This is a genomic window from Enterobacter cloacae complex sp. P15RS (assembly GCF_014895905.1).
GTDB classification, from domain to species: Bacteria; Pseudomonadota; Gammaproteobacteria; order Enterobacterales; family Enterobacteriaceae; genus Enterobacter; species Enterobacter quasihormaechei.
Window position 1 is genome coordinate 1 of the sequence record NZ_JADBQL010000006.1, and the last position, 56720, is coordinate 56720.

The 56720-nt window shown below is 56.9% G+C and carries 56 protein-coding genes (1 of these 56 running past the window's edge); 30 read left to right on the forward strand and 26 right to left on the reverse strand.

Going from position 1 to position 56720, the window contains the following annotated elements; translation table 11 throughout:
• The first annotated feature begins 251 nt into the window (after window positions 1-251).
• Complete coding sequence (locus IM267_RS03785; protein ID WP_193032809.1) at window positions 252-1205, forward strand: nickel/cobalt transporter; 954 nt, start codon at window positions 252-254, stop codon at window positions 1203-1205.
• Window positions 1206-1238: 33 nt separating this feature from the next.
• Here the strand turns inward: IM267_RS03785 and proP are convergent, their stop codons facing one another.
• On the reverse strand, window positions 1239-2741 hold the full coding sequence (gene proP, locus IM267_RS03790) for a glycine betaine/L-proline transporter ProP (RefSeq protein WP_063449819.1): 1503 nt from the start codon (window positions 2739-2741) through the stop codon (window positions 1239-1241).
• A gap of 645 nt (window positions 2742-3386) precedes the next feature.
• Here proP and kdgT point away from each other — a divergent pair.
• Entirely contained in the window at window positions 3387-4379 is a 993-nt protein-coding gene (kdgT, locus tag IM267_RS03795) for a 2-keto-3-deoxygluconate transporter (protein WP_193032863.1), read from the forward strand.
• Window positions 4380-4411: 32 nt separating this feature from the next.
• Here kdgT and IM267_RS03800 read toward each other — a convergent pair whose 3' ends face one another.
• Both IM267_RS03800 and crfC read right to left on the reverse strand, forming a co-directional pair.
• Window positions 4412-5290: a diguanylate cyclase regulator RdcB family protein gene (locus tag IM267_RS03800; protein ID WP_193032811.1), complete on the reverse strand. Its 879-nt coding sequence runs from the start codon at window positions 5288-5290 to the stop codon at window positions 4412-4414.
• Window positions 5287-7641: a clamp-binding protein CrfC gene (gene crfC / locus IM267_RS03805; RefSeq protein ID WP_193032813.1), complete on the reverse strand. Its 2355-nt coding sequence runs from the start codon at window positions 7639-7641 to the stop codon at window positions 5287-5289. The genes IM267_RS03800 and crfC overlap by 4 nt, the downstream gene beginning before the upstream one ends.
• A 589-nt stretch (window positions 7642-8230) precedes the next feature.
• Here crfC and IM267_RS03810 point away from each other — a divergent pair.
• The 16 genes from IM267_RS03810 (at window position 8231) to phnP (ending at window position 20059) form a co-directional block, all read left to right on the forward strand.
• Window positions 8231-8566, forward strand: a complete 336-nt coding sequence (locus tag IM267_RS03810) for a zinc ribbon domain-containing protein YjdM (protein WP_063449823.1) — start codon at window positions 8231-8233, stop codon at window positions 8564-8566.
• 80 nt (window positions 8567-8646) lie between these two features.
• The gene (gene yjdN, locus IM267_RS03815; protein ID WP_107534489.1) at window positions 8647-9078 is read left to right on the forward strand and encodes a VOC family metalloprotein YjdN; all 432 of its coding nucleotides are present in this window, start codon (window positions 8647-8649) and stop codon (window positions 9076-9078) included.
• 173 nt (window positions 9079-9251) lie between these two features.
• Window positions 9252-10040, forward strand: a complete 789-nt coding sequence (gene phnC, locus IM267_RS03820; RefSeq protein WP_193032814.1) for a phosphonate ABC transporter ATP-binding protein — start codon at window positions 9252-9254, stop codon at window positions 10038-10040.
• A 23-nt stretch (window positions 10041-10063) separates the two neighbouring features.
• Window positions 10064-11080, forward strand: coding sequence for a phosphonate ABC transporter substrate-binding protein (gene phnD, locus IM267_RS03825; RefSeq protein WP_193032816.1), 1017 nt, complete (start codon window positions 10064-10066; stop codon window positions 11078-11080).
• 102 nt (window positions 11081-11182) lie between these two features.
• Window positions 11183-11962, forward strand: coding sequence for a phosphonate ABC transporter, permease protein PhnE (phnE, locus tag IM267_RS03830; RefSeq protein ID WP_032646912.1), 780 nt, complete (start codon window positions 11183-11185; stop codon window positions 11960-11962).
• 20 nt (window positions 11963-11982) lie between these two features.
• The gene (phnF, locus tag IM267_RS03835; protein WP_063865481.1) at window positions 11983-12708 is read left to right on the forward strand and encodes a phosphonate metabolism transcriptional regulator PhnF; all 726 of its coding nucleotides are present in this window, start codon (window positions 11983-11985) and stop codon (window positions 12706-12708) included.
• A complete protein-coding gene (gene phnG / locus IM267_RS03840; RefSeq protein ID WP_063865482.1) occupies window positions 12709-13161 on the forward strand; it encodes a phosphonate C-P lyase system protein PhnG in 453 nt (150 codons plus the stop codon).
• Complete coding sequence (phnH, locus tag IM267_RS03845; protein WP_045630769.1) at window positions 13158-13742, forward strand: phosphonate C-P lyase system protein PhnH; 585 nt, start codon at window positions 13158-13160, stop codon at window positions 13740-13742. The genes phnG and phnH overlap by 4 nt, the downstream gene beginning before the upstream one ends.
• On the forward strand, window positions 13742-14806 hold the full coding sequence (locus IM267_RS03850) for a carbon-phosphorus lyase complex subunit PhnI (protein ID WP_193032818.1): 1065 nt from the start codon (window positions 13742-13744) through the stop codon (window positions 14804-14806). Before phnH ends, IM267_RS03850 begins: the two co-directional genes overlap by 1 nt.
• Window positions 14799-15644, forward strand: coding sequence for an alpha-D-ribose 1-methylphosphonate 5-phosphate C-P-lyase PhnJ (gene phnJ / locus IM267_RS03855; protein ID WP_063449829.1), 846 nt, complete (start codon window positions 14799-14801; stop codon window positions 15642-15644). Before IM267_RS03850 ends, phnJ begins: the two co-directional genes overlap by 8 nt.
• Entirely contained in the window at window positions 15641-16396 is a 756-nt protein-coding gene (gene phnK / locus IM267_RS03860; RefSeq protein WP_063449830.1) for a phosphonate C-P lyase system protein PhnK, read from the forward strand. The genes phnJ and phnK overlap by 4 nt, the downstream gene beginning before the upstream one ends.
• A 106-nt stretch (window positions 16397-16502) precedes the next feature.
• Complete coding sequence (gene phnL / locus IM267_RS03865) at window positions 16503-17183, forward strand: phosphonate C-P lyase system protein PhnL (protein ID WP_193032820.1); 681 nt, start codon at window positions 16503-16505, stop codon at window positions 17181-17183.
• Window positions 17180-18316: an alpha-D-ribose 1-methylphosphonate 5-triphosphate diphosphatase gene (gene phnM, locus IM267_RS03870; RefSeq protein ID WP_063865485.1), complete on the forward strand. Its 1137-nt coding sequence runs from the start codon at window positions 17180-17182 to the stop codon at window positions 18314-18316. Before phnL ends, phnM begins: the two co-directional genes overlap by 4 nt.
• Window positions 18313-18864 (forward strand): ribose 1,5-bisphosphokinase, encoded by a 552-nt coding sequence (gene phnN / locus IM267_RS03875; protein ID WP_107534481.1) that lies wholly within the window; start codon window positions 18313-18315, stop codon window positions 18862-18864. Before phnM ends, phnN begins: the two co-directional genes overlap by 4 nt.
• Complete coding sequence (gene phnO / locus IM267_RS03880) at window positions 18857-19291, forward strand: aminoalkylphosphonate N-acetyltransferase (protein WP_193032822.1); 435 nt, start codon at window positions 18857-18859, stop codon at window positions 19289-19291. Before phnN ends, phnO begins: the two co-directional genes overlap by 8 nt.
• Window positions 19292-19300: 9 nt before the next feature.
• On the forward strand, window positions 19301-20059 hold the full coding sequence (gene phnP, locus IM267_RS03885; protein ID WP_193032823.1) for a phosphonate metabolism protein PhnP: 759 nt from the start codon (window positions 19301-19303) through the stop codon (window positions 20057-20059).
• 81 nt (window positions 20060-20140) lie between these two features.
• On the opposite strand, the gene yjdP is transcribed toward phnP, so the two are convergent.
• A complete protein-coding gene (yjdP, locus tag IM267_RS03890; protein ID WP_058652447.1) occupies window positions 20141-20464 on the reverse strand; it encodes a DDRRRQL repeat protein YjdP in 324 nt (107 codons plus the stop codon).
• 305 nt (window positions 20465-20769) lie between these two features.
• On the opposite strand from yjdP, the gene fdhF reads away from it, so the two are divergent.
• The 3 genes from fdhF (at window position 20770) to IM267_RS03905 (ending at window position 24184) form a co-directional block, all read left to right on the forward strand.
• A complete protein-coding gene (gene fdhF, locus IM267_RS03895) occupies window positions 20770-22917 on the forward strand; it encodes a formate dehydrogenase subunit alpha (RefSeq protein WP_193032825.1) in 2148 nt (715 codons plus the stop codon).
• 320 nt (window positions 22918-23237) lie between these two features.
• Window positions 23238-23390: a Hok/Gef family protein gene (locus IM267_RS03900; protein WP_063865490.1), complete on the forward strand. Its 153-nt coding sequence runs from the start codon at window positions 23238-23240 to the stop codon at window positions 23388-23390.
• 119 nt (window positions 23391-23509) lie between these two features.
• On the forward strand, window positions 23510-24184 hold the full coding sequence (locus tag IM267_RS03905; RefSeq protein WP_107534477.1) for a tetratricopeptide repeat protein: 675 nt from the start codon (window positions 23510-23512) through the stop codon (window positions 24182-24184).
• 80 nt (window positions 24185-24264) lie between these two features.
• On the opposite strand, the gene gltP is transcribed toward IM267_RS03905, so the two are convergent.
• Complete coding sequence (gene gltP / locus IM267_RS03910; RefSeq protein ID WP_063449840.1) at window positions 24265-25578, reverse strand: glutamate/aspartate:proton symporter GltP; 1314 nt, start codon at window positions 25576-25578, stop codon at window positions 24265-24267.
• A 423-nt stretch (window positions 25579-26001) separates the two neighbouring features.
• Here gltP and acs point away from each other — a divergent pair, with 423 nt between their 5' ends.
• From acs to actP, 3 genes are all read left to right on the forward strand, one after another.
• Window positions 26002-27960, forward strand: coding sequence for an acetate--CoA ligase (acs, locus tag IM267_RS03915; RefSeq protein WP_063865493.1), 1959 nt, complete (start codon window positions 26002-26004; stop codon window positions 27958-27960).
• Between the two features lie 88 nt (window positions 27961-28048).
• Window positions 28049-28363 carry a DUF485 domain-containing protein gene (locus IM267_RS03920; protein ID WP_131637960.1) on the forward strand — a complete coding sequence of 105 codons (315 nt, stop codon included), beginning with the start codon at window positions 28049-28051 and terminating at the stop codon, window positions 28361-28363.
• Window positions 28360-30009, forward strand: a complete 1650-nt coding sequence (gene actP / locus IM267_RS03925; protein WP_193032827.1) for a cation/acetate symporter ActP — start codon at window positions 28360-28362, stop codon at window positions 30007-30009. Before IM267_RS03920 ends, actP begins: the two co-directional genes overlap by 4 nt.
• A gap of 32 nt (window positions 30010-30041) precedes the next feature.
• Here the strand turns inward: actP and IM267_RS03930 are convergent, their stop codons facing one another.
• Window positions 30042-30731, reverse strand: a complete 690-nt coding sequence (locus IM267_RS03930) for an LrgB family protein (RefSeq protein ID WP_102751355.1) — start codon at window positions 30729-30731, stop codon at window positions 30042-30044.
• Window positions 30724-31134, reverse strand: a complete 411-nt coding sequence (locus tag IM267_RS03935; protein WP_063865496.1) for a CidA/LrgA family protein — start codon at window positions 31132-31134, stop codon at window positions 30724-30726. Before IM267_RS03935 ends, IM267_RS03930 begins: the two co-directional genes overlap by 8 nt.
• Window positions 31135-31236: 102 nt before the next feature.
• Here IM267_RS03935 and IM267_RS03940 point away from each other — a divergent pair, with 102 nt between their 5' ends.
• Window positions 31237-32124 carry a LysR family transcriptional regulator gene (locus IM267_RS03940; RefSeq protein ID WP_063449846.1) on the forward strand — a complete coding sequence of 296 codons (888 nt, stop codon included), beginning with the start codon at window positions 31237-31239 and terminating at the stop codon, window positions 32122-32124.
• Window positions 32125-32205: 81 nt separating this feature from the next.
• Here the strand turns inward: IM267_RS03940 and IM267_RS03945 are convergent, their stop codons facing one another.
• The 4 genes from IM267_RS03945 to soxR all read right to left on the reverse strand — a co-directional run bounded on the left by IM267_RS03945 (window position 32206) and on the right by soxR (window position 37145).
• Entirely contained in the window at window positions 32206-33852 is a 1647-nt protein-coding gene (locus IM267_RS03945; protein ID WP_063449847.1) for a Na+/H+ antiporter, read from the reverse strand.
• A 153-nt stretch (window positions 33853-34005) separates the two neighbouring features.
• A complete protein-coding gene (gene ghxP / locus IM267_RS03950; protein ID WP_063449848.1) occupies window positions 34006-35355 on the reverse strand; it encodes a guanine/hypoxanthine transporter GhxP in 1350 nt (449 codons plus the stop codon).
• Window positions 35356-35652: 297 nt separating this feature from the next.
• Complete coding sequence (locus tag IM267_RS03955) at window positions 35653-36324, reverse strand: glutathione S-transferase family protein (protein ID WP_063449849.1); 672 nt, start codon at window positions 36322-36324, stop codon at window positions 35653-35655.
• 362 nt (window positions 36325-36686) lie between these two features.
• Window positions 36687-37145, reverse strand: coding sequence for a redox-sensitive transcriptional activator SoxR (gene soxR / locus IM267_RS03960; protein WP_003860275.1), 459 nt, complete (start codon window positions 37143-37145; stop codon window positions 36687-36689).
• Between the two features lie 98 nt (window positions 37146-37243).
• On the opposite strand from soxR, the gene soxS reads away from it, so the two are divergent.
• Window positions 37244-37570, forward strand: a complete 327-nt coding sequence (soxS, locus tag IM267_RS03965; protein WP_003860277.1) for a superoxide response transcriptional regulator SoxS — start codon at window positions 37244-37246, stop codon at window positions 37568-37570.
• A gap of 6 nt (window positions 37571-37576) precedes the next feature.
• On the opposite strand, the gene IM267_RS03970 is transcribed toward soxS, so the two are convergent.
• The gene (locus tag IM267_RS03970) at window positions 37577-39142 is read right to left on the reverse strand and encodes an EAL domain-containing protein (RefSeq protein ID WP_193032829.1); all 1566 of its coding nucleotides are present in this window, start codon (window positions 39140-39142) and stop codon (window positions 37577-37579) included.
• Between the two features lie 782 nt (window positions 39143-39924).
• Between IM267_RS03970 and IM267_RS03975 the strand changes: the two genes are divergently transcribed.
• Complete coding sequence (locus IM267_RS03975; protein WP_022646751.1) at window positions 39925-40206, forward strand: YjcB family protein; 282 nt, start codon at window positions 39925-39927, stop codon at window positions 40204-40206.
• A 59-nt stretch (window positions 40207-40265) separates the two neighbouring features.
• Here IM267_RS03975 and ssb1 read toward each other — a convergent pair whose 3' ends face one another.
• Window positions 40266-40796: a single-stranded DNA-binding protein SSB1 gene (gene ssb1, locus IM267_RS03980; RefSeq protein ID WP_006810470.1), complete on the reverse strand. Its 531-nt coding sequence runs from the start codon at window positions 40794-40796 to the stop codon at window positions 40266-40268.
• Between the two features lie 251 nt (window positions 40797-41047).
• Between ssb1 and uvrA the strand changes: the two genes are divergently transcribed.
• Entirely contained in the window at window positions 41048-43870 is a 2823-nt protein-coding gene (uvrA, locus tag IM267_RS03985; protein ID WP_003860287.1) for an excinuclease ABC subunit UvrA, read from the forward strand.
• Window positions 43871-43873: 3 nt separating this feature from the next.
• On the opposite strand, the gene IM267_RS03990 is transcribed toward uvrA, so the two are convergent.
• The 6 genes from IM267_RS03990 to dnaB all read right to left on the reverse strand — a co-directional run bounded on the left by IM267_RS03990 (window position 43874) and on the right by dnaB (window position 49518).
• On the reverse strand, window positions 43874-44227 hold the full coding sequence (locus tag IM267_RS03990; RefSeq protein ID WP_107534473.1) for an MmcQ/YjbR family DNA-binding protein: 354 nt from the start codon (window positions 44225-44227) through the stop codon (window positions 43874-43876).
• A gap of 2 nt (window positions 44228-44229) precedes the next feature.
• Window positions 44230-44646, reverse strand: coding sequence for a secondary thiamine-phosphate synthase enzyme YjbQ (locus IM267_RS03995; protein WP_063865498.1), 417 nt, complete (start codon window positions 44644-44646; stop codon window positions 44230-44232).
• Between the two features lie 112 nt (window positions 44647-44758).
• A complete protein-coding gene (gene aphA, locus IM267_RS04000) occupies window positions 44759-45472 on the reverse strand; it encodes an acid phosphatase AphA (protein ID WP_107534472.1) in 714 nt (237 codons plus the stop codon).
• A gap of 234 nt (window positions 45473-45706) precedes the next feature.
• Window positions 45707-46900 (reverse strand): aromatic amino acid transaminase, encoded by a 1194-nt coding sequence (gene tyrB, locus IM267_RS04005; protein WP_193032831.1) that lies wholly within the window; start codon window positions 46898-46900, stop codon window positions 45707-45709.
• A 109-nt stretch (window positions 46901-47009) separates the two neighbouring features.
• Entirely contained in the window at window positions 47010-48089 is a 1080-nt protein-coding gene (alr, locus tag IM267_RS04010) for an alanine racemase (protein ID WP_193032833.1), read from the reverse strand.
• Between the two features lie 16 nt (window positions 48090-48105).
• Window positions 48106-49518 carry a replicative DNA helicase gene (dnaB, locus tag IM267_RS04015; RefSeq protein WP_003860298.1) on the reverse strand — a complete coding sequence of 471 codons (1413 nt, stop codon included), beginning with the start codon at window positions 49516-49518 and terminating at the stop codon, window positions 48106-48108.
• Window positions 49519-49578: 60 nt separating this feature from the next.
• Between dnaB and IM267_RS04020 the strand changes: the two genes are divergently transcribed.
• Complete coding sequence (locus IM267_RS04020; RefSeq protein WP_063865502.1) at window positions 49579-50562, forward strand: quinone oxidoreductase; 984 nt, start codon at window positions 49579-49581, stop codon at window positions 50560-50562.
• 184 nt (window positions 50563-50746) lie between these two features.
• Here IM267_RS04020 and pspG read toward each other — a convergent pair whose 3' ends face one another.
• From pspG to IM267_RS04040, 4 genes are all read right to left on the reverse strand, one after another.
• The gene (pspG, locus tag IM267_RS04025; RefSeq protein ID WP_193032835.1) at window positions 50747-50989 is read right to left on the reverse strand and encodes an envelope stress response protein PspG; all 243 of its coding nucleotides are present in this window, start codon (window positions 50987-50989) and stop codon (window positions 50747-50749) included.
• A 136-nt stretch (window positions 50990-51125) separates the two neighbouring features.
• Entirely contained in the window at window positions 51126-52121 is a 996-nt protein-coding gene (gene dusA, locus IM267_RS04030) for a tRNA dihydrouridine(20/20a) synthase DusA (protein ID WP_063449859.1), read from the reverse strand.
• An 82-nt stretch (window positions 52122-52203) separates the two neighbouring features.
• Window positions 52204-53490 carry a conjugal transfer protein TraF gene (gene traF / locus IM267_RS04035; RefSeq protein ID WP_226842367.1) on the reverse strand — a complete coding sequence of 429 codons (1287 nt, stop codon included), beginning with the start codon at window positions 53488-53490 and terminating at the stop codon, window positions 52204-52206.
• A gap of 192 nt (window positions 53491-53682) precedes the next feature.
• On the reverse strand, window positions 53683-54171 hold the full coding sequence (locus IM267_RS04040) for a cupin domain-containing protein (protein ID WP_063449861.1): 489 nt from the start codon (window positions 54169-54171) through the stop codon (window positions 53683-53685).
• Window positions 54172-54287: 116 nt separating this feature from the next.
• Between IM267_RS04040 and zur the strand changes: the two genes are divergently transcribed.
• Window positions 54288-54800 carry a zinc uptake transcriptional repressor Zur gene (gene zur / locus IM267_RS04045; RefSeq protein WP_006810484.1) on the forward strand — a complete coding sequence of 171 codons (513 nt, stop codon included), beginning with the start codon at window positions 54288-54290 and terminating at the stop codon, window positions 54798-54800.
• A 46-nt stretch (window positions 54801-54846) separates the two neighbouring features.
• Here the strand turns inward: zur and IM267_RS04050 are convergent, their stop codons facing one another.
• The 3 genes from IM267_RS04050 to lexA form a co-directional block, all read right to left on the reverse strand.
• On the reverse strand, window positions 54847-55056 hold the full coding sequence (locus IM267_RS04050; protein WP_003860314.1) for a CsbD family protein: 210 nt from the start codon (window positions 55054-55056) through the stop codon (window positions 54847-54849).
• Between the two features lie 119 nt (window positions 55057-55175).
• A complete protein-coding gene (gene dinF / locus IM267_RS04055) occupies window positions 55176-56513 on the reverse strand; it encodes an MATE family efflux transporter DinF (RefSeq protein WP_193032836.1) in 1338 nt (445 codons plus the stop codon).
• A gap of 63 nt (window positions 56514-56576) precedes the next feature.
• A protein-coding gene (gene lexA, locus IM267_RS04060) for a transcriptional repressor LexA (RefSeq protein WP_006810486.1) crosses the window boundary here: on the reverse strand, window positions 56577-56720 show its 3' end. The gene runs 465 nt beyond the window's last position; only the last 144 of its 609 coding nucleotides appear in the window; its start codon lies off the right edge, out of view; its stop codon occupies window positions 56577-56579.

Sequence of the window (56720 nt, forward strand, 5' to 3'; positions counted from 1 at the left end):
CTCTTCAACCGACCGGGTTGCCTGTGAAGTGATTCACATCCGCCGTGTCGATGGAGGCGCATTATAGGGAGTTCCCGAGCGACCGCAACAGAAAAGTTGCAAAAAAATGACTGACTGCTGTATTCCCCAGCAAAACCCCGCCTTATACCCTTTTACGCACAGAGTTATCCACAATCCATTGACGATCCTTGTGTGATCCAGCCAATTGAACACTATACTAGCGGCAAATATTTCTCTCACGGGTCAACATCATGACGACACAGCGACTTTATCGAGACTGGCGTATCCCAACCGCCGGGCTCACCGTGCTGGTGTTGCTTACGGCAGGTTTTGTTCTTCATACTCACTGGAATGCTTTTATACAGTGGTGCCTCGCCACCCAGATCGCCCTGCACCGTTATCTGGTGATGTATCTGCTGCAACTTAATAACCATCAGTACAGCGGTGGGCTGTGGTTGTTAACCGGTGCATTTCTTTATGGCGTACTCCATGCAGTTGGACCGGGGCACGGCAAATTTATCGTCGCCACGTATCTCACTACTAATAAAGAGAGCCAGCTCGCGGCGCGCGTCGTACCGTTTATCGGTAGCCTGATGCAGGGCGTCAGCGCGATCCTCTTTGTCTTTATCCTGGCGGTTGGATTGAACCTCGCGTCAGGGGATATCAGCACCAGCCGTTGGTATGTTGAGAAAATCAGCGCCGTACTGATTGCCGCCTTCGGTGCGTTTATCATCTATCAGGCGCTAAGCAGTCTGCGTCCGCGCAAAATGGCGATTAACGCCATCAAGCCGCTTCACCAGCATGATGAACGCTGTGGCTGCGGCCATCACGGCGTAGGGATGGATCTGGCAAAAAGCGACTGGAAAACCCGTCTGGGCGTGGTGCTGGCCATTGGCGCACGCCCGTGCAGCGGGGCAATTATGATCCTGATGTTCTCGAATGCGCTCGGCATCGTTAGCTGGGGGATTGCTGCTGTGATGACAATGTCGCTGGGCACGGCACTGTCGATTATGGGGCTATCGCTGGCGGTACGTTACGCGCGTGAACGAACAGTCGCCTGGTTTGGCGGCGGCTCTTCGCTGAACTGGATGGTGCCGATGGTCAAAATTGCCGGAGGGATTGTGCTGATCCTGTTCGCGACTGTCCTGTTCCTGACGGTGATCCCCATTAGCGCCAACGGGGATTACATCGCCGCAGGATGCTAATAAAAGAAAACCCGCCAGCGGCGGGTTTTTTTATTACTCGTTAATTCTCGGATGCTGGTCAACCAGGCGAGAACGTTTTTTCTGAAGCTCTTCAATCTCTGCGTCAATATCTTCAATCTTCTGCTCTACGTTATCGTAGTGCTCGCGCAGGATCTCCTTCGCTTCCTGAATATCAGACGCCGCAGGCGTTGCCCCTTTCAGCGGACGGTTCGCCGTCTCCTTCATGGTAATACCGGTAATCAGGCCGATCACCGCGATGACCATCAGATAGTAAGCAGGCATCATCAGGTTCTGCGTGCTCTCCACCAGTGAAGCGGCAAGCGTCGGCGTCAGGCCGGCAATCAGAACGGAGATATTAAAGGCCGCCGCCAGCGCGCTGTAGCGAATATGCGTCGGGAACATTGCCGGCAGCGTAGAAGCCATTACCCCGATGAAGCAGTTGAGGATCACCGCCAACATCAGCAGGCCGGCGAAAATCAGCCCCAGCACGTTGCTGTTAATCAGGATAAAGGCCGGAATAGCCAGCGCGAACAGCGCGACGCTACCGAGAATGATGAATGGCTTACGGCCAAAGCGGTCACTCAGCAGGCCCATAATCGGCTGCACGAACAGCATACCCACCATGATGGCGATAATAATCAGCACGCCGTGATCTTCCGAGTAGTGCAGGTTATGCGACAGGTAGCTCGGCATATAGGTCAGCAGCATGTAGTAGGTCACGTTGGTGGAAATCACCAGACCGATACAGGTCAGCAGGCTGCGCCAGTGTTTGGTCGCAATCTCCTTGAACGACACTTTCGGACCGTCCTGCAACCCTTCGCGGTCGCCCTGCTCCAGCTTTTCAACGTGCTGCTGGAACGCAGGCGTCTCTTCCAGAGCGTGACGCAGGTAAAGACCGATGATGCCCAGCGGCAGCGCCAGGAAGAACGGAATACGCCAGCCCCAGTCGAGGAAGTTCTGTTCACCGACGACGGTCGAGATCAGAACCACAACCCCTGCGCCCATGACGAACCCGGCAATCGAGCCAAAGTCGAGCCAGCTGCCCATAAAGCCGCGTTTACGGTCCGGGGAATACTCGGCGACAAAAATCGATGCGCCGGTATATTCGCCGCCAACCGAGAAGCCCTGCGCCATCTTACAGATCAACAGCAGGATCGGCGCCCATATACCAATGGTCGCATAGGACGGAATAAGGCCGATACAGAATGTACTTATCGACATGATGACAATGGTAATAGCCAGGATCTTCTGGCGACCATATTTATCACCCAGCATGCCGAAGAACAGGCCACCGAGAGGACGAATAAGGAAGGGAACAGAGAACGTACCCAGCGCGGCAATCATCTGCAAGCTGGGATCGGCACCGGGGAAGAACACTTTACCAAGCGCGTAGGCAACGAAGCCGTAGACACCAAAATCGAACCACTCCATCGCATTACCGAGCGAGGCCGCTGTAATCGCTTTGCGCAGTTTTGCGTCATCAATAATGGTGACATCGCGCAGCGTGATGGGTTTTACTTTTTTCCTTCTAAGCATAGCTTTCCTCGTAGACTCAGCCCCGTCCAATTCACAGCGCATTTCAGGCTGTGAACGCGAGATCCGCTCCATGCGAATCTCCTTATTCAAGCGTAGCAGGTTTACTTACATTGACGTTTTATGTCGATACAACCGAACCTGTTGACGCCTGTCTGGGCAGTTAAAGATCTTTTTACCCTACCAGCGTTTATATATGTGATCAACTTCACATATATTTTTCCTGCGCGTAAGTTGGCTTCAGGTTTTGTCAATTCACTATAAATAAGGTCATTCTCATCCCCCTTATCAAACACATCTTAACGTCCGTTATTATTCCTCTTAAAACGAAAAACAATCACATTTCTTCACACCGAATTTACACAAAATTTAATTATTAACAGTGTGGATTCCTGTTTACTTTCAATATGTGACGAAGATAACTAAAACAGTGTTTTATTTTCATTGAATCGCAATTCCAAAGATCGCATGATAAATCCGAACACGATATCTCAACGGCTTTCACATGAAGGAACACAGAAAGCCTTAATGTCGCTTTACAGCATAAGTCACGAATCGATTGTTCCCCGCAAAGGGCAATTTATTGAATTTGTTGATCTATTTTTTGAGATTTCCGCCAGCCACGCGGGCGAGATGTGAGGGTTAATGATGAAGATTAAAGCAACAATAGAACGCATCCCGGGTGGGATGATGCTGGTCCCGCTGGTACTTGGTGCGATATTAAATACGCTGGCCCCGAACACCGGTGCTTATTTTGGTGGTTTTACAAAAGGTATGATTACCGGAACGGTTCCGATTCTGGCAGTCTGGTTCTTTTGTATCGGCGCGTCTATTAACTTGCGTGCAACAGGTACGGTATTACGTAAATCAGGGACGCTGGTCATTACCAAAATTGCGGTCGCCTGGGTCGTTGCCATGATCTGTGCGATGTTCATTCCGGAGAATGGCATTCAGACCGGCTTCTTCGCCGGATTATCCGTTCTGGCCATTGTCTCCGCAATGGATATGACCAACGGCGGACTCTATGCCAGCCTGATGAATCAATATGGTACCAAAGAAGAATCGGGTGCGTTCGTGCTGATGTCCCTGGAATCGGGTCCGCTGATGACCATGTTGATTCTGGGTTCTGCCGGCCTTGCCTCTTTTGAACCACACCACTTTGTTGGGGCGATCCTGCCGTTCCTGATTGGCTTTGCGCTGGGCAACCTCGATCACGATCTGCGCGATTTCTTCAGCAAAGCCACCCCGGTACTGATCCCGTTCTTCGGCTTCGCGTTGGGCAATACCATCAACCTGAACGTAATTCTGGAAACCGGACTGCTGGGGATTGTGCTGGGTGTTGCCGTCATCGTCATCACGGGTATTCCGCTGATTATCGCAGACCGCGTCATCGGGGGCGGCAACGGAACCGCGGGCGTGGCCGCTTCTTCAGCCGCAGGCGCTGCGGTAGCCAACCCGGTGATTATCGCCCAGATTAACCCGGCCTTTGAACCGGTTGCCGCGTCCGCCACGGCCCTGGTTGCCGCCAGCGTGATTGTGACGGCGATTCTGGTCCCGATCATCACGGCGCTGTACGCCAGACGCTTTGGCCATGTGCCTGAGACCCAGGCAGAACCTAAAGCGGTAGAAATGCACCACTAAGCCGTTCGCCCCCTCCTTAAAAGAGGGGGCAATCACGCACCAAACATCTCTTCCACCATGCCATCCACCAGCCGTTTTGCCGAACAGAGTCTCGGCATGCCCAGCGCCACCGTTTGCCAGCTCTGCGTCACTGACCAGCTTACCGGATGTTTATCCGCCTGACACCAGTCCCCCAGCCAGCCCAGCATACCTTTATATTCCAGCAGGCCAGGAGAGGCGGGCGTGGACAGCCACTGATGGTAAAAATGCCGGGTCGTGGGAGAGGCATCAATCCCCTGTGCCAGATAGTTTGCGGCCATGCTGCGCAGGTTATCTTTTAGCATGGCCGCCACATCGCCATTCGCCAGACGACAGGCATCGCCAAAAGCGCCCCAGCGCAACTCTTCCAGCGCGATAAAGCAGCGGCCAGCCAGCGACCAGCCGTCATACTGCCCGGCTCGCCAGCGGGTAAAAATTTGTTCGCTGTGCTCACCCGCCTGAACTATGAGGCCGCGCTGCGCGAGCGCTTTCTCTTTATAGGCGGCACGCTGGTTGAAATGGGCGGAAAGCGCCTCGTACTGTTGCAACAATCCGGGAGACTGAGAGATGCGTGGATTAACCTGCTGGCGCAGGGCTACCAGCCTGTCTGCCATACGGGTCAGCGCCAGGTGTCCGGGGTCGAGCATACCGACCAGTTTCTCCGCCAGCCCCAGCCGCAGTGCTGCATTTTCGTTGAGCATTCCCGCCATTGCCCACGGCCGCAGCCGGGTCTGCGTAACAATCTCCTGCGTCAAACGCTCACGAAATTGCAGCTGCTGTGGCCCCAGAAGAGAGTGACGTGCAGCATCCGCCCCCTGGACCAAATCGACCATAAATTTTGGATGAATACACTCCAGCGTCCGCCCGGGACCGTCCAGTAGCCGTGTTGTCATGGTTGCTCTGCCGCGAAAAGGGTTTGAATATCATCGCGTAACAGTCGGGTATCTTCCTGAATCCACGCCGCAGTGGTCATACTTTGCTTCAACAACTGGCTAAGCGCTCGGGTTGAGTGCTCATTCTGCTGCCGCACGGCAAGGCTATCACGCAAGCTTTCCTGTAACCCGGTCAGGCATAACGAAAACTCCGCAAAGAACGTTGCCATACCCGCCGTAACAGAGACATCGACCTGCGCAGCCAAAGCTTTACGGATTTGATCGCAAAACTGATCGGTATGCTGCGTAAATTTGCCACGGAGCTGAGCGATGTCGATAACATATCGGGTGCGCGTCACCACGTACTCTTCCCAGCCCCAGCCGGGATGATTGAGCCAGCGCGCGACGGTATCGCGCACGCTGCCCGCCCCTGTTGGCGGAGTGGCGGGAGGGATGTCCTGCACAATGGCATTATTAAACAGGCCGCGCGTATTGAAATTAAGCTGGTTTGCCTGAAACGCCGGAAAGCTAATCCGCGCCCGAAAGCCGGCATGACTGAGATGTTCTTTAATTCGCGTCTCGATGGGGCGCATCGCCTCATTCAGCGATCGGGCCAGCGTGGATTCCAGCTGATCGAAGCGTAACGCCAGCTCCCGGCCAATTTTGCTCTGCGCATCCAGCATAATCCGCTCGCATGACGATCGGATCTTACTCAGCACAATCTGCGCCTGCCCTTCATCGTCAAGCACCAGCTGTTGGATCGCATCCGCGTCGTCTGCACGCAAACGGGCTGGGTCGCCTCCCGCTAAATCAAGAACAGACGGGCGGCTAAAGATGTCGGCCAGCGCCTGGTGAAGCTCACCTTTCTGACGAAGCAGGAATGCGTCCGTTGCGTTGAGCGCTTCTTCTACTTCATGCTGGACTTCATCGCCCACCACGCTCTGCCGCTGATGCAGCATCGCCATATCCTCTTCCAGGCGTGTAATATTCCGCTCCAGTTCATCAAAGGCGACCGTCAGTCCCTGATGGCGAAAATCCAGGTATTCTCTGGCGTTTTGCGCATAATTGAGCAGCTTATGCGAGGCCGACCGCAGCGCGAACAGCGAGGCGTTGGCGTAAGCCGCGTAAATCAATTTACGGATCGGTTGTTCGAACAGCGAATCCTCCCACAGCAGATCCGCCGCATGGCGAATATGGTCAATATCGTCCAGATCGGCCGTTCGCCAGCGACGACCCAGCGCAGCCTCGGCAAAATCCTGCACCCAGGGCTGATCCTGATGATCGGGCAGCCGCCCGTGGAAGTTCATCTCATAGCGGGCGCGGTTCGCCAGATAGGCCCACATGGACGAGACCGGATAAATTTTCCCTGGAGAGATATTTCCTTTCATCAACGTGCCGGAAATCATCGCCCGCACCTGCTCTTCATCGTCGCTGTTACGATCTTTCTGGTCGAATTTATTGACCAGGGCATAAAGCGGCACGGATTTCCCCGCCGCCGAAATTGCCTGACGAACCTCTGCATCAGAAATGGATTTTAGCTGGGTATAGTCCATCACCGCCAGCACGGCGGAGGCGCGCGCCAGCTGTTCGCTGAGCATTTTTTGCAGGTGCGGCTGACCGGCCTCGTTCGGCCCCGGCGTGTCGAGCAGCGTCAGTTGCCCCAGGTGCGCATCCAGACCGGCGAGATGCATAAACTCCACCTCAATCACCGGTATATGTTCAATCGCGGCATACTCAGAAAAAGGAAACTCCACGCCCAGCGCCTGGGAAAGCCGCACCAGATCGTTCAGGCTTTTCAGACAATGAAAGATGGGCTCCGCGCCGAGGTGGTGTTTTTCAAACGCCTCCCCTTTTTCGATGCGCTCCAGCAGCGTATTCATGTCCTTGTCGATCTCCAGCCGCCGCGCCAGCTTGCCGCGGTCGTTATCGCACAACTTCTTCTGTAGCTGGGAGATCAGGGTATCAATAGGCGAAACGTGCAAAAAATGCAGCACCGGCTCCTTCTGGCCCGGCGTGTGGCGGATCAGCGTGGGAAGTGCCGTCATCGGACGATTGCGGTTCGGCAGTACTTCAGTGCCCACAATCGCATTAATGGTGGTCGATTTTCCCGCCTTCATGGTACCCACAATCGCCAGCACCATTTCGAGGCGGGTTATTTTGCGTAATTCGTTATTCAGCATCGCCTGCTGCGCGTCGACGCCCCGGGCGCTAAAATGTAATGGCAAAACGTTGTTATTAACGCCGCTCATGGCAGCGGCTGTGCTATCCAGCTTTGCGATCGGCATTGATTTTAATGAATCAAGATTGTTCAGCGCGAGCTGTAACAAACGTTCAGCTTCCTGGCTTAATTCAAATATGGTCTGTGTGTGCATGATAAAAGCCTTTCCTTAACGCAAATTTATTACTTTTATTAAGCCACATTGTTTTAATTATACTTTTCAGGCTTATATGATCACGTATGGAAAACATGTTCATTTAATACAACTAACTGAAGGTAATGAGAATTTAAATCCTGACTTGTAATACGTGTAAAACGTCCCTCTGGCCAGAAAGCCAAAAGTGAATAGACAAAACGCATTTTCAGGAAACATCAGGATATATCATCGTTATTTACCCACCAAAAAAGAGAGGTATTCCCTGACGCCAAAAGATGTATGGCCTCAGAGAGGGAGATAAATAACGGCTTGTTCCTTCACCTTATCCGAAATGGCCCAGCGTAGCAATTTGCTGTAATAAAATATTCGATATATTTAACATCCCTTCGCTCTCTGCCGTTCAGGGCATACGCTTCTTTTTATTCACTGACGGTACGCGTCATCTCTGGCGCGCTGGCGCACTATTTTCCTTAAACAATATCACCGACAAAAGTGGGGATTTGCGTTATACTCGCTGCCTTTTTCGGCACACTGCCGTCATTTAGCTGGCATTTTCCAGCGTGTTAACACTTTTGAGGATACCAACATGCAACTTCCCCACTGCCCGAAATGCAATTCTGAATATACCTATGAAGACAACGGCATGTTCGTTTGCCCGGAATGCGCTCATGAATGGAACGATGCGGAGCCAGAGCAGGACAGCGATACGCCGATCGTAAAAGACGCGAACGGCAACCTGCTGGCGGACGGCGACAGCGTTACCGTTGTGAAAGATCTGAAGGTAAAAGGCAGCTCCTCCATGCTGAAGATCGGCACTAAAGTCAAAAATATCCGTCTGGTTGAAGGCGATCATAATATTGACTGCAAAATTGACGGCTTCGGTCCGATGAAACTGAAATCTGAGTTCGTGAAAAAGAACTGATTTACCCGCCCGGTGACGCTTCGCTTACCGGGCGTTTGGGAACTACACTTAACGGGCTTTTCCTACGTGAGGTAAAGATTATGCCGTTAAGTCCCTACATCTCTTTCGCCGGCAACTGTGCGGAGGCCACCGCCTTCTATCAGCAGGCCGTCGGCGCAGAACTCCTCTACAAAATCACCTTCGGCGAAATGCCTAAAGACGAAAACAGCGAAGAAGGCTGTCCGTCAGGCATGCAGTTCCCGGATTCCGCCATCGCCCACTCTAACGTTCGCATCGCGGGCAGCGATATTATGATGAGCGACGGGATACCGCCTGGCAGCAACGCGCAATACGCGGGTTTCACGCTGGTGCTCGACACCCAGGATGTGTCGGAAGGCAAGCGCTGGTTCGACAACCTTGCCGACGGCGGGAATATCGAAATGGCCTGGCAGGAAACCTTCTGGGCGCACGGTTTCGGTACTGTGACCGATAAATACGGCGTGCCGTGGATGATTAACGTCGTTAAATCGTAGGCCAGATAAGCGCAGCGCATCCGGCAACAGCGCCCGGTGGCGCTGCGCTGACCGGGCCTACGGTGATTGTCATCAAATCCCCCTCAACTCTTCAACTTTCCGCAACCGAGACTTAACCCAAATGTCATATTGATGCGCCAGCATGAGGCCACATTTATCGTGAGGCCCAGCACATGCACACTGTCATCCGCGTCGAGAAACTGAGCAAAACCTTCAATCACAACAAGGCGCTGCATGCCGTTGATCTGACCGTCCAGCAGGGCGAAATGGTAGCGCTGCTGGGGCCGTCCGGTTCAGGAAAATCTACCCTTCTGCGTCACTTAAGCGGCCTTATCACCTGCGACAAAACGCCGGAATGCCGCGTCGAGCTGCTGGGTAACACCGTGCAGCATGCGGGCCGTCTGGCGAGCGATATTCGCAAAAGCCGCGCCCAGACGGGCTACATCTTTCAGCAGTTCAACCTGGTGAACCGCCTGACGGTGCTCGAGAACGTGCTGATTGGCGCGCTCGGCAGCACCCCGTTCTGGCGTACCTGCCTGCGCTGGTTCTCCCCTTCCCAGAAACAAGAAGCCTTACAGGCGCTGACTCGCGTCGGCATGGCGCATTTCGCCCACCAGCGCGTGTCCACGCTGTCCGGCGGGCAGCAGCAGCGCGTCGCCATTGCCCGCGCCCTGATGCAGAAAGCCAAAATCATTCTGGCCGATGAGCCCATCGCCTCGCTGGATCCGGAGTCGGCCCGCATCGTGATGGAAACCCTGCGCGACATCAACCAGAACGACGGCATCACCGTGGTGGTGACGCTGCATCAGGTGGATTACGCCCTGCGCTACTGCGAGCGCATCGTCGCCCTGCGTCAGGGCCACGTGTTCTTCGATGGCGCCAGCCACCAGTTTGATAACGAACGTTTTGATCATCTCTACCGCAGCGTAAACCGCGTCGAAGAACGCGCGCAGGCTGCTTAACGCCCCGATAACGAGGAATGGAAATGAACTACAAAGCCGTTGCCGCGCTGGCCTTCATCAGCATGTTCAGCATCAGCACCCTGTTAAGCCCGGCCTACGCCGAAGAGCAGGAAAAAGCGTTGAACTTTGGCATCATTTCAACGGAATCACAGCAAAACCTGAAGCCGCAGTGGGAACCGTTCCTGAAGGATATGGAAACCAAACTGGGGATCAAAGTGAACGCCTTCTTCGCCCCGGACTATGCGGGCATCATCCAGGGAATGCGCTTCAACAAAGTGGACATCGCGTGGTACGGCAACCTCTCTGCCATGGAAGCTGTGGACCGCGCCAACGGCCAGGTCTTTGCCCAGACCGTTGCGGCAGATGGCTCCCCAGGCTACTGGAGCGTGCTGATCGTGAACAAAGACAGCCCGATCAACACCCTCAACGACATGATCGCCAAACGCAAAGAGCTGACCTTGGGTAACGGCGATCCGAATTCCACGTCTGGCTTCCTTGTGCCGGGTTACTACGTCTTCGCGAAAAACAACATCTCCGCCAGCGACTTCAAGCGCACGGTGAACGCCGGCCACGAAACCAACGCCCTGGCCGTAGCGAACAAGCAGGTAGACGTTGCCACCAACAATACCGAAAACCTCGACAAGCTGAAGACCTCCGCGCCGGACAAGCTGAAAGCGCTGAAGGTGATCTGGAAATCACCGCTGATCCCGGGCGACCCGATCGTGTGGCGTAAAAACCTCTCCGAAAGCACCAAGGACAAGGTCTACGACTTCTTTATGAACTACGGCAAAACGCCGGAAGAGAAAGCGGTGCTGGCGCGCCTGGGCTGGGCACCGTTCCGCGCGTCCAGCGATTTGCAGCTGGTGCCGATTCGCCAGCTGGCGCTGTTCAAACAGATGCAGGGCGTGAAGGACAACAAAGGGCTCAAGGAAGAAGAGAAAACCAGCAAGGTCTCTGAGCTTCAGGCGCAGCTGGACGATCTCGACCGCCTGACCGCCGCGCTCGGCGCAATGACCAGCGTGAATAAAGCGGTGCAGTAACGCTTTTCGCCCGGTGGCGCTGCGCTTACCGGGCCTTCATTTTGGATCGTAGGTCGGATAAGCGTCGCGCCATCCGGCACACAAAGAACCACGGAGTCAAACATGCAAACCATCACCCTCCCGCCGCCGAAGCGCAGCTGGTTCTCGCTCATAAGCTGGGCCATTCTGCTGGCAGTGCTGGTTATCTCCTGGAAAGGCGCAGAGATGGATCCGCTGCTGCTCTTCAAAGATTCCGGCAATATGGCGACCTTCGCCGCCGACTTCTTCCCGCCGGACTTCAGCCAGTGGCAGGACTACCTCGGTGAAATGGCAATCACCCTGCAAATCGCCGTCTGGGGCACCGCCCTCGCCGTCATTCTCTCCATTCCCTTCGGCCTGATGAGCGCCGAGAATATCGTGCCATGGTGGGTATACCAGCCGATGCGCCGCCTGATGGACGCCTGTCGCGCCATCAACGAAATGGTCTTTGCGATGCTGTTCGTGGTGGCCGTCGGTCTGGGGCCGTTCGCGGGCGTGATGGCGCTGTTCATCCACACCACCGGCGTGCTCTCCAAGCTGCTCTCGGAAGCGGTTGAAGCCATCGAGCCCGGCCCGGTGGAAGGCATCCGCGCAACCGGCGCCAACAAAATCGAAGAGATCCTCTACGGCGTCCTGCCGCAGGTGATGCCGCTGCTCATCTCCTATTCGCTGTACCGCTTCGAGTCCAACGTTCGCTCCGCCACCGTGGTCGGCATGGTGGGCGCAGGCGGGATTGGCGTCACGCTGTGGGAAGCGATTCGCGGTTTCCAGTTCCAGCAAACCTGCGCCCTGATGGTGCTTATCATCGTCACCGTCAGCCTGCTGGATTTCCTCTCTCAACGCTTGCGTAAGCACTTCATCTGATAAGCGAGGCTTTGATTGGTATGCACTTATCCAGACATCCGACCAGTTACCCTACCCGCTGGCAAGAGATTGCGGCCAGGCTCGAAGTGGAGCTGCGCACGCATTACCGCTGCGGTGACTACCTGCCCGCCGAGCAGCAGCTTGCCGACCGCTACGAAGTGAACCGCCACACCCTGCGCCGCGCCATTGACCAGCTGGTCGAGCGCGGCTGGGTCCAGCGCCGTCAGGGCGTCGGCGTGCTGGTGCTGATGCGCCCGTTTGACTACCCGCTCAACGCCCAGGCGCGCTTTAGCCAGAACCTGCTCGATCAGGGCAGCCATCCCACCAGCGAAAAACTGCTTTCGGTCCTGCGCCCGGCCTCCCGCCACGTGGCGGACGCGCTCGGGATCCAGGAGGGTGACAACGTCGTACACCTGCGCACGTTGCGCCGGGTCAACGGCGTGGCGGTCTGCCAGATTGACCATTACTTCGCGGACCTCACCCTCTGGCCCGTGCTGCAACATTTCGCCAGCGGTTCCCTGCATGATTTTCTTCAGGACGCGACCGGCATTGCGCTCAAGCGCACCCAGACGCGCATCAGCGCCCGCCGGGCACAGGCGAAAGAGAGCAAGGTGCTGGAGATCCCCAATATGGCCCCGCTGCTCTGCGTGCGCACCCTCAACCACCGTGACGGCGAGGTCAACGCAACGGAATACTCCGTCAGCCTGACCCGCGCCGACATGATTGAATTCACCATGGAGCACTGAATGCACTTCGACACCTCCACTCGTCAGCGCTGGATGCGCGTGCTGGCCCACAGCCAGCCTGCTGCGCTGGCCGCCCGCATGAACGCTCTCGGCCTGACGCCGGACTACGACACGATCCGCGCGCCGGAGATCGGCCTGGTGCAGATCCAGGCACGCATGGGCGGCACCGGCGAGCGCTTCTTCGCTGGCGATGCCACTCTCACCCGCGCGGTGATCCGCCTTAACAGCGGCACGCTGGGTTACAGCTACGTACTTGGGCGCGACAAAACGCACGCCGAGCGCTGCGCGGTGATCGACGCGCTTTTACAGGAACACCCGCATTTCCAGACGTTAATGGAAACCCTTATTGCCCCGCTGGAAGCTGACCGCGCCGCACGTCTTGCCGCGCGTCAGGCCGAAGTGAACACCAGCCGGGTCGACTTCTTTACGCTCGTTCGCGGAGACAACGCATGACGCTTCAACCTGCCTTTACCCTGGCCGTCCAGGATGCCCAACAAAGTTTCCGTCGCCTGCTGAAGGCCATGAGCGAGCCCGGCGTGATCGTCTCGCTGCACCAGCTTTCGCAGGGCTGGCTGCCGCTCAACCTCGCCTCTACCAGCGTGCTGCTGACGCTGGCGGACAACGACACCCCGGTATGGCTGTCAGGCGCATTGCTGAACGATATCGCCAGCCAGAACCTGCGCTTTCACACCAGCGCGCCGCTGGTCGATCAGCCCCAGCAGGCGGTCTTTGCCGTGGCCGACGAACAGATCAGCCATGAACAGCTTAATGCCCTGAGCGAAGGCAGCGCCGTCGCACCGGAAACCAGCGCCACGCTGATCCTGCAAGTCTCCAGCCTGAGCGGTGGCCGCATGCTTCGCCTGACGGGCGCAGGCATCGCCGACGAGCGGATGGTCGCGCCCCAGCTGCCGGAGTGCATCATCCATGAGCTGACCGAGCGTCCGCACCCGTTCCCGCTCGGCATTGACCTGATCCTAACCTGCGGCGAACGCCTGCTGGCGATCCCGCGGACCACTCACGTGGAGGTGTGCTGATGTACGTTGCCGTCAAAGGGGGGGAAAAGGCGATCGCCGCCGCCCATGCCTTACAGGAGCACAGACGCCGGGGGGATGACGCGCTTCCCGAGCTGAGCGTCGCCCAGATTGAACAGCAGTTAAATTTGGCCGTCGACCGCGTAATGACCGAAGGCGGCATCGCGGACCGCGAGCTGGCGGCGCTGGCGCTGAAACAGGCCAGCGGCGATAACGTGGAAGCTATCTTCCTGCTGCGCGCCTACCGCACTACGCTGGCGAAGCTGGCGGTGAGCGAGCCGGTGAACACGGCGGAAATGCGTTTAGAGCGCCGCATTTCAGCGGTGTACAAAGACATTCCCGGCGGCCAGCTGCTTGGCCCGACCTACGACTACACCCATCGTCTGCTGGACTTCACGCTGCTGGCGAATGGTGAAGCCCCTCAGCTCAGCGCCTCTGACGCTGAACAAGACGCCTCTCCGCACGTTTTTAGCCTGCTGGCAAACCAGGGGCTGGCGAAGGCGGAGGAGGACACCGGCAGCACACCGGATGACATCACCCGCACGCCGCCGGTCTACCCGTGTTCACGCTCGTCCCGCCTGCAACAGCTGATGCGCGGCGACGAAGGGTATCTGCTGGCGCTGGCCTACTCCACACAGCGTGGGTACGGGCGCAACCACCCGTTCGCGGCAGAGATCCGCAGCGGCTATCTCGACATCGACATTGTGCCCGAAGAGCTGGGTTTTGCGGTGAACATCGGCGAACTGCTGATGACCGAATGTGAAATGGTCAACGGTTTTGTCGCGCCAGACAATGAAGATCCGCACTTTACCCGCGGCTATGGGCTGGTGTACGGCCTGAGCGAGCGCAAGGCGATGGCGATGGCGCTGGTTGACCGTGCGCTCCAGGCGCCGGACTACGGCGAGCCAGTCTCCGGCCCGGCGCAGGACGAAGAGTTCGTGCTGGCCCACGCGGATAACGTTGAGGCCGCAGGCTTTGTCTCGCACCTCAAGCTGCCGCACTACGTCGATTTCCAGGCCGAACTGGAACTGCTGAAACGCCTGCAACGGGAGCGCGCCAATGGCTAACTTAAGCGGCTACAACTTTGCCTATCTGGATGAGCAAACGAAACGCATGATCCGCCGCGCCATTCTTAAAGCAGTGGCGATCCCCGGCTATCAGGTGCCGTTTGGTGGCCGTGAAATGCCGATGCCGTACGGCTGGGGCACCGGCGGCATTCAGATCACCGCCAGCGTGATCGGCGAAGCGGACGTGCTGAAGGTCATCGATCAGGGGGCAGACGACACCACCAACGCCGTGTCGATCCGCCACTTCTTTAAGCGCGTAACGGGCGTCAACACCACAGAGAAAACCGAGGATGCGACGCTGATCCAGACCCGCCACCGCATCCCGGAAACTCCGCTGACCGAAGATCAGATTTTGATTTTCCAGGTGCCGATCCCGGAGCCGCTGCGCTTTATCGAGCCGCGGGAAACCGAAACCCGCACCATGCATGCCCTGGAAGAGTACGGGATCATGCAGGTCAAACTGTATGAAGACATCGCCCGCTTCGGCCATATCGCCACCACCTACGCCTACCCGGTGAAGGTGAACGGCCGCTATGTGATGGACCCGTCGCCGATCCCGAAATTCGATAACCCGAAGATGGACATGATGCCTGCCCTGCAACTCTTTGGTGCCGGACGTGAAAAACGCATCTATGCCGTACCGCCCTACACCCGCGTCGAAAGTCTGGATTTTGACGATCACCCGTTTACGGTGCAGGAGTGGGACGAGCCGTGCGCCATCTGCGGTTCAAAGCACAGTTATCTGGATGAAGTGGTGCTGGACGACACGGGCAAACGAATGTTTGTCTGCTCCGACACCGATTACTGCCGCCAACAGAGCGAGGCGAACGGCCAATGAAACCGCTGCTTTCGGTTAATAACCTGACTCACCTTTATGCGCCGGGCAAAGGCTTCAGCGACGTGTCGTTTGAGCTGTGGCCGGGCGAAGTGCTGGGCATTGTCGGCGAGTCCGGCTCCGGTAAAACCACCCTGCTGAAGTCTATCTCCGCGCGCCTGACGCCGCAGAACGGCGACATTCTGTATGAAGGCAAATCCCTGTACGCCATGAGCGAGGCCGAGCGCCGCCGCCTGCTGCGCACCGAGTGGGGCGTGGTGCATCAGCATCCGATGGACGGCCTGCGCCGTCAGGTGTCGGCGGGAGGCAATATCGGCGAACGGCTGATGGCCACCGGCGCGCGCCACTACGGCAACATCCGCGCCACCGCGCAGCGCTGGCTGGAGGAGGTGGAAATCCCCGCCTCGCGCATCGACGACCTGCCAACGACCTTCTCCGGCGGCATGCAGCAGCGCTTGCAGATTGCCCGCAATCTGGTCACCCATCCGAAGCTGGTGTTTATGGATGAACCGACCGGCGGGCTGGACGTCTCCGTGCAGGCGCGCCTGCTCGACCTGCTGCGCGGCCTGGTGGTGGAGCTGAACCTGGCGGTGGTGATTGTCACCCACGATCTGGGCGTTGCGCGCCTGCTGGCGGACCGTCTGCTGGTGATGAAGCAGGGCCAGGTGGTGGAAAGTGGGCTGACCGACCGCGTGCTCGACGATCCACATCATCCGTACACCCAGCTGCTGGTGTCGTCGGTGTTGCAGAACTGAGGGCGCTGTTGCCGGGTGGCGCTGCGCTTACCCGGCCTACTAACAGCGCACCTGTAGGCCGGGTAAGGCGAAGCCGCCACCCGGCAAAACGAATCGCGAGGCCAAAATGATCCACGTTGAAAATGTCAGTAAGACCTTTGTGCTCCACCAGCAAAACGGCGTCCGCCTGCCGGTACTGCAAAATGCCTCGTTAGAGGTCAGCGGCGGCGAATGCGTGGTGCTGCATGGCCATTCCGGCAGCGGGAAATCCACTCTGCTGCGTTCCCTGTACGCCAACTATTTGCCGGACGAAGGCCATATCCATATTTACCATAACAATGAATGGATCGATCTGGTCCAGGCCCCTGCGCGCAAAGTACTGGAAGTGCGCCGTACAACGATCGGCTGGGTCAGCCAGTTCCTGCGGGTGATCCCGCGGATCTCCGCCCTGGACGTGGTGATGCAGCCCCTGCTGGATCTTGGCGTCCCGCGCGAAACCTGCGCTGCTAAAGCCGCCAGCCTGCTGACGCGCCTCAACGTGCCGGAGCGTCTGTGGCACCTCGCCCCGTCGACCTTTTCCGGTGGCGAGCAGCAGCGCGTGAACATCGCACGCGGCTTTATCGTCGATTACCCGATTTTACTCCTCGATGAACCCACCGCCTCGCTCGACGCTAAAAACAGCGCAGCGGTGATGGATCTGATCGAACAGGCCAAAGCGCGCGGGGCGGCGATCGTCGGGATCTTCCACGACGACGCCGTCCGCAATCGCGTGGCGGACAGGCTGCATCCAATGGGGACAAACGTATGATTATCAATAACGTCAGGCTGGTGCTGGAAAATGAGGTCGTGAACGGCTCGGTTGAGGTCCGGGACGGCGTCATCCGCGCGTTTGCCGAAACCCAGAGCCGCTCCCCGGAGGCGATGGACGGCGAAGGCGGCTGGCTGCTGCCGGGGCTGATTGAGCTGCACACCGATAATCTGGACAAATTCTTCACTCCCCGCCCGAAGGTGGACTGGCCCGCCCATTCGGCGATGAGCAGCCACGACGCGCTGATGGTCGCCAGCGGTATCACCACGGTGCTGGACGCGGTGGCGATCGGCGACGTGCGCGACGGCGGCGATCGTCTGGAGAATCTGGAAAAGATGATCAACGCCGTGGAAGAGACGCAAAAGCGCGGCCTCAACCGCGCCGAGCACCGCCTGCACCTGCGCTGCGAGCTGCCGCACCACACCACGCTACCGCTGTTTGAAAAGCTGGTCGGGCGCGAGCCGGTGTCGCTGGTTTCGCTGATGGATCACTCCCCGGGGCAGCGCCAGTTCGCCAACATTGAAAAATATCGCGAATACTATCAGGGCAAATATTCTCTCAGCGATGCGGAGATGGCGCGCTATGAAGAAGAGCAACTGGCGCTGGCAGCCCGGTGGTCGCAGCCGAACCGCCTCTCCATTGCCGCGATGTGCCGCGACCGGAATATCGCGCTGGCCAGCCATGACGACGCCACGCACGATCACGTATGCGAATCTCACCAGCTTGGCAGCGTGATCGCCGAATTCCCCACCACGTTCGAGGCGGCTGAAGCCTCCCGCAAGCACGGTATGAACGTGCTGATGGGTGCGCCGAACATCGTGCGCGGCGGCTCGCACTCCGGCAACGTGGCGGCAAGCTCGCTGGCCTCGCTCGGCCTGCTGGATATCCTCTCATCTGACTATTACCCCGCCAGCCTGCTGGACGCGGCCTTCCGCGTCGCGGACGATGAAGATAACCGCTTTACGCTGCCGCAGGCGATCCGTCTGGTGACGAAAAACCCGGCCAGCGCGCTCAACCTTCACGATCGCGGTGAGATTGCCGAAGGAAAACGGGCAGACCTGGTGCTGGCGCACCGTAAGGGCGAGCACATTCATATCGACCACGTCTGGCGTCAGGGAAAAAGGGTGTTCTGATGGGAAGACTCATCTGGTTAATGGGCCCGTCCGGCTCCGGGAAGGACAGCCTGCTGTCGGCGTTACGGCAGCGGGAACATTCACAGCTGCTGGTGGCGCACCGCTACATTACCCGCGCGGCGAACGCCGGGAGTGAAAACCATATCGCCCTGAGCGAGCAGGAGTTTTTTACCCGCGCCGGGCAAAACTTGCTGGCGCTGAGCTGGCACGCGAACGGCTTTTATTACGGCGTCGGCATCGAGATCGACCTCTGGCTGCACGCGGGCTTCGACGTGCTGGTCAACGGTTCACGCGCGCATCTGCCGCAGGCCATAGCCCGGTACGAAGCGGCGCTGCTGCCGGTCTGTTTGCAGGTTTCTCCGGATATTCTGCGCAGCCGCCTGCAAAGCCGGGGGCGCGAAAATGCGCGTGAGATCGACCAGCGGCTGGAACGTGCGGCGCGCTACACCCCATCGGGCTGTCACGTCCTCAATAACGACGGAAGTTTGCTACAGTCAGTCGAGACCTTTTTATCGCTTATTCGCCAGAAGGAGAGACAGCATGCCTGACTGCCAGCTTCGCCCCGCCACCGCCGACGATGCACAAATTGTTTACGCCCTGATCTGTGAACTGAAGCAGGCAGAGTTCGATCACCAGGCGTTTCACGCTGGTTTTCTGGCCAACCTTCAGGATCACAATATGCGCTACCAGCTTGCCGAGCTGGACGGGCAGGTCATCGGCATGATCGGCCTGCACATGCAGTTTCACCTGCACCATGCCCGCTGGATCGGCGAGATCCAGGAACTGGTGGTGATGCCGCAGGCGCGCGGGCTAAAGGTGGGCAGCCAGCTGCTGGCCTGGGCAGAGGACATCGCGAGGCAGGCAGGTGCCGAGCTGACTGAGCTTTCCACCAGCGTAAAGCGCGCGGATGCGCACCGTTTTTATGTTCGTGAAGGGTATACGCAAAGCCATTTCCGCTTCACCAAACCGCTGTAGAGGTGCGTTATGAGTCTGACCATCACGTTAACGGGAACCGGAAGCGCGCAGCTGGTGCCGGTGTTTGGCTGCGACTGTGCCGCGTGCCGAAGGGCGCGCTTGCAGGAAAATTATCGCCGTCGCCCCTGTAGCGCGGCGGTTAAATTCAACGATGCGGTCACCTTGCTGGACGCGGGTATTCCGCACCTGATGGACAACTGGCCTGCGGGCAGCTTCCAGCAGTTTTTGCTTACCCATTATCATATGGATCACGTTCAGGGGCTTTTCCCTCTGCGCTGGGGCGTAGGCGCCACCATTCCCGTCTACGGTCCGCCAGACGAGGCAGGCTGTGACGATCTGTTCAAACATCCGGGCATCCTGGATTTCAGCCACACGGTCGAGCCGTTCGTGATGTTTGAGCTACAGGGCCTGCGGGTGACGCCGCTGCCGCTCAACCATTCTAAACTCACGTTTGGCTATCTGCTGGAGTCCGCCCACAGCCGCGTGGCGTGGCTGTCTGATACCGCCGGACTGCCGGATAAAACGGTGACGTTTCTGCTTAACAACCAGCCGCAGGCGATAATCATCGACTGTAGCCATGAACCGCGTCCGGAGACGCCGCGCAACCACTGTGATTTAAATACGGTGACGGCCCTGAACGAGGTAATTGGCTGTCCGCAGGTGATCCTGACGCATATCAGCCATCAGTTTGACGCGTGGATGATGGATAACCCGCTGCCGGACGGCATTGAAGCGGGATATGACGGGATGGTTTTGGTTCTCGACTGAGTTCTGCCGGGTGGCGGCTGTGCCTTACCCGGCCTACGCTCCAGGTTTTGTAGGCCTGCGTAAGCGAAGCGCCACCAGGCTTTAGCCTCGATCGTAATCATCCTCTAACCGACGCTCATCTTCTTCTAACCGACGCCTGTCGTCATCCAGCTGGCGCTGACGCTCGTCTAAACGCTGGCGTCGATCCTCTAACTGCCGGCGACGATCGTCGTACTGCCGGCTGTCGGTTTGACGGCTGCGATCGTAACGATCGTCGTCATCGTCATTACGGCTGCTGCCGGGGTTATAGGCGTCGTTGATCGCCTGCTGAATATTGCCAATGGCATCATCAATCACATCGGCGTGCGCCAGCTGGCTGGTTAAAGTCAGCAAGCCAAATAACAGGGCGGTAGAGTAACGTTTCATAAGGCCAGACTCGCAGGTGAACTGGCCTTAAGGTAATGACTGGCTATTGGCGGGAGTAGCGGAGGAATCTCAAATTGCCCTCACCTGCGCCGCGCCGCTCAGGCTTGCCGACATCTTTTTGACGTGACGGAAATTCAATCCACGTCACATCCCTGCCCTTTCGACACGTCAATTTTGACGATTGGCTGTTTTTCGTCAGGGTTTTGCTCCGCAAACGGTCGTAACGTCAGGAAATACCCCTATTAAAAAAATGGCATAGATGCTGCATAAAGGGCAGGTAAGAACTGTTTAACGGGAGCAAAGTGATGAAAAAGGTCGTCACGGTTTGCCCTTATTGTGCCTCAGGTTGCAAGATCCACCTGGTGGTCGATAACGGCAAAATCGTCCGGGCGGAAGCGGCGCAGGGTAAAACCAATCAGGGCACGCTGTGCCTGAAAGGGTATTACGGCTGGGATTTTATTAACGATACCCAAATCCTCACGCCGCGCCTGAAAACCCCCATGATCCGCCGCGAGCGCGGTGGCAAGCTGGAAGCCGTCTCCTGGAATGAAGCGCTGGATTATGTCGCCACGCGCCTCAGCGCCATCAAGGCCAAGTATGGCCCGGATGCGATTCAGACCACCGGCTCCTCGCGCGGGACGGGGAACGAAACCAACTACGTGATGCAAAAATTCGCGCGCGCCGTTATTGGTACCAATAACGTCGACTGCTGCGCTCGCGTCTGACACGGCCCATCGGTTGCAGGTCTGCACCAGTCGGTCGGTAATGGCGCAATGAGCAATGCCATCAATGAGATAGATAACACCGATCTGGTGTTTATCTTCGGTTATAACCCGGCGGATTCTCACCCTATCGTCGCGAACCACGTGATTCGCGCCAAACAGAACGGGGCGAAAATCATCGTCTGCGATCCGCGCAAAATCGAAACCGCGCGTATTGCCGATATGCACATCGCACTGAAAAACGGCTCGAACATCGCGCTCTTGAACGCGATGGGGCACGTTATTATTGAGGAAAATCTGTACGACCAGGCGTTTGTCGCCACGCGTACGGAAGGGTTTGAAGAGTACCGGAAAATTGTCGAAGGCTACACGCCGGAGTCGGTAGAGTCGATAACCGGCGTGAGCGCGCAGGCGATCCGCCAGGCCGCACGCATGTACGCCGGGGCCAAAACCGCCGCCATTCTGTGGGGCATGGGCGTCACCCAGTTCTATCAGGGCGTGGAAACCGTGCGTTCCCTGACCAGCCTCGCGATGCTGACCGGAAATCTGGGTAAAGCGCATGTCGGCGTGAACCCGGTGCGCGGTCAGAATAACGTGCAGGGTGCGTGCGACATGGGCGCGCTGCCGGACACGTATCCAGGCTATCAGTACGTGAAGTACCCGGAAAATCGCGAGAAGTTTGCGAAGGCCTGGGGCGTGGAGAGCCTGCCGGAACACACCGGATACCGCATCAGCGAGCTGCCGCACCGCGCGGCGCACGGCGAAGTGCGGGCGGCCTACATCATGGGTGAAGATCCGCTCCAGACCGACGCCGAGCTGTCAGCGGTGCGCAAAGGCTTTGAGGATCTGGAGCTGGTGATTGTCCAGGATATCTTTATGACCAAAACCGCGGCGGCAGCGGATGTGATTCTCCCGTCGACCTCCTGGGGCGAGCATGAAGGCGTCTACACGGCGGCGGACCGCGGCTTCCAGCGCTTCTTTAAGGCGGTCGAGCCGAAGTGGGATTTGAAAACCGACTGGCAGATCATCAGCGAAATCGCCACTCGCATGGGCTACCCGATGCACTACAACAACACCCAGGAGATCTGGGACGAGCTGCGTCATCTGTGCCCGGACTTCTACGGTGCCACCTATGAAAAAATGGGCGAGCTGGGTTATATCCAGTGGCCGTGCCGGGACGAGTCGGAGGCCGACCAGGGGACGTCTTATCTCTTTAAGGAGAAATTCGATACCCCGAACGGGCTGGCGCAGTTCTTCACCTGCGACTGGGTCGCGCCGATCGATAAACTCACTGACGAGTTTCCGATGGTGCTCTCCACCGTGCGCGAAGTGGGCCACTACTCCTGCCGTTCAATGACCGGCAACTGTGCCGCGCTGGCGGCGCTGGCGGACGAGCCGGGCTACGCGCAGATCAACACCGCCGACGCCGAACGGCTCGGTATTGAAGATGAAGCGCTGGTATGGGTGAACTCGCGTAAGGGCCGCATCATTACCCGCGCACAGGTCAGCGACCGTCCGAACAAAGGGGCTGTTTACATGACCTACCAGTGGTGGATTGGCGCCTGTAACGAACTGGTGACGGAGAACCTCAGTCCGATAACCAAAACGCCGGAGTATAAATACTGCGCCGTCAACGTGGAGCCGATTGCGGATCAGCACGCGGCGGAACAGTATGTGATCGACGAATATAACAAGCTGAAGGCCCGACTGCGTGAAAGCGCAATGGGTTAATGCTGTTAAATAATCGCTGACTAAATGGGGTGAGATATTCACCCCATTATTATTTCTTGCGCCAATATTAATTACATCTATATATATTTCTGAAGGCGTCTCGCAGAAAAATGTAATTTGCGCGGAAATAAATTACATCTTTGCATTTTAATTCAGAGGGATAAGATATGCGGCGGGTGCTTAAGACTTTCTGTCTTGAGCATTGTTGAGGGACCGAAAGTGGAAAGCCCCGGGAAATGTGCATTTACCCGAGGCTACCCCTCAACTACCAACAGGTTGAGAGTAGCCTCTTATTCTTTTGTAAGCAAGGAGTAAAAGGCATGACGCCATTAAAAACTGCGTTAGGCATCGTCTTTATTATTTGCCTGACGATAGTGATCTTTACCTTTATTACTCGCGATAAGTTATGTGAGTTTTCAATAAAGAGTGAACATCAGGAGGTGGCGGCAAAATTAGCCTGCACCGCGGGCTAACCTCTTCGGGCGGAACGCGTGTCCGCCCGGCTTGTGGGATGCTGAGGTCTTACGCACCCGTTTTTTTCTTCTGTCGCCGCGATTATACTGCGCGGCGTGTACCCAGATGATAAGAATCCATGAAAACCCTTTTTCTGATGTTGTTCTTTTTAACCGCATTTGCCCATGCCGATGAGATTGGCGGCCAGTATAAAAAGCAGGCTGAAGCGGGCAATGCGCGCGCGCAGTATTATCTCGCCGATACGTACTTCAGCTCCGGTGACAAAATGCAGGCAGCGCTATGGGCCGAGAAAGCCGCGAAAGGCGGTGATGTCGACGCCATGGGGTTACTCTCGCAGATCCTCTTTACGCAGGGGGATTATGCTCAGTCCAAAACGCTGGCGCAGCAGGCCACCATCGCAGGCAGCAAGCGCGGCACAATTATGCTGGCGCGCATTCTGGTGAACACGCAGGCGGGTAAAACCGACTATCCCCAGGCCATCAAGCTCCTGCAATCGGCGACTAAAGATATCGATAGCGACGCGGCGGTGGACGCGCAGCTGCTGCTGGGGCTGATTTATGCCAACGGTGTTGACGTCCCTCAGGATGACGCGCAGGCCGCGTCGTGGTTTAAACGCAGCTCGTCACTGTCACGTACCGGCTATGCGGAATATTGGGCAGGAATGCTGTTCCAGCAGGGGGAGAAAGGGTTTATCACGCCGAATAAGCAGAAAGCGCTCTACTGGCTAAACCTGAGCTGTACCGAAGGGTTTGATACGGGGTGTGAGGAGTTTGATGCGTTGAGCGGAGAATAATGTGCCGGGTGGCGGCTTCGCCTTACCCGGCCTACAAAACCCGTAGGCCCGGTAAGCGCAACGCCACCGGGCTTAGGATGTTACTGGTCAGCCGTCTTATCAAAACGACCCAGCACCTCGCGTTCATACGCCAGCGCTTTTTTACGGTCGAATTTGTGTTCCCACTTGGAGATAACCAGCACCGCCAGCGCGTTACCCACCACGTTCAGCGCGGTACGCGCCATGTCGAGGATACGGTCCACACCGGCGATGAACGCCAGGCCTTCCAGCGGAATACCCACGCTGCCCAGCGTCGCCAGCAGCACCACGAAGGAGACGCCCGGCACGCCTGCGATGCCCTTTGAGGTCACCATCAGCGTCAGAACCAGTACGATCTCCTGCCACAGCGACAGGTCAATGCCGTACAGCTGCGCGATAAAGATCGCCGCAATACTCTGGTACAGCGTCGAGCCATCCAGGTTAAAGGAGTAGCCGGTCGGCACCACGAAGCTCGTTATCGACGCTGGCGCACCGTACGCCTCCATCTTCTCGATAATGCGCGGCAGCACGCTCTCGGAGCTTGCGGTGGAGTACGCCAGAATCAGCTCATCCTTCAGGATGCGGATCAGGATCCAGATACTCAGCCCGCACAGGCGCGCCACAATCCCCAGCACCACCAGCGCGAAGAACAGAATGGCGAAGTGCACCAGGATCACCAGCTTCGCCAGCGGCCACAGGGAGGCAAAACCGAAGTTCGCCACGGTCACGGCGATCAGCGCAAAGACCCCAACCGGTGCATAGCGCATGACCATGTGGGTGACTTTGAACATGGTTTCGGAGATAGAGCGGAACACGGTCACCAGCGGCTCACGGTGCGTTGCCGGCAGGGAGGAGAGCCCCAGACCAAAGAGGACCGAGAAGAAGATGATTGGCAGCATCTCGCCTTTCGCCATCGACGCGATAATGTTGGTCGGCACCAGCGACAGGATCGTGCCCATCAGGCCGTGAGCGTGGCTCTGCACGTCAGCGGTCGTGCTTTGATATTTCGAAATATCCACCGTCGCCAGCTGCGACATATCGATCCCGGAACCTGGCTGGAATACGTTCGCCAGGGTGATGCCAAGAATGATGGCAACCGTGGTGATCACTTCGAAATAGATAATGGTTTTTGCACCGATGCGGCCTAACTGCTTCGCATCACCTACCCCGGCAATACCGACCACCAGCGTCGAGATCACAATGGGCACCACAATCATCTTGATCAGATGAATAAAGATATCGCCCGCAGGGGAGAGAAGGTTCGCAATCAGCCACTCGCGGCTGTCGCTATGATAATGGAGGTAACTGCCCAGCAAGATGCCCAGCACAAGGGCCAGCAGGATCTGCCAGGCCAGGCTGACTTTCAAATTTTTCATAGAAACTGACTTCCTCAATGAAATCTCCGCACCAGCAAAACTGCATGAATATGGAGACATACTGAAAGGGTATGAATTGTGTTGCGTTGGTTTATGGGATTTTTTAACGCGCCGTATGAGTATCATTTGCACGGCATGCTGCGCAAGCCTTAAAGAACAAGGCATTTCACTGCAAAAAGGGTCACTGGCGGTAATTTATAGCAATTCGCATAAATAACCGTTTGTTATACAAAATATTTTCACTGCAAAAAAGTGAATAATTCTTTAGATGAATTATTTCCCTTCAAAGTTTCATTCGCTCAATTTTCATACGCTTCAGACAATGCGTGATCTGTCGCCCAAATACTAAACAAAGCTTGTAAAGCCCCTACTATTAACGTTTTTGCGACATATTATTAACATCTTACAAGGAGAAAAAAAGCCATGAGCCAAATACACAAACACGACATTCCCGCAAACATTGCGGACCGTTGCCTGATAAGCCCGGAGCAGTACCAGGAGAAATATCAGCAGTCTATTTCCAGCCCTGACGCGTTCTGGGGCGAGCAGGGCCACATCCTCGACTGGATCAAACCTTATCAGAAGGTAAAGAACACCTCTTTCGCGCCGGGTAACGTCTCCATTAAATGGTATGAAGACGGCACGCTGAACCTGGCGGCGAACTGCCTGGACCGCCATCTTGCCGAACGCGGCAACGAAACAGCCATTATCTGGGAAGGCGACGACGCCTCTCAGAGCAAACACATCTCCTATAAAGAACTGCACCGCGACGTCTGCCGCTTCGCCAACGTGCTGCTGGCCCAGGGCATTAAAAAAGGCGACGTGGTGGCTATCTATATGCCCATGGTGCCGGAAGCCGCGGTGGCTATGCTGGCCTGCGCGCGCATCGGTGCGATCCACTCCGTGATCTTCGGCGGTTTCTCGCCGGAAGCGGTTGCCGGACGCATCGTTGACTCTAATTCGAAGCTGGTGATCACCGCTGACGAGGGCGTGCGCGCCGGTCGCGGTATTCCGCTGAAGAAAAACGTCGATGAAGCGCTGAAAAACCCGAACGTGAAGTCCATCAATAACGTCATTGTCTTCAAACGTACGGGCGGCAACATCGACTGGCACGAGGGGCGCGACCTGTGGTGGAGCGATCTGATTGAAAACGCGAGTGACCAGCATCAGCCGGAAGAGATGAACGCGGAAGATCCGCTGTTTATCCTTTATACCTCCGGCTCCACCGGTAAGCCGAAGGGCGTACTGCACACCACCGGCGGCTATCTGGTGTACGCCGCGACGACCTTTAAATACGTTTTCGACTACCATCCGGGCGACATCTACTGGTGCACCGCCGACGTGGGCTGGGTCACCGGTCACAGCTACCTGCTGTACGGCCCGCTGGCCTGCGGCGCAACGACGCTGATGTTTGAAGGCGTACCAAACTGGCCGACCCCGGCGCGCATGTGTCAGGTGGTTGATAAGCATCAGGTTAACATTCTCTACACCGCGCCAACCGCAATCCGTGCGCTGATGGCGGAAGGGGATAAAGCCATCGAGGGAACTGACCGCTCTTCCCTGCGCATCCTCGGCTCAGTAGGCGAGCCGATCAACCCGGAAGCCTGGGAGTGGTACTGGAAGAAAATCGGCAACGAGAAGTGCCCGGTGATGGACACCTGGTGGCAGACCGAAACCGGCGGCTTCATGATCACGCCAATGCCGGGCGCCACGCAGCTGAAAGCCGGTTCGGCCACCCGCCCATTCTTCGGCGTGCAGCCTGCGCTGGTGGACAACGAAGGCAATCCGCAGGAAGGCGCCACCGAAGGCAACCTGGTGATCGTCGATTCCTGGCCAGGCCAGGCACGCACCCTGTTCGGCGACCATGAGCGCTTCGAGCAGACCTACTTCTCGACCTTCAAAAACATGTACTTCAGCGGCGACGGTGCGCGCCGGGATGAAGACGGTTATTACTGGATCACCGGACGCGTGGACGACGTGCTGAACGTTTCCGGCCACCGTCTGGGTACGGCAGAGATTGAGTCCGCGCTGGTGTCGCATCCGAAGATTGCCGAAGCGGCGGTGGTCGGCATTCCGCACAACATCAAGGGCCAGGCGATTTACGCCTACGTCACGCTGAACCACGGCGAAGAGCCGTCGCCGGAGCTGTATACCGAGGTGCGCAACTGGGTACGTAAAGAGATTGGCCCGCTTGCCACGCCGGACGTACTGCACTGGACAGACTCGCTGCCGAAAACCCGTTCCGGCAAGATTATGCGCCGTATCCTGCGCAAAATCGCGGCAGGCGATACCAGCAACCTCGGCGATACCTCAACGCTTGCCGATCCTGGCGTGGTGGACAAACTGCTCGAAGAGAAGCAGGCCATCGCGATGCCATCATAATCTTTTCTCCCTCTCCCCTCACCCTAACCCTCTCCCCATAGGGGAGAGGGGATAAAACAAACCAACCTTACCTCTGGAGATTTCTGTGATGAATCATGATATTTGTCAGCAGATAGAGAATAGTGCGCACTACAGGGAGCTCGTCGAAAAACGGCAACGGTTTGCCTTCATCCTTTCCATCATCATGCTGATTATCTACGTCGGCTTTATTCTGCTGATCGCCTTTGCGCCGCAGTGGCTTGGGACGCCGCTGCACGCCGGAACCAGCGTTACGCGCGGTATCCCGATTGGCATTGGCGTTATCGTTATTTCGTTTGTGCTGACGGGTGTGTACGTCTGGCGTGCGAACGGTGAATTCGATCGTCTTAATAAAGCAGTACTGCAAGAGGTAAAAGCATCATGAAGCGAGTCCTGACGGCGCTTGCCGCCACACTTCCCTTTGCTGCCCATGCGGCGGATGCCCTTACCGGCGAGGTTCAGCGCCAGCCCACCAACTGGCAGGCTATCGTCATGTTCCTGATTTTCGTGGTGCTGACGCTGTACATTACGTACTGGGCATCGAAACGCGTGCGCTCCCGTAACGATTACTACACCGCGGGCGGCAACATAACCGGCTTCCAGAACGGGCTGGCGATTGCGGGTGACTTTATGTCTGCCGCCTCGTTCCTCGGGATCTCCGCGCTGGTTTACACCTCCGGCTACGACGGCCTGATTTACTCCCTCGGCTTCCTCGTCGGCTGGCCGATCATTCTGTTCCTGATTGCCGAGCGCCTGCGTAACCTTGGTCGCTACACCTTTGCCGACGTGGCCTCCTACCGTCTGAAGCAAGGCCCTATCCGCATGCTCTCCGCCTGCGGTTCGCTGGTGGTCGTGGCGCTGTACCTGATTGCCCAGATGGTGGGCGCAGGCAAGCTGATCGAGCTGCTGTTCGGCCTGAACTACCACGTCGCGGTAGTGCTGGTGGGCGTGCTGATGGTGATGTACGTTCTGTTCGGCGGCATGCTGGCCACCACCTGGGTGCAGATCATTAAAGCCGTGCTGCTGCTGTTCGGCGCAAGCTTTATGGCCTTTATGGTGATGAAACACGTCGGCTTCAGCTTCAATAACCTGTTTACCGAAGCGATGTCGGTACACCCGAAAGGAGAAGCGATCATGAGCCCGGGCGGGCTGGTGAAAGATCCGATATCCGCGCTCTCGCTCGGTCTCGGCCTGATGTTTGGTACTGCGGGGCTGCCGCACATTCTGATGCGTTTCTTCACCGTGTCAGACGCGCGTGAAGCGCGCAAGAGCGTGTTCTACGCCACCGGTTTCATGGGCTACTTCTACATTCTGACCTTCATTATCGGCTTCGGCGCGATCATGCTGGTAGGGGCGAACCCGGCGTTTAAAGACGCGGCGGGCGCGCTGATTGGCGGTAACAACATGGCGGCGGTGCATCTGGCCGACGCGGTGGGCGGTAACCTGTTCCTCGGCTTTATCTCCGCCGTGGCCTTCGCCACCATCCTTGCGGTGGTCGCCGGGCTGACGCTGGCGGGCGCGTCTGCGGTATCGCACGACCTCTACGCCAACGTCTTCCGTAAAGGCGCGAGCGAGCGCGACGAGCTGAAGGTTTCCAAAATCACCGTGCTGGTACTGGGCGTGGTCGCCATTCTGCTGGGCATTCTCTTCGAGAAGCAGAACATCGCCTTCATGGTAGGGCTGGCCTTCTCGATTGCGGCGAGCTGTAACTTCCCGATCATTCTGCTCTCCATGTACTGGTCAAAACTGACCACCCGTGGGGCGATGATTGGCGGCTGGCTGGGGCTGCTGACGGCAGTGGTTCTGATGATCCTCGGCCCGACGATTTGGGTGCAGATCCTTGGTCACGAAAGCGCTATCTTCCCGTATGAATACCCGGCGCTGTTCTCCATTGCCGTGGCGTTTATCGGGATCTGGTTCTTCTCGGCCACCGACAACTCGCCGGAGGGTAACCTGGAGCGTGAGAAATTCCGCGCCCAGTTTATCCGCTCGCAGACCGGCCTGGGCGTTGAGCAGGGCCGCGCGCACTAAGCCTTTCTCCCCGGTCATGCTGGCCGGGGAGCTTAAAACATCACCCACGCCACCAGCGGCGCGATTAACACCATCGTCACGCCCGACAGCATCATCACCAGGCTTGCCACCACGCCCTCCTGCTGACCGAGTTCATACGAACGCGCCGTTCCCGCACCGTGCGACGCCGCGCCAAAGCCCGCCCCTTTCGCCATCCCTTCCCGAATAGACAGCCGCAGAAACAGCATATCGCCCACCGCCATGCCGAATACGCCGGTGACGACCACAAACAGCGCCACCAGGTCCGGCTGTCCGCCGAGCGGTTTGGCGGCCGCCAGCGCAAACGGCGTGGTCACCGAGCGCACGGCCAGGCTGCGCTGAATTTCATCGGAGAGGGTAAACAGCCGCGCCAGCCAGACGGAGCTACAGACCGCCACCACCGTCGCGGTGACGACCCCCGCGCTGAGCGACATCCAGTGGCGTTTGATAATCGCCAGGTTGTCATACACCGGCACCGCAAAGGCGATAGTCGCCGGGCCGAGCAGCCACAGCAGCCAGTGGGATTCACCAATGTAGTTCTGCCAGGAGATATGGCCGAAGACCAGCATCAGCACCAGCAGGATGGGCGTGAAGACCAGCGGCATCAGCGGCAGCGTGCGAAAGCGGCGATACAGGCGCTTGTTGGCAAAGTAGATGGCGACCGTCACGATCAGGCACAGCACGCTTATCTGAAAGTTAGTCATGCTTTTGCCTGCTGATTTCGAACCGGTACACCTTATCCACCACCCAGGCGGTGGCCCCCAGCACCATCAGCGTGCTCAGGGCAATAACCGCGAAGATGCGCCAGCCGTCGACCATCAGCAGCTGCGCATAGTTCACCACCGCCACCACGGCCGGAACGAAAAACAGCAGCATCTCCGCCAGCAGCCAGCGCGCGCCGGCGCGCACCCAGCTGAGGGGCAACGCGCGGCAGAGGATTAGCGCCAGCATCAGCACCATCCCCACCAGGTTGGCGGGTAAAGGCAGGTGCAGCCAGTCGACAAGATATTCCGCAAAAACAAACAGTCCCGCGTAGAGCAGTACCTGAACCGGGACCTGGAGTCGTTGCACAACGGCAGGCGTAACACGGCTTAACGCCACGGCCATGGGTTTTTTCCTCAGAATTGAGACGAGGCGCCAGTATAGTGAGCGTACGTCATCGACTGAAATGAATTAAAATCATCGAAGGTATAGTTTCGAGGAATAATCATGGACATAAGAACGCTGCGCTATTTTGTCGAGGTGGTTCGCCAGCAAAGTTTTACCCGCGCAGCGGAGAAGTTGTTCGTTACCCAGCCGACCATCAGCAAGATGCTGAAAAACCTCGAAGACGAGCTGAACTGTACCCTGCTTATTCGTGACGGACGCAAGCTGCTGCTGACCGATACCGGGCGCGTGGTGTTCGAGCGCGGGCTGGCGATCCTGGCAGAGTTCCGCCAGCTGGAGGCCGAGCTTGGCGACATTAATCACCTGACAAAAGGGCTGCTGCGGCTCGGCATTCCGCCGATGGTCGGCATGATGATGGCCGGGCCGATAAGCCTCTTCCGCCAGCGCTACCCCGGCGTTGAGCTTAAAATTTCTGAGTTTGGCGGCCTGACCGTGCAGCAGGCGGTGATCAACGGCGAGCTGGACGTGGCCATGACGGCCCTTCCCGTGGAGGAAGAGAGCGGGCTGGCAACGCTGCCGCTGTTCAGCCATCCGCTGTGTGTGCTGGTGCCTCGCTCCGGCGACTGGCTGAAGGTTGAGTCGGTGAACCCCGAGCGGCTCGGCGAGCACCCGCTGCTGATTTACAACGAAGATTTCGCCTTAAGCCGCCAGCTGATGGCGCTGTTTAATCACCATAACGTGAAGCCCCGTATTGCGGTGCGCAGCGGCCAGTGGGATTTCCTCGCGGCAATGGTCCAGGCGGGCGTGGGGATTGCCATTCTGCCGCAGCCGATTTGCGAACGGCTGGATAAAAACACGCTGCGCTGGATCCCGCTGGAGAGCGACCTGCACTGGCAGTTAGGGATGATCTGGCGTGAAGGGGTGTATCTGTCGCACAGCGCACAGGCGTGGCTGCAATGTTGTGAGGGGTTTTGGGTGCGGTCTGAATAGTGCCGGGTGGCGGCTTCGCCTTACCCGGTCTACGGTTCAAATGTAGGCCCGGTAAGCGCAGCGCCACCGGGCAACAACGCGCTACTGATTCTCTATCAACAGCGCTTCCAGCAGATCCAGATCGTGCAGCAGCTTTTGCAGCGTCTCGTTGCTGATCTGACGCGTCGCGCGCAGGTGATACAGCTCGGCACGCTCGGAGCGCAGCGCCGCCAGGCGGAAACGACGCTCGAGGTTCTCTTCCTGCAACGAACTTTCCACGTCGTTACGCCCGTCAGCACGACGGCGCAAATTACCAATCACGCGTGAACTGACTTCCTTCAGCAGCTGGTTATCAATGTTCTCTTCGGCATCGGCTGCAAGACGCTCCTCCATCTTCTCAATGGCGACAATCGCGACTTCCGCCGTCGCCGCGCGGGCAATCCGCTCTTCTTTATGCTGCTGCGAAGAGTCACCCGCATCAATGTGTTGCAGCAGAATCGGCAGCATAATCACGCCGACAAACAGCGAGAAGAGGATCACGCCCGCCGCCAGGAACACCAGCTCATAGCGCGCCGGGAAGACATCGCCCGTAGGCAGGAGCAGCGGAATAGAGAGCACACCGGCAAGGGTAATCGCCCCGCGCACGCCGGCGAAAGAGGCAATCAGCAGCTCGCGCGTGGTCCAGGAGCCGAACTCCATCGGCTTTTTCGTCAGGAAGCGAACGCTGAACTTTTTCATCGTCCACAGCCAGCCGAAACGCACCAGCATCAGCGCAAGGTAGATGAGCACGATATCGGTAAACAGCATCCAGACTTCAACGTTCGGATCGGCTTCTGCCGCGATCAGCGAAGATTCCATAATGCCCGGCAACTGTAGACCCAACAGCAGGAAGACCATGCCGTTGAACACGAATTCCAGCATCGCCCAGGTACTGTTTGCACGCAGGCGCATCGCCAGCGGCGCGCGGCGCATCACGCCGGAGCGGGTGATGGTCATCCCCGCGGCTACCGCTGCCAGAATGCCCGACACGCCGATATGTTCGGCAATCAGATAAGAGGCAAACGGCAGCAGGAACAGCAGAACGATTTGCGTCGCCGGTTCATCGCCGCCCCAGCGGCTGAGGAAGCGCAGCGAACGACCGTACAGCCAGCTCACCACAAAGCCTGCGAGGATCCCGCCAATCGCCACCTTGAAGAATTCCAGGGTCGCGCCACCAATGGTAAAGACCATGGTGCCCATGGCTACCGCCACGGCAAACTTCAGGGCCACCAGGCCGGAAGCGTCGTTCATCAACGCTTCACCCTGCAAAATGCCCATGATTTTCTTTGGAATGCGCCCTTCGCCTACGATGCCGGACAGCGCCACGGCGTCGGTCGGCGACAGCACGGCGGCCAGCGCAAAGGCGGGAATTAACGGGATACCCGGTACAGCCCAGTAGATCAGGAAACCTATCCCGACCACGGTAACGACCACCAGCGCCAGCGCCAGGCCGAAGATCTCTCGACCGTGCTCAAGAAATTCGCGCGTCGGCGTTTTCCACCCATCGGCAAACAGCAGCGGCGGGATAAACAGCACGAGGAACAGTTCCGGATCGAACTCCACGTGCAGGCCGAACGTCGGCCACGCCAGCAGCGCGCCGATGGCTATTTGCATTAAAGGCAGGGGGACCTGGAAGGGCAGTACGCGTGTAACCACCCCGGATAATGAGACCACAAGGGTCATGATGAGTATTGTGAAGAAAATTTCCATGCGTTCCCTGTTTGCTGTGTTTCTTTTTAAGCCAAACCTGAGGCGTCGTGCCTCTTATTCTATCCTCTCCAGAGTAACGCAAAAGGCAACGGGATGAGTCCTGAAAATAAAAACGGGCGGCCTGAGCCACCCGTTTTCGCATCAATGGATAATTTAGATTGCCCAGCCGCCCGCGTAGAACGCGACCAGCGCAACGGCGATCACCACGGTGCCGATGTTCAGCTTGCGCCACTCACCGGAGACCAGGCGGCCAATCACCAGCGAGGCGAAGCCGATCATAATGCCGGTCACGATGTTACAGGTCAGCACGATGAATACTGCGGTGATCAGGCCGGACATGGCGTCGACAAAATCCGCGAAGTCGATTTTCGCCACGTTGCTCAGCATCAGCAGGCCGACGTACATCAGCGCTGGCGCGGTTGCATACGCAGGCACCAGGTAGGAGAGCGGAGAGAGGAACAGGATCAGCAGGAACAGCACGCCAACGGTGATGGCCGTCAGGCCGGTTTTACCGCCTGCCGCCGTACCCGCTGCGGATTCGATGTACACCGCCGCAGGCGCCGCGCCCACCAGACCAGAGAAGACGCTGCTCAGGGAGTCGGTGGTCAGCGCTTTGCCGCCGTCGATAATCTGGCCGTCTTTATCCAGCAGGTTAGCCTGCCCCGCCACCGCGCGGATGGTGCCGGTGGCGTCAAACACCGCCGTCATCACCAGCGCCAGCACGCTTGGCAGGATCACCGGGTTCAGCGCGCCCACGATATCCAGGCTGCCGATCAGGGAGTTGCCGTTGTCGTCGCTCAGCGACGGCATGGCGAAAATACCGGAAAAGTGAACGGTCGGGTCGAAGATCAGACCGACGATGGACACGCCGATAATGGTCAGCAGAATGCCGCCCGGCACCTTCAGTTTTTCCAGGCCGATAATCACCGCCAGCCCCACCAGCGACATGATCACCGGGAAGCTCGCAAAGTTACCCAGCGCAACCGGCAGGCCGTCCAGCGGATTCTTGATGACCAGACCCACGCCGTTGGCGGCAATCAGCAGCAGGAACAGGCCAATACCGATACCGGTGCCATGCGCCACGCCCTGCGGCAGGTTGCGCAAAATCCAGCTGCGGATGCCGGTGGCAGAAATCACGGTGAACAGCACGCCCATCAGGAACACCGCGCCGAGCGCTACGGGGACGCTGATCTGCTGGCCCAGCACCAGGCTGAAAGCGGTAAACGCGGTCAGGGAGATGGCGCAGCCGATCGCCAGCGGCAGGTTCGCCCACAGCCCCATCACGATGGAGCCAACGCCCGCGACCAGACAGGTGGCAACGAAGACCGCCGCGGGCGGGAAGCCAGCTTTGCCGAGCATGCCCGGCACCACGATGACGGAGTACACCATCGCCAGAAACGTGGTCAGACCGGCAACAACTTCCTGGCGCACGGTACTGCCGCGAGCAGAAATTTTAAACATGGCGTCAAGTGAACCGCCGGTACGCGCAGATGGCGTAGACATAGAAAACATCCCCTGAAAATTTTTATTGAAAGTCCGTAAGCGTGGTGGAGACTCCACTGCCAGCGAAACGTCAAATCCTTGTGCTGCGTTTGTGACGAAAGGGGCGTCACAAAAAAAGCAAACGTTTAGCTCCGCGCTTACAAAACGGGTGGTCAAATGTAGGCAAACGATTATCTAGCCTAATACCCGCCCTTTTCAACTGAACTTTCTCGTTTTTCGCTAAAATGACCTCATGGCGATGAAGAATTAAGCAGAGGATGCGCAAACGTTATCGTCCATGCGCAATTTCGTTACATTTCACGCCTCGCCGGGGATGGTAAGCGGGCCGCCTTTCTCCAGCGTGGTCTGCCAGCCCGGGCGCGCCTCCACGTTCTGTTTCCATGCCGCTATGTGGCTGAGATTGTCGATACCGCCCCGCGCCAGCAGGGCGAAGATCGGAAAACTCATCTGGATATCCGCCATGGACAGCGCGTCGCCGGCAAACCAGGGGTTTTCGGCAAGATGCGCGTCAATAAAGCGCGCGTGCGTTTCCAGCTGGCGGTTGAGATATGCTTTCTGCACTCCCTGCCCCAGCGCTTTGCCCAGCGTGCGCAGGCCAAACGGTACCGGAGGCTTGCCGAGGCTGTTAAACACCAGCTTCATTAACAGCAGCGGCATCAGTGATCCTTCGGCGTAATGCAGCCAGAAACGGTACTGCACCTTGCTGGCGGGATCTAACGGTTTGAATCGTGACTCCGGATCGTACGTTTCCTGAAGATATTCCAGAATCGCCCCTGATTCGGCCAGAACCAGTCCGTTATCTTCGAGTACCGGGGATTTTCCCAGCGGATGCACTTTTTTGAGCGAGTCTGGCGCGAGCATGGTTTTTTCGCGCTGGTAGCGCACGATGTCGTACGTCAGACCCAGCTCCTCCAGCGCCCAGAGGACGCGATGGGAACGAGACTGGTTAAGGTGATGGACCGTTAGCATGATGTTCTCCGGTGATTGCTACTTTTTAACTATAGAAAACTGAACAACTTCACGAAAAAAATTCGGCTAAAATCCGATCGTCTTCGGTGGCAAAAACGGCAGCCAGGCATAAAATTAAAGTGTCAGTACAAAGCGGAACCTCCTCCACAAGCTCGACACGAGGGGTACTGATGTCGGGGGAAACCCTCCCGTGAACCAGCGGGATAGAGAGAAAGACAAAGACCGGAAAAAACTAAAGCGCCCTTAGTGGCGCTTTAGTTCTTTATGCTTGTTGCCGGGTAGCGGTTTGCTTACCCGGCCGACATTCCCGGTCTTGTAGGCCGGGTAAGCAAACCGCCACCCGGCGAAGGGGCCGCAGAATCTCAATCCTCCTCCAGCAGACGCGCCCCCGTTCCCTGCTCGCCCAGCCTGTCGCCCGGGTTACGCAGCGGGCAGTCGCTACGTGATAAACATCCGCAGCCAATGCAGCCGTCCAGTTCATCGCGCAGGGCCACCAGCGTGTGAATACGACGATCAAGCTCTTCACGCCACTGGGACGAGAGCTGCTTCCACTCTTTCGCGCTCAGCGAGTGTCCTTCAGGCAATACGCCGAACGCGTCGCCGATGGTGGCCAGGGGGATACCGATACGTTGCGCAATTTTGATAATCGCCACGTAGCGGAGCACGTCGCGGGTGTAGCGCCGCTGGTTTCCGGCGTTACGGATACTTTTTATTAACCCTTTGCTTTCATAGAAGTGGAGCGCCGACACCGCCACGCCGCTTCGCTTCGCCACTTCACCGGGGGTTAACAGCGCTTTGATGCGCGGTAATCTCTTTTCCATAAAACCTCTTTACCTCAAGTTAACTTGAGGAATTATACTCCCCCGCAGAGAAAACGACGAATCAACCGAGAAAGTTGTATCTACAGAGGGGCAACCTTATGTCGCATCAGCAAATTATTCAGACGCTTATTGAATGGATTGATGAACATATCGACCAGCCGTTGAACATTGATGTGGTCGCTAAGAAGTCGGGCTATTCGAAATGGTATTTACAGAGAATGTTCCGCACCGTGATGCATCAAACGCTGGGCGACTACATTCGCCAGCGCAGGCTGCTGCTGGCGGCGCAGGCGTTACGCTCAACGCAGCGGCCCATTTTTGATATCGCGATGGATCTGGGCTATGTGTCGCAGCAGACCTTTTCCCGCGTCTTCCGCCGCGAGTTTGACCGGACGCCGAGCGACTACCGCCACCAGCTTAATTAATGCGCGTTAACGCGAGGATTGCTGCTGCCAGGCCATAAATGCCTGGGGCGGCATCGCTTTCGCGAAGTGCCATCCCTGACAATACTGCACGCCTCGCTTCAACAGCCAGCTGACCTGCTCGGCGGTCTCCACCCCTTCCGCAATGGTTTTCAACCGCAGGCTTTGCGCCATCTCAATGATGTGCTCAGCAATAAGGTGGCTGGTGCTGTTAGTGGCTAAGGTATCGATAAAAGATTTATCGATTTTCAGAATATCGACGTTCAGGGAATAGAGATTATGCAGGTTTGAGTAGCCGGTTCCGAAGTCATCGATTGCCACCTCATAGCCCGCCTGGCGAAACGCCTGGATAACCGGCGTGGTTTTTGGCACGTCGATAAACCCCCGCTCCGTCACCTCTATTTTGATCTGCTGCGCGCGAACCGAGTAAAAGCGGGCTTTATCTGAGATCAGGGCGATAAGACGCGAAGAGTGGAAATCCGAAGCCGACAGGTTAATCGAGACATACAGCTCGGGATGAGCGGCAAGAAAATACCCAAGATCGCTGAACACCTCCTCCACAACGTAATCGGTAATGCGCGCGATCATGCCCTCTTTTTCTGCCAGCGGAATAAATTCGGCCGGGCTCATGACCTGCCCGTTAAATCCAGGCCAGCGCAATAGCGCCTCCGCCCCCACGCACTGATTATTTTTAATATCAATAATGGGCTGATAATGTACGCACAGCTGGCGATTATTCAGCGCCCGATGAAGAAGACGGCCAGGCGAATTGAATTCGCGGTGTGTACGCGACCACACCAGCAGAATAATTATGCTGCAAATCATCCCCAACGGTAGCGTCAGGGTAGCCTGGTGATAAAGCGTTTCATAAAAACGGGCACTGGACGTTGAAATGATGGCCGCAATGGGCCGCTGCCCGGATTTCACGATCGTATAAAAACGGTCATCCTGCTGAAAAGTCGTTTCCTCATGCCGAATCATCGAATGCAATAAAGGGATATTGGCTTTCTGGCTAACGGAAAAGAATGCATTGCTGACGGTGTCATATACTCCCCACGACAGGGAACGATCGTCTGACATCACCTCACTGTACGATAGCGGGTTAACCACGACGACATAATTTCCGCGCTGCACATATATCATTTTATAGCCATTAAAAAATGGCGTATCGCGAAAATAATAGATGGAAACGTCAGGTTTCCGTGTGTAATTGGCCGCGGGGATGGTGTAAGGGTGGTCCGGTGTATAAATGGTTGAACAGAGAAAATTCTGGCCTTCAGCATATATTAAATCAGCAACAAAAAGACGACCGCGGGAAACGTTCAACATATATTGACGATGCGCTGGCGTACAAACTTTGCCCTGATATTTTTCCGCGTCTTCCCGGGCCAGATCAACCTGTTGAATAACCCGTTCAGTTTTGTTTAAAGCCAGTTCAGCGAACGTGCGCAGCTGGGAGCTGATTTCCGACTCGGCTCTTAGCTGGGCAAACCATAGCGCAAGCATCACCGGCAGCATAACTACCATGATAATCCCTGCCACTTTGAGCATCTTGCGCTGCGCGCTACGATTCATTTCCCGCTCTGTATCCCTGCATGATGTACGCCTGTAGCAATGAAGGCCGGCTGCTTTGATAAACAGGCGATTACGTTGCATGAATCACAGGAAGTTAGCAACTGACTTTTGCTATTAAAAATCCTAAAATTCGTGATGCCGATAATATTCTCCCGTAAGCCAAACTAAAAGTATTGGTTTCGTTTTTGATAAGAAGAATAATTCTTCGCGATGGGCGTTAAAGTTCCCTAACTGAAATAGCCTACTATTTTTTCTTCTGCTGATTTATAAATAATCAGATGCCAGAATCGATTTTCCTCTTCCCGTACGCCTGGCGTCATATAATGGTTTATCGGCACGCATCAGTATGGCTGAAGTATCCCGTTGCCCCTGACACACTTCAGCCATGCGCGGCTCGTCAGCGGACTCAACGCTGACTCAGGAGGGGCTTGCCCCCAGTGCACGTTGCGTTGCGACGTCAGCTTCACCAGGGCGTGCATGCTGTCGTTAGTCATCTCGCGCCTTTATCTTTCACAGGTCATTAATCGATAGACTGACTGCTGTAAACCCTTTACAGCCGATCGTGTATTGCAAAGGTTTTGCTATCTGAATGAATTAAATATAAAAATTCACCGCAGACGCTGAAGTGAGCGTCGAAGATATATTTTCCTGAGTTATAAAACCGCTTTTACCTCACGCAGACACTGGCGAATAAAACAGCAAATGTGATATAGTTCACACATCTTATGTAACGAGAAACATTGTTTCATTTCAGTTCGTCTGTTTTGTCGAGGATGGGTTATATGGCAACCATTACCACCAGCATGGTGCTCCTGCGCTGGCCGTTGTTGAGCGCGGTTTTGATGTTCCTGGCCAGCACGTTAAACATTCAGTTCCGAAAGTCCGACTACGCAGGTCTTGCTGTGATTAGCACCCTGTTGGGATTGGGCGCCGCATGCTGGTTCGCGACAGGTCTGCTCGGCATTACGCTGGTGGATATGGCCGCCGTCTGGGAAAACATCAAAGTGGTGATGGTTGAGGCGATGAGCCACACGCCACCAGACTGGCCGATGGTGATTACCTGATCCCTTCAGCATAAAAAAACCCAGACGATGTCTGGGTTTTTTGTTTTAGCGTCCGTCGATCAGAACGGGATATCGTCGTCGAAGTCCATTGGCGGTTCGTTAGACGGAGCAGGAGCAGACTGCTGCTGCGGACGAGACTGCGCGCCGCCGCTGAACTGGTTGCCACCCTGAGGCTGCTGAGGCTGGCCCCAACCGCCCTGCTGCTGGTTCTGACCGCCACCTGCCGGTGCGCCACCGCCCTGACGGCCACCCAGCATCTGCATGGTGCCGCCCACGTTCACCACCACTTCCGTGGTGTATTTTTCCTGACCGGATTGGTCAGTCCATTTGCGGGTACGCAGCTGGCCTTCAATGTAAACCTGAGAGCCTTTACGCAGATACTCACCGGCCACTTCAGCCAGTTTGCCAAACAGCACAACGCGGTGCCATTCGGTCTGCTCTTTCATTTCACCGGTCGCTTTATCACGCCAGGATTCGGAAGTAGCCAGCGTAATGTTGGCAACTGCGCCACCACTCGGCATGTAGCGTACTTCCGGGTCCTGGCCCAGATTACCGACGAGAATCACCTTGTTTACGCCTCTGCTGGCCATGTTCGTGTCTCCTGAATACGTTTCTTAATAGTGTAAACGCGCGAGTGTACCATTTCCATGCGACACTTTGATAGTTGCGTAGCATGTTCCAGAGTTCTCTCGCGGACTCGACATTGTTACACAGTGAATCAGAAAATGCATTCCAATACTGTATATTCAAACAGGTCATTTTGTGTCATAATTAGCCGTTTCTGACAGCCGTTTGTCCTTCAAACAAATCAGGCAATCCGTGTTCCAACCGGGAAAGGTGAATGGATAAGATCGAAGTTCGGGGCGCCCGCACCCACAATCTCAAGAATATCAACCTCATAATCCCTCGCGACAAACTTATCGTCGTGACCGGGCTTTCGGGGTCTGGCAAATCCTCACTGGCTTTCGACACCTTGTATGCCGAAGGACAGCGTCGTTACGTTGAATCGCTCTCGGCGTACGCGCGTCAGTTCCTGTCGCTGATGGAAAAACCGGATGTCGACCACATTGAAGGGTTATCCCCTGCTATCTCCATTGAGCAGAAATCCACGTCGCATAACCCGCGTTCCACGGTCGGTACCATTACCGAAATTCACGACTACCTGCGCCTGCTGTATGCGCGCGTAGGCGAGCCGCGCTGCCCGGACCACGACGTCCCGCTGGCGGCTCAGACCGTCAGCCAGATGGTGGATAACGTGCTGTCGCAGCCGGAAGGCAAGCGCCTGATGCTGCTGGCGCCAATCATTAAAGAGCGTAAGGGTGAGCACACCAAAACGCTGGAAAACCTGGCAAGCCAGGGCTATATCCGCGCCCGTATCGACGGTGAAGTGTGTGACCTGTCGGATCCGCCAAAGCTGGAGCTGCAAAAGAAGCACACCATTGAAGTGGTGATTGACCGCTTTAAGGTTCGTGAAGATCTGGCGACGCGTCTGGCGGAATCCTTTGAAACGGCGCTGGAGCTCTCCGGCGGCACGGCGGTGGTCTCCGATATGGACGACGCCAAAGCGGAAGAGCTGCTCTTCTCCGCCAACTTTGCCTGCCCGATTTGCGGCTACAGCATGCGCGAGCTGGAACCGCGCCTGTTCTCATTCAACAACCCGGCAGGCGCGTGTCCGACCTGTGACGGCCTTGGCGTTCAGCAGTATTTCGATCCGGACCGCGTGATCCAGAACCCGGAGCTGTCGCTGGCGGGCGGTGCGATTCGCGGCTGGGATAAGCGTAACTTTTACTACTTCCAGATGCTGAAATCGCTGGCAGAGCACTATAAGTTCGACGTTGAAGCCCCGTGGGCCAGCCTGAGCGCGAACGTGCACAAAGTGATCCTGTTCGGTTCCGGCAAAGAGAACATTGAGTTCAAATACATGAACGATCGCGGCGATACCTCCGTGCGTCGCCACCCGTTCGAAGGGGTGCTGCACAACATGGAGCGCCGCTACAAAGAGACCGAATCCAGCGCGGTGCGCGAGGAGCTGGCGAAGTTCATTAGCAACCGCTCCTGCGCCACCTGCGAGGGCACGCGTCTGCGTCGCGAAGCGCGCCACGTGTTTGTGGAAAACACGGCGCTGCCGACCATCTCAGACATGAGCATCGGTCACGCGATGGACTTCTTCAACAACCTGAAGCTTTCCGGCCAGCGCGCGAAAATTGCCGAAAAAGTGCTGAAAGAGATCGGCGACCGCCTCAAGTTCCTCGTGAACGTCGGCCTGAACTACCTGACGCTTTCCCGCTCGGCGGAAACGCTCTCCGGCGGTGAAGCCCAGCGTATCCGTCTGGCGAGCCAGATTGGCGCGGGCTTAGTCGGCGTGATGTACGTGCTCGATGAGCCCTCCATCGGCCTGCACCAGCGCGACAACGAGCGTCTGCTCGGCACGCTGGTTCACCTGCGCAACCTCGGCAACACGGTGATCGTGGTGGAGCACGACGAAGACGCCATTCGCGCCGCAGACCACGTGATCGACATCGGCCCGGGCGCGGGCGTGCACGGCGGTCAGGTGGTGGCGGAAGGGACGCTGAAGGATATTATGGCGGTGCCCGAGTCGCTGACCGGCCAGTACATGAGCGGCAAGCGCAAGATTGAAGTGCCGAAACAGCGCGTTGCGGCGAACCCGGAAAAAGTGCTTAAGCTCACCGGGGCGCGCGGCAACAACCTGAAGGACGTCACCCTGACGCTGCCTGTCGGGCTGTTTACCTGCATTACCGGCGTGTCCGGTTCCGGTAAATCGACGCTTATTAACGACACGCTGTTCCCGATTGCGCAGACGGCGCTGAACGGCGCGACGCTGGCTGAACCTGCACCGTACCGCGACATTCAGGGGCTGGAGCATTTCGACAAGGTTATCGACATCGACCAGAGCCCGATTGGTCGTACGCCGCGTTCCAACCCGGCGACCTATACCGGCGTCTTTACGCCCGTACGTGAACTCTTCGCTGGCGTGCCGGAAGCACGTTCACGCGGGTATACGCCAGGTCGTTTCAGCTTTAACGTGCGCGGCGGCCGCTGTGAAGCGTGCCAGGGCGACGGCGTGATCAAGGTTGAGATGCACTTCCTGCCGGATATCTACGTGCCGTGCGACCAGTGCAAAGGCAAGCGCTATAACCGCGAAACGCTGGAAATTAAGTACAAAGGCAAGACCATCCACGAAGTGCTGGATATGACCATCGAAGAGGCGCGCGAGTTCTTTGACGCCGTCCCTGCGCTGGCGCGTAAGCTGCAAACCCTGATGGACGTGGGCCTGACCTACATTCGCCTGGGTCAGTCAGCAACAACCCTGTCCGGCGGTGAGGCGCAACGCGTGAAGCTGGCGCGTGAGCTGTCCAAACGCGGTACCGGCCAGACGCTGTACATTCTGGATGAACCGACTACCGGCCTGCACTTTGCGGATATCCAGCAGTTGCTGGACGTGCTGCACCAGCTGCGGGATCAGGGCAACACCATCGTGGTGATTGAGCACAATCTGGACGTGATTAAAACCGCGGACTGGATTGTCGATCTCGGCCCGGAAGGCGGCAGCGGCGGCGGTGAAATCCTCGTCTCCGGTACGCCAGAGACCGTTGCAGAGTGCGAAGCCTCGCACACCGCGCGCTTCCTTAAACCGTTGCTGTAATCGTCACACGGAGAGCTGCTGTCGGATCGTTTCCGGCAGCAGTTCCACCGCCTGTTGATACGACGCATCCACCAGGTAGTAAATTTGCGAATCTGGCAGCGAGCCGTCGAGAAACACCGTACTCCAGTGCGCTTTGTTAAGATGCTTACTTGGCCTGACATCATTGTGCTGCTGGCGCAGTAAATCGGCCAGTTCCGGACTGGTTTTCAGTGATGCCGCAGGCCGCGCCTCCACCTCTTTCACCATCGCAAACAGAACATCACCCACTTTGATCTGCGTGGCTTTCCAGTCGCTGTGAACGCTTTGTTCCGCGCCCGGCTTGCTCATGCAGTACTGAAGTATCTCCGAAATTGTCATCTTTATTCCCCTTGTAGCGTTGCGATAATTTTACGCGAACCACCGTGAATGCGATGTTCTCCCAGCCAGATCCCTTGCCACGTGCCCAGCAGTAACCGCCCGTTGTGAACCGGCAGCGTCAGCGAGACGCCCAGCAAAGAGGATTTGATATGCGAAGGCATATCATCCGCCCCTTCGTAATCATGCTCATACGGGGCGTTATCCGGGACGGCTTTCAGAAAATGCCGCTCCATGTCAGACCGGACGGTGGGATCGCAATTTTCATTGAGCGTGAGAGAAGCAGATGTGTGCTGGAGCAGCAGATGCAGCAAACCCGTTTTGACGCGCGACAGGTCGCGGATTTGCCCGATGACTTCGTCCGTCACCAGGTGAAAACCGCGTGATTTTGCGCTTAAGGTCAGGGTCTGTTGATACCACATGTGCTGCTCCTTTATGAAAGGTGAATCTTTCTAAGTGTGCAGCAAGAAAGCGAAAGGTAAAACCCGCGCGGCGAGATTTGCTTAAAAAAGCACCCATCCCGCCGTTAATGCATCAGTATTCGGAGTTAACGATCACCTCTTCGCCAAATTTTCCGGCCATCGGCAGCGGTCGGTAGGTAGAGTTCGAGGCGCGTAACACCCTGATGCCTCTGGCCCCCACGTCGTGCGCCGCCGTGATGTCATTATCGGAATCCCCGTAGAACACTTTGATGTTTTTCTTTTCCAGCCACTGGGTTTTGGTGTTTTGCCCTTCACGATCGCCGGCAAAAATGACCGGGTTCATGCTGGACGCCGGGATCAGGAAATCATCCTGGAGCGTTTTCGAGACGGTTTCCGTTTTGGTCTGGCTACGTCCGGTCACGAAGTAAATGCTGTCGCCGCGCTTTACGTGCATGGCGATCAGCGCACGGGCAACTTCTTTCGGGATACTGAACTCATCCCAGCCATTGTTCATCTTTTCCCAGAATTCCGGGTTTTTCAGATAGGCTTCGCTGTCCGGCGAGTAGGTTTTTTTGCCGCGCCAGAAACCGGGGCTGGAGAAGAGCACGGTATCGTCAATGTCGAAGCCCACCGCCATGGGCGGGCGGCCCGTCAGGCTGTTTTCGATTTGTGCCACGGAAACCCAGTGAATGGGCGCCTGTTCGGCAAGAATGGCGGCGGTGGTTCCGGTGTAAAGCGGCGTCGGGGCAGAAGCCCGCGCAACAACGGTACTATTAAGCGAGAACAATAAGCAGGCGGCGCTGAGCGCCAGTGTGATCTTGCGCATATTTTCCCCTGAATATTCAGTTTGTTATCGTTTTATTTTGAGCGGATGGTCAAAAAACTATCCGACCATAACCCCAGCGGGAGGGGAAGGAAAGGAGTTTTTAGTTATGAAGCTGAATAAAAAGAAGACGATCACAAAGCGTGGACGGGACATGACTGGCACTGGCGCGAACAAAAAAGCCGGGTGGCGGCTGCGCCTTACCCGGCCTACATATGCATGCAAGTAAGTGAATACTTACATTACGGATGCAAAGGCCTGCGCCACGCGCTGGACGTTGCCGGCATTTAGCCCCGCCACACACATACGGCCGCTGGCGATCAGGTAGACGCCGAACTCGTCACGCAGGCGATCGACCTGTGCGGCGCTCAGTCCGGTGTAGCTAAACATCCCGCGCTGCTTAAGCAGATAGTCGAAGTTCTGCCCCGGCACCGCCTTTTTCAGCACGTTAACCAGCTCCTGACGCATCGACAGAATGCGCTTGCGCATCGCTTCCACTTCCGCAAGCCAGGTGGCTTTCAGCTGGTCATCGCCCAGAACGGTCGCCACCACCTGCGCACCAAAGTTCGGCGGGCTGGAGTAGATACGGCGGACCGTCGCTTTCAGTTGGCCGAGTACGCGCCCTGCGGCTTCAGCGTCTTCACACACTACGGACAGACCGCCGACGCGCTCGCCGTAAAGGGAGAAGATTTTTGAGAAAGAGTTGCTGACCAGCGCAGGCAGACCCGCGCTGGCAATCGCGCGAATGGCGTAGGCGTCCTCCTCCATGCCCGCGCCAAAGCCCTGATAGGCGATGTCGAGGAACGGGATCAGGTCACGCGACTTCAGTACCTCAATTACGGCATCCCACTGTGGATTGGTGAGATCGGCTCCGGTCGGGTTATGGCAGCACGGGTGCAGCAGCACGATGCTGCGCGCCGGCAGGGTGTTCAGTTTTTCCAGCAGCGCGTCAACGCGCACGCCGTTAGTTTCGCTGTCAAACCACGGATAGGTCGCAACCTTAAAGCCCGCGCCTTCAAAGATGGCCACGTGGTTTTCCCACGTCGGGTCGCTGACCCACACGCCGGAGTCCGGGAAATATTTTTTCAGGAAATCTGCGCCTACCTTCAGCGCACCCGAGCCACCCAGCGTCTGGATAGTCGCCACGCGCTTTTGCGCGAGCACCGCGTGGTCCGCACCAAACAGCAGCGGCGCAATGGTATTACGGTAGGTATTTAACCCTTCCATCGGCAAATAAAGCGAAGCCCCGTGCGGGGTTGCGTTAAGACGCGCTTCGGCTTCGGCAACGGCTTTCAGTTGAGGAATGATGCCGTCCTCGTTGTAATAAAGACCAATGCTGAGGTTCACTTTATCGCTGCGAGGATCTTCTTTGAAACGCTCCATCAAGGAGAGAATAGGGTCGCCGGCGTAGGCGTCTACTTTCTGAAACACGCGATGTTCTCCGGATTATTATGAGGCAGGGTTTTCAACAATAAACCGGAAGCAGGAGAAGATCGAGGGGATGTTAACAGAAGCGGGATGCATCGCATCCCGTTAAAGCTCAGTCGATGTATTTCATCGCCACCCGCGACGTCAAACGCGTAATAAGTTCGTAAGCACTCACTTTTGTAATCTCAGCAATGCGCTCGACGGGCAGCCCTTCACCCCACATCACCGCATCGTCGCCCGCTTTATCCTGCGCGTCGGGACCCAGATCGACACAAATCATGTCCATCGCTACGCGGCCGACAATCTTCACTTCGCGGCCATTAATCAGCACCGGCGTGCCGGTTGGTGCGGCGCGGGGATAGCCGTCGCCGTAGCCCATCGCCACCACGCCAAGCCGCGTGTCGCGCTCGCTGGTCCAGGTGCCGCCGTAACCTACCGGCTCGCCTGCTTTGTGCTCACGCACGGCAATCAGCTTTGAAACCAGCGACATCACCGGCTTAAAGCCGAAGTCCGGTCCCCAGGGTTTGTTCTCAAGCGGGGAAACGCCATACAGGATAATGCCCGGACGCGCCCAGTCGAAGTGGGACTGCGGCCACAGCAGAATGCCGCCGGACGCCGCAATGGAGCGCATTCCCGGCTTGCCTTCGCAGAAGGTGTTGAAGATATCAAGCTGCTGCTCGGTGGCGCCGCATTCAGGTTCGTCGGCACGGGCAAAATGGCTGACGATGTTCACCGGCTGGCGCACATTTTTGCACTGGCACAAACGCTGATAAAACGCCTCCGCGTTTTCCGGGCGCACGCCCAGACGGTGCATGCCCGTATCGAGCTTCATCCAGACGGTGACCGGCTCGCTCAGTTCAGCCGTTTCCAGCGCGGCCAGCTGTTCTTCGTTATGGACCGCCGTGTGCAGCTGCTGGTCTGCAATGGTCGGCAGATCGCTGGCTTCAAAAAAGCCTTCTAGAAGCAGAATCGGTTGCGTAATGCCGCCTTCGCGCAGGCGAAGGGCTTCTTCGAGACGGGCGACACCAAAGGCGTCGGCATCGGGGAGCGTTCGCGCGGTCTCAAGAAGACCGTGTCCGTAAGCGTTCGCTTTCACGACTGCAACGAGCTTGCTGGCGGGCGCCAGTTCTCGCAGATGTTGCAGGTTGTGTCGCAGAGCGCGGCGGTTAATCACAACAGTTGCCGCTTGCATTTGAATTCCTTAGAAATTACTCATCATCATATTGAGGACCGGCATAGTTGTCGAAACGCGACCACTGGCCGTTAAAGGTGAGACGCACCGTACCGATGGGGCCGTTACGTTGCTTACCAATAATAATTTCGGCGATCCCTTTCAGGTCGCTGTTCTCGTGATAGACCTCATCACGGTAGATGAACATGATTAAGTCAGCATCCTGCTCAATGGAGCCGGATTCACGCAGGTCGGAGTTGACCGGGCGTTTGTCTGCACGCTGTTCCAGGGAGCGGTTAAGCTGCGACAGCGCCACCACCGGAACGTGCAGCTCTTTAGCTAACGCCTTGAGCGAGCGGGAAATCTCGGCGATCTCCAGCGTACGGTTGTCGGAGAGCGACGGGACGCGCATCAGCTGAAGGTAGTCGATCATGATAAGGCCGATGCCGCCGTGTTCACGGGCGATGCGGCGCGCGCGGGAGCGCACTTCCGTCGGCGTCAGGCCGGAGGAGTCATCGATGTAGATGTTCCGTTTTTCCAGCAAAATGCCCATGGTGCCGGAGATACGCGCCCAGTCCTCGTCGTCCAGCTGGCCGGTACGGATGCGGGTCTGATCCACGCGCGACAGGGATGCCAGAGAACGCATCATAATCTGTTCTGAGGGCATCTCAAGACTGAAGATAAGCACCGGCTTATCCTGCAACATCGCCGCGTTTTCGACGAGGTTCATCGCAAATGTCGTTTTACCCATTGATGGACGCGCCGCGACGATAATCAAATCCGACGGCTGAAGACCCGCCGTTTTTTTGTTGAGATCGTCATAGCCGGTGTTTACCCCCGTCACGCCATCGTGCGGCTGCTGGAAAAGCTGCTCTATACGCGCAACGGTGGCGTCGAGCACGTCGGCAATGTTTTTCGGGCCTTCGTCTTTGTTGGCACGGCTTTCGGCGATTTTAAAGACGCGGGATTCCGCCAGGTCGAGTAGATCTTCGCTGGTGCGGCCCTGCGGGTCGAAACCGGCCTCGGCGATCTCGTTCGCCACCGAAATCATCTCGCGGACAACGGCGCGTTCGCGGACGATGTCAGCATAAGCGCTAATGTTCGCGGCGCTTGGCGTGTTTTTTGACAGTTCTGCCAGATAGGCAAAGCCGCCGACGCTGTCCAGCTGCCCCAGGCGCTCCAGCGATTCTGCGAGCGTAATCAGGTCAATCGGGCTGCCCGACTCCTGCAAACGCGCCATTTCCGTGAAGATATGACGGTGCGGACGGGTATAGAAATCTTCTGCAACGACGCGCTCGGCAACGTCGTCCCAGCGTTCGTTATCCAGCATTAAACCGCCCAACACCGACTGTTCCGCTTCAATCGAGTGCGGCGGGACTTTTAACCCGGCGACCTGATAATCACGTTCACGGGGTTCAGTCTGTTTGTTGAAGGGTTTGTTTCCTGCCATAGTGAATGGAGTTACCGAGATAAAGAGTGGGTCGAAAGATTACCACATTCTGGAGGAAGCATGGCAACACGTATTGAATTTCACAAGCATGGTGGCCCTGACGTACTCAACGCGGTGGAGTTCACCCCCGCCGCGCCTGGTGAAAATGAAATCCAGGTTGAAAACAAAGCGATTGGCATTAACTACATCGATACCTATATTCGCGGCGGCCTCTATCCGCCTCCGTCGATGCCGAGCGGGCTGGGCACCGAGGCGGCCGGTATCGTCAGCAAAGTGGGTAGCGGGGTCAAGCACATAAAAGAAGGCGATCGCGTGGTGTACGCGCAGTCTGCGCTGGGCGCTTACAGCTCCGTCCACAACGTTCCGGCCGAGAAAGCGGCGCTTCTGCCGAATGCGATCGGCTTCGAGCAGGCCGCCGCCTCATTCCTGAAAGGGCTGACGGTCTATTATCTGCTTCGCAAAACCTACGAAATTAAGCCCGATGAGCAGTTTCTGTTCCATGCTGCCGCTGGTGGCGTGGGCTTGATTGCCTGCCAGTGGGCGAAAGCACTGGGCGCGAAGCTGATCGGCACCGTGGGCAGCGCGCAAAAAGCACAGCGTGCGCTGGACGCGGGCGCCTGGCAGGTGATCAACTACCGGGAAGAGAGCATCGTTGAGCGGCTAAAAGAGATCACCGGCGGCAAAAAGGTGCGCGTCGTGTATGACTCGGTGGGGAAAGATACGTGGGAGTCTTCGCTGGACTGCCTGCAACGTCGCGGGCTGATGGTGAGCTTCGGTAACGCCTCTGGCGCTGTCACCGGCGTCAATCTCGGCATTCTGAATCAGAAAGGGTCGCTGTACGTCACGCGCCCTTCCTTGCAAGGTTATATCACCAACCGGGAAGAACTTGAGGAAGCCAGCAATGAGTTGTTCTCGCTGATTGCCAGCGGCGTCATCAAAGTAGACGTGGCGGACGCGCAGAAATTCGCGCTAACCGATGCACAACGCGCGCATGAAGTGCTGGAGAGTCGGGCAACGCAGGGATCAAGCCTGTTAATTCCCTAAGCCATAAAAAGAAATTGGGCTTCCCGTGGGAAGCCCTTTCTTTTTTTAGTTCGGCTGTATGTAGGGTACAGCTCGATGAATTCTTTAGCGGCAGCCATAGTGACAGATTCGATAAGTAAATCCTATTCTGTTCTAAGGATTGCTGCCGGAAAAGTTGCAGGTATGTGACGAACCCCTCAATACCTTAGTAACGGAAGCGGTTATTACGCTGATAAGTGGGCAGTTTTGGTGATTTAATCGCCCGTATCACCCATACCACCGCAATCGCCAGAAGTAACCACGGCAGGAGCTTAATCGTCAGGGCAAATAAGCCTCCGACAAACATTACCACCGTGGCCACAACGAGCGCGGCCAGAATACCGAGCAGCGACACGCCCGTGACCATCAGCATCATAAAAAAGCCAATCACAAAAAGTAGTTCCAGCATGGTGCTCTCCCACGAGTTCCCGAATGATGCTGCGATCATTACAAGAAACGTGCCAAAAATAAGTCTTTGTTCTGAAAGCAAAACGCCCCGCAATCTCTTGCAGGGCGTGGTGTAATTGACCATCTTTTAGCGAAATTTAACGTTTATCCGCAACCAGACGCAGCGCGTGTTCCAGAACCTCAATGTCCGCACCGGCTTTATGCGCGTTCTCGCTGAGGTAACGACGCCACTGGCGCGCGCCAGGAATGCCCTGGAACAGGCCAAGCATATGGCGGGTAATATGGCCCAGGTACGTCCCCTTACTCAGCTCGCGCTCAATGTACGGATACATAGCGCGCACCACGGCCACCGGATCGGTATCGGCACCTTCAATGCCGAAAATTTCCCGGTCGACCGTCGCCAGAATGCCCGGATTCTGATACGCCTCGCGTCCGACCATCACGCCATCCATATGTTCAAGATGCGCTTTGGCCTCGTCCAGCGAGGTAATGCCGCCGTTGATCGACATAGTCAGGTGCGGGAAGTCGCGCTTCAGCTGATACACGCGCGGGTAGTCCAGCGGCGGGATCTCGCGGTTCTCTTTCGGGCTAAGGCCAGAGAGCCAGGCTTTACGGGCGTGGATGATAAACATCTCGCACTCGCCCTTCCCGGACACCGTGTTGATGAAATCACACAGAAATTCGTAGCTGTCCTGGTCGTCGATGCCGATACGGGTTTTGACCGTGACCGGAATAGAGACGACGTCGCGCATCGCTTTGATGCAGTCCGCCACCAGGTTTGCATTACCCATCAGGCACGCGCCGAACATACCGTTTTGCACACGGTCGGACGGGCAGCCGACGTTGAGATTAATCTCGTCATAGCCGCGCGCTTCAGCCAGCTTCGCACACTGCGCCAGCGCAGCCGGATCGCTGCCACCGAGTTGCAGCGCAACCGGATGCTCTTCTTCGCTGTACGCCAGATAGTCACCCTTGCCGTGAATAATTGCGCCGGTAGTGACCATTTCGGTGTAGAGCAGCGTATGGCGGGAGAGCTGACGCAGGAAATAGCGGCAGTGTCTGTCCGTCCAGTCGAGCATCGGCGCGATGGAGAAACGGTGTGCAGGGAAAGCGGTCTGGAATTCTGACGACATGGCGAACTTTTAAGCATCTGGTGGAAAAGGGGCGCTACTATAGCACAAAGAAAAGCCGGAGGCGCAGCGCCTCCGGTGTACTTTAGAACGTCATACTCAACTGTGCCCCTGCACCCCAGGTCTCGTCTTCGCCATAAAGCCCCATCAGGTCAACATGAACGGAGCTGAACGGCGCAAAACCGAGGCCGCCGGTAAAGACGTTGCTGTCGTTACCTTTCATGTCCGCACGATAACCGGCGCGCACCGCCAGCCAGCTCAGCGGTGTGACTTCTGCACCAATGCCAGCGTACTGGGACGTATCTTCGCTTTTGAAGCCTTTGGTCTCGGTCAGGTCGCCGTCTGCGGTCAGGGTCACCAGATCGTTATGCCAGGCCGCTCCGGCGGTCACCAGCGGACGGATCTGGTAGGTATCTTTGTAACTCACAACCTCTCCCGTGCGCCCGTTGCGGATGCGGATATCTTTGGTATCGATATCGCGGGACATCAGGTTTTGCCCGCTCACGCCGACCGTCCAGTTTTCACCGAAATCAGCGGCAATACCGGCATCGACGTTGAAGCCGGTGTCGTCGGTACGGTAGCGGCTGTCGTTCCACTTATTACTGTCGTAATCGTAGATTGAGGTGGTGTAGTTATAGAGCCAGGTTTTTTGCAGCTTTGGCGTAACGCCAACGGAAACCGGAACGCCGCCAAGATCGAACTGGCGGGCCACCGCAATACCGTAGTCGGACACAATCGCCGCCCGGCCAGAGGCCGTCGAGTTGAGGTTTTTGGTGATTTGATCGGTTCCGTTTAGCGCAGCGTCCAGCGCCACACCAGCCGCCACCGCGTCGCTTCGCTGGATGCCACGCAGATAATCAATGTCCTGCTGGTCGATAGAAGTGCTCACGCGCCCGTGGGCATAGCCTTTCGCCATAAAGGCCACGGAAAGCACGTCGTTAGGAATGCTGACGGCAATCCCCGCCCCTGCGGTGGCGTGCGCGGTTTTGCCTTTCAGGTAGTCCAGCTCATCCGCGAGATCTTTCGCTGCGCCCTGGAACTGGTTGATTGAGCCTAACGGGTTGGTGATGATTTCAATCGGCGTCAGGCTATCCACCACGTCCTGATAGCGATTGATTTTGTCATTGATGGTATCAATCTCGTCCTGAAGATTGTCCTCATCGGTCACCTGCACGCCGACGGACGGCAAAATAACCGTCACGTCATCCTCAGGTTTTGACTTTGCCAGCAGCGCCGGGTTGATTAAGGCGCCGCTGCCATAACTTCCGGCCGCTACGCCCGTGCCACCCATTGCGTCGCTACGCGCTTCCGTCCAGGTATTGGCTGCTCCCGCCTGATTTGCCATAAAAAAGGAGACAGCGATGCTAACCATCGAAAATTTAAAATGTTTTTTCACAGTGTGCTCGTAAATAGTTTGTTATTAGTTAACCCTGTCTGTTATCACCCAAACAGGAACGAACTATTGCTGTGAATAAGTACAAAAAGACCCGCTATTTCCCTAAGTTAAATTCCATCCCGGCCTGTTCTAATGTGTGACGACCATCAATATTTATAGAAGAGGAAATTATTTTCGCCCAGGTTTTCCATCGTGCGGCCCAAAAAACTGAGGCGGATGGTCTACCCAGCGGTCTTCGCGCGTTGCGGCATAAACCGGATTAAGCGGATAGTAGATGCGGTTGTGCTTTTTATTGGCCTCGCCCACCACCAGTAAGCGCACCTCTTCCTCGGTATTGTTGATAAAGGTATGGCACACACCCGTGCCGGCAGGAAACCCGACGCTGTCGCCAGGTTCGAGCTTCCACAGATAGCCATTGATCCAGGCCTCAGGATAACCCTCCAGAACGTATACAAACTCTTCTTCATCACTTTCCGCATGCGGATAAGACGTGCGGCGTCCGGGCGGCAGCCGTTCATGGTGAATACCAATGCGGCCGAGACCCAGCTTGCGGGCCAGCGGCGCGCCAATTGAGAAACGTTCGTTGCTGTCAGGATAAGTGGCGTCATCGGCACCTTCCACGTCCCGCCAGTGCCGAATACAGTCAGGTCTTTTCATTGCGCGATCTCCCGGTTTGCGATGCGTCAGGTATAGCACAGCCTGGCGGATCTCGGTGTTTTTACCAGAACATGATAAAGTGAGGGTTTGAACCCTTATCACATCCGAGGTGCCCGATGGACAAGTCCACAAAAGAGCTGTTAGCGCAAGCTGAAAAGCTGTGCGCGCAACGCAATGTGCGCCTGACCCCACAGCGCCTTGAGGTCCTGCGTCTGATGAGCCTGCAACAGGGTGCCATCAGCGCCTACGATCTGCTCGACCTGTTACGTGAAAGCGAGCCGCAGGCAAAACCGCCAACCGTCTATCGGGCGCTGGATTTTCTGCTGGAACAAGGGTTTGTGCATAAGGTGGAGTCAACAAACAGCTATGTGCTGTGCCATCTTTTTGACCAGCCGACCCACACGTCCGCCATGTTTATCTGCGATCGCTGTGGCGTGGTGAAGGAGGAGTGTGCGGAAGGGGTGGAAGATATTATGCATACGCTGGCGGCCAGAATGGGCTTTGCCCTGCGCCATAACGTAATCGAAGCACACGGTTTATGTTCTGCCTGCGTAGAGGTGGAGTCATGCCGCCATCAGGATGCCTGTCAGCACGATCACTCGATTCTGGTGAAGAAAAAGCCGCGTTAAGGCCAAAGAAAAGGCGGCTCATGGCCGCCCTTGGGGATAGTGCCGGTTACCAGCGGTAGTCGTTACGGGTTTCCCAGTCTTTGACTTCGTTTTCCGCCTGATCTTTTTCGTAACCGTAGCGCTCCTGGATTTTACCTACCAGCTGATCGCGCTTACCTTCAATGACGGTCATATCGTCATCCGTCAGCTTACCCCACTGTTCTTTCGCTTTACCTTTGAATTGCTTCCAGTTGCCGCCGATTTCGTCTTTATTCATAATCGTGTCCTCGTGTTAAGCGTCTATGAGTATCGTCCGCTTCGTTCTTTTCTGCTGGACGTGATTATTATTGTAGTTTAGGATTCGGAAGTTATTTTTATATTCGGAATCTTTAACCGCTACGACATATCAGGTCGGGCAGGAAACCAGGTATTGTTTCGCCAGTGACGATGCCAGATAACGGCCAGCGAAAGGCCACGCAATGAGAGAAAAACCGCCAGCGCCAGCCACAGGCCATGATTGCCAAGATACGGCACGGTCAGCAGCGTAAGGCCGAAGCCCGCCGCCGCGACGGCCATGCTGTTGCGCATCTCCGCCCCTCGCGTGGCACCAATAAACATGCCGTCCAGCAGATAGCACCACACGCCCACCACCGGTAATACCACCTGCCAGAGGATGTAGCGATCGGCAAGCGCCTGAAGCGCGGGCAGCGAGGTAAGTAGCGCGACAATATGCCCACCAAAACAGGCGTAAACCAGGGCAAAGATCAGCGCCACCAGACCCGCCTGACGGCAGGCAGCCCGCCACACCTCGCGTAGCTGGCCGCTTTCACGCGCGCCGTATGCCTGCCCGGAATGCGCCTCCACGGCGTAAGCAAAACCATCCAGCGCGTAAGCGGTAAAGGTCAGTAAGGTCATGAGCACTGCGTTGACCGCGACGATTTCTGGCCCAAGCCGCGCACCAAAAACGGTTAATGCACCAAAGCAGAGTTGCAGCAGGAGCGAGCGCAGCATGATGTCGCGATTAAGCGCCAGCAGCTTACGCATATTGCCGCGCCAGGCCGTTTTCAGAAGATCGAGGGTGATGCCGCGCATCGTCAGCACGCGCCAGACCATCCACAAACCGATCAGCAGCGTACCGTACTCAGCAATCGCCGTGGCCAGCGCCGCGCCGCGAACGTTCATGTGCAGTCCCATTACCAGCCAGAGATCGAGCACAATGTTAAGCAGGTTGCCCACCACCAGCAGGATCACCGGCGCGCGGGCGTACTGCACGCCCAGTAACCAGCCCAGGAGGACCAGGTTTGCCAGGGAAGCGGGCGCGCTGAGCCAGCGAATTTCGAGGAAGCGCCGGGCCTGCTCCAGCACGGCATCACTGCCGCCCACAATATGGAGCGCCAGATCAATGAGCGGCGTACGCAACAGGACGATTAACGCGCCGGCACCGAACGCCAGCATGAGCGGCTGAACCAGCGCACGCGCCAGACGCAGGGGATCTTTTGCACCATACGCCTGGGCCGTCAGGCCTGTTGTACTCATGCGCAAAAAGAGCAGCAGCATAAAGAGGAAGCTGGTCGCCGTTGCGCCGATCGCGACGCCGCCCAGATAGATCGGCGAGTCCAGATGCCCGATTACCGCCGTGTCCACCAGCCCCAGCAGGGGAACGGTAATATTGGAAAAAATCATCGGTAGCGCAAGACGCCACAACGCCTTATCGGCAGAAGTTAGCAATGCCATGGAAATTACCGGAATCAGAAAATAGGCCAGGCTGTAGAGGAGCTACAGCCTGTCAGGAAGAGATTACAGCCATTCACCGTTGCGGATAACGCCTACCGCCAGGCCTTCAATGGAGAAGCTCTGCTCGCGGAGATCCACCACAATTGGGGAGAATTCGTTGTTTTCTGGCAGAAGCTGAACGGTATTACCTTGTTTTTTCAGGCGCTT

Coding starts and splice junctions, on each gene's coding strand:
- IM267_RS03785 (WP_193032809.1), top strand. CDS start 252: ATGACGACACAGCGACTTTATCGAGACTGGCGTATCCCAACCGCCGGG.
- proP (WP_063449819.1), bottom strand. CDS start 2,741: ATGCTTAGAAGGAAAAAAGTAAAACCCATCACGCTGCGCGATGTCACC.
- kdgT (WP_193032863.1), top strand. CDS start 3,387: ATGAAGATTAAAGCAACAATAGAACGCATCCCGGGTGGGATGATGCTG.
- IM267_RS03800 (WP_193032811.1), bottom strand. CDS start 5,290: ATGACAACACGGCTACTGGACGGTCCCGGGCGGACGCTGGAGTGTATT.
- crfC (WP_193032813.1), bottom strand. CDS start 7,641: ATGCACACACAGACCATATTTGAATTAAGCCAGGAAGCTGAACGTTTG.
- IM267_RS03810 (WP_063449823.1), top strand. CDS start 8,231: ATGCAACTTCCCCACTGCCCGAAATGCAATTCTGAATATACCTATGAA.
- yjdN (WP_107534489.1), top strand. CDS start 8,647: ATGCCGTTAAGTCCCTACATCTCTTTCGCCGGCAACTGTGCGGAGGCC.
- phnC (WP_193032814.1), top strand. CDS start 9,252: ATGCACACTGTCATCCGCGTCGAGAAACTGAGCAAAACCTTCAATCAC.
- phnD (WP_193032816.1), top strand. CDS start 10,064: ATGAACTACAAAGCCGTTGCCGCGCTGGCCTTCATCAGCATGTTCAGC.
- phnE (WP_032646912.1), top strand. CDS start 11,183: ATGCAAACCATCACCCTCCCGCCGCCGAAGCGCAGCTGGTTCTCGCTC.
- phnF (WP_063865481.1), top strand. CDS start 11,983: ATGCACTTATCCAGACATCCGACCAGTTACCCTACCCGCTGGCAAGAG.
- phnG (WP_063865482.1), top strand. CDS start 12,709: ATGCACTTCGACACCTCCACTCGTCAGCGCTGGATGCGCGTGCTGGCC.
- phnH (WP_045630769.1), top strand. CDS start 13,158: ATGACGCTTCAACCTGCCTTTACCCTGGCCGTCCAGGATGCCCAACAA.
- IM267_RS03850 (WP_193032818.1), top strand. CDS start 13,742: ATGTACGTTGCCGTCAAAGGGGGGGAAAAGGCGATCGCCGCCGCCCAT.
- phnJ (WP_063449829.1), top strand. CDS start 14,799: ATGGCTAACTTAAGCGGCTACAACTTTGCCTATCTGGATGAGCAAACG.
- phnK (WP_063449830.1), top strand. CDS start 15,641: ATGAAACCGCTGCTTTCGGTTAATAACCTGACTCACCTTTATGCGCCG.
- phnL (WP_193032820.1), top strand. CDS start 16,503: ATGATCCACGTTGAAAATGTCAGTAAGACCTTTGTGCTCCACCAGCAA.
- phnM (WP_063865485.1), top strand. CDS start 17,180: ATGATTATCAATAACGTCAGGCTGGTGCTGGAAAATGAGGTCGTGAAC.
- phnO (WP_193032822.1), top strand. CDS start 18,857: ATGCCTGACTGCCAGCTTCGCCCCGCCACCGCCGACGATGCACAAATT.
- phnP (WP_193032823.1), top strand. CDS start 19,301: ATGAGTCTGACCATCACGTTAACGGGAACCGGAAGCGCGCAGCTGGTG.
- yjdP (WP_058652447.1), bottom strand. CDS start 20,464: ATGAAACGTTACTCTACCGCCCTGTTATTTGGCTTGCTGACTTTAACC.
- IM267_RS03900 (WP_063865490.1), top strand. CDS start 23,238: ATGACGCCATTAAAAACTGCGTTAGGCATCGTCTTTATTATTTGCCTG.
- IM267_RS03905 (WP_107534477.1), top strand. CDS start 23,510: ATGAAAACCCTTTTTCTGATGTTGTTCTTTTTAACCGCATTTGCCCAT.
- gltP (WP_063449840.1), bottom strand. CDS start 25,578: ATGAAAAATTTGAAAGTCAGCCTGGCCTGGCAGATCCTGCTGGCCCTT.
- acs (WP_063865493.1), top strand. CDS start 26,002: ATGAGCCAAATACACAAACACGACATTCCCGCAAACATTGCGGACCGT.
- IM267_RS03920 (WP_131637960.1), top strand. CDS start 28,049: ATGAATCATGATATTTGTCAGCAGATAGAGAATAGTGCGCACTACAGG.
- actP (WP_193032827.1), top strand. CDS start 28,360: ATGAAGCGAGTCCTGACGGCGCTTGCCGCCACACTTCCCTTTGCTGCC.
- IM267_RS03930 (WP_102751355.1), bottom strand. CDS start 30,731: ATGACTAACTTTCAGATAAGCGTGCTGTGCCTGATCGTGACGGTCGCC.
- IM267_RS03935 (WP_063865496.1), bottom strand. CDS start 31,134: ATGGCCGTGGCGTTAAGCCGTGTTACGCCTGCCGTTGTGCAACGACTC.
- IM267_RS03940 (WP_063449846.1), top strand. CDS start 31,237: ATGGACATAAGAACGCTGCGCTATTTTGTCGAGGTGGTTCGCCAGCAA.
- IM267_RS03945 (WP_063449847.1), bottom strand. CDS start 33,852: ATGGAAATTTTCTTCACAATACTCATCATGACCCTTGTGGTCTCATTA.
- ghxP (WP_063449848.1), bottom strand. CDS start 35,355: ATGTCTACGCCATCTGCGCGTACCGGCGGTTCACTTGACGCCATGTTT.
- IM267_RS03955 (WP_063449849.1), bottom strand. CDS start 36,324: ATGCTAACGGTCCATCACCTTAACCAGTCTCGTTCCCATCGCGTCCTC.
- soxR (WP_003860275.1), bottom strand. CDS start 37,145: ATGGAAAAGAGATTACCGCGCATCAAAGCGCTGTTAACCCCCGGTGAA.
- soxS (WP_003860277.1), top strand. CDS start 37,244: ATGTCGCATCAGCAAATTATTCAGACGCTTATTGAATGGATTGATGAA.
- IM267_RS03970 (WP_193032829.1), bottom strand. CDS start 39,142: ATGAATCGTAGCGCGCAGCGCAAGATGCTCAAAGTGGCAGGGATTATC.
- IM267_RS03975 (WP_022646751.1), top strand. CDS start 39,925: ATGGCAACCATTACCACCAGCATGGTGCTCCTGCGCTGGCCGTTGTTG.
- ssb1 (WP_006810470.1), bottom strand. CDS start 40,796: ATGGCCAGCAGAGGCGTAAACAAGGTGATTCTCGTCGGTAATCTGGGC.
- uvrA (WP_003860287.1), top strand. CDS start 41,048: ATGGATAAGATCGAAGTTCGGGGCGCCCGCACCCACAATCTCAAGAAT.
- IM267_RS03990 (WP_107534473.1), bottom strand. CDS start 44,227: ATGACAATTTCGGAGATACTTCAGTACTGCATGAGCAAGCCGGGCGCG.
- IM267_RS03995 (WP_063865498.1), bottom strand. CDS start 44,646: ATGTGGTATCAACAGACCCTGACCTTAAGCGCAAAATCACGCGGTTTT.
- aphA (WP_107534472.1), bottom strand. CDS start 45,472: ATGCGCAAGATCACACTGGCGCTCAGCGCCGCCTGCTTATTGTTCTCG.
- alr (WP_193032833.1), bottom strand. CDS start 48,089: ATGCAAGCGGCAACTGTTGTGATTAACCGCCGCGCTCTGCGACACAAC.
- dnaB (WP_003860298.1), bottom strand. CDS start 49,518: ATGGCAGGAAACAAACCCTTCAACAAACAGACTGAACCCCGTGAACGT.
- IM267_RS04020 (WP_063865502.1), top strand. CDS start 49,579: ATGGCAACACGTATTGAATTTCACAAGCATGGTGGCCCTGACGTACTC.
- pspG (WP_193032835.1), bottom strand. CDS start 50,989: ATGCTGGAACTACTTTTTGTGATTGGCTTTTTTATGATGCTGATGGTC.
- dusA (WP_063449859.1), bottom strand. CDS start 52,121: ATGTCGTCAGAATTCCAGACCGCTTTCCCTGCACACCGTTTCTCCATC.
- traF (WP_226842367.1), bottom strand. CDS start 53,490: ATGGTTAGCATCGCTGTCTCCTTTTTTATGGCAAATCAGGCGGGAGCA.
- IM267_RS04040 (WP_063449861.1), bottom strand. CDS start 54,171: ATGAAAAGACCTGACTGTATTCGGCACTGGCGGGACGTGGAAGGTGCC.
- zur (WP_006810484.1), top strand. CDS start 54,288: ATGGACAAGTCCACAAAAGAGCTGTTAGCGCAAGCTGAAAAGCTGTGC.
- IM267_RS04050 (WP_003860314.1), bottom strand. CDS start 55,056: ATGAATAAAGACGAAATCGGCGGCAACTGGAAGCAATTCAAAGGTAAA.
- dinF (WP_193032836.1), bottom strand. CDS start 56,513: ATGGCATTGCTAACTTCTGCCGATAAGGCGTTGTGGCGTCTTGCGCTA.